This window comes from Streptomyces sp. NBC_00344, from assembly GCF_036088315.1.
Lineage (GTDB): Bacteria > Actinomycetota > Actinomycetes > Streptomycetales > Streptomycetaceae > Streptomyces.
In genome coordinates this window covers 5,032,546-5,089,359 of sequence record NZ_CP107996.1, presented here as the reverse complement: position 1 = coordinate 5,089,359, position 56,814 = coordinate 5,032,546, and the positions used below count along the sequence as shown (strand labels likewise).

At 69.8% G+C, this 56,814-nt stretch carries 51 protein-coding genes and 1 pseudogene (2 of these 52 cut by a window edge); 23 read left to right on the top strand and 29 right to left on the bottom strand.

The features are described 5' to 3' along the window. The 4 genes from OHS16_RS22970 to OHS16_RS22955 form a co-directional block, all read right to left on the bottom strand. On the bottom strand, positions 1-53 hold the start of the coding sequence (locus OHS16_RS22970) for a glycoside hydrolase family 13 protein (protein WP_328539122.1). It extends 1,600 nt beyond the left edge of the window; the window shows 53 of its 1,653 coding nt (coding positions 1-53); the start codon lies at positions 51-53; its stop codon lies beyond the left edge, outside the window. Between the two features lie 61 nt (positions 54-114). Further along, the gene (locus OHS16_RS22965) at positions 115-1,026 is read right to left on the bottom strand and encodes a sugar ABC transporter permease (RefSeq protein ID WP_328540951.1); all 912 of its coding nucleotides are present in this window, start codon (positions 1,024-1,026) and stop codon (positions 115-117) included. Between the two features lie 35 nt (positions 1,027-1,061). Further along, positions 1,062-2,048 (bottom strand): carbohydrate ABC transporter permease, encoded by a 987-nt coding sequence (locus tag OHS16_RS22960; protein ID WP_328539121.1) that lies wholly within the window; start codon positions 2,046-2,048, stop codon positions 1,062-1,064. Positions 2,049-2,149: 101 nt separating this feature from the next. Next, positions 2,150-3,421, bottom strand: coding sequence for an extracellular solute-binding protein (locus tag OHS16_RS22955; protein WP_328539120.1), 1,272 nt, complete (start codon positions 3,419-3,421; stop codon positions 2,150-2,152). Between the two features lie 289 nt (positions 3,422-3,710). Here OHS16_RS22955 and OHS16_RS22950 point away from each other — a divergent pair, with 289 nt between their 5' ends. From OHS16_RS22950 to OHS16_RS22940, 3 genes are all read left to right on the top strand, one after another. Then, positions 3,711-5,324, top strand: coding sequence for a glycoside hydrolase family 13 protein (locus OHS16_RS22950; RefSeq protein WP_328539119.1), 1,614 nt, complete (start codon positions 3,711-3,713; stop codon positions 5,322-5,324). A gap of 25 nt (positions 5,325-5,349) precedes the next feature. Further along, positions 5,350-6,393, top strand: coding sequence for a LacI family DNA-binding transcriptional regulator (locus OHS16_RS22945; RefSeq protein WP_328539118.1), 1,044 nt, complete (start codon positions 5,350-5,352; stop codon positions 6,391-6,393). A gap of 86 nt (positions 6,394-6,479) precedes the next feature. Beyond that, positions 6,480-7,481, top strand: coding sequence for a phosphatase PAP2 family protein (locus tag OHS16_RS22940; RefSeq protein ID WP_328539117.1), 1,002 nt, complete (start codon positions 6,480-6,482; stop codon positions 7,479-7,481). A gap of 54 nt (positions 7,482-7,535) precedes the next feature. Here OHS16_RS22940 and OHS16_RS22935 read toward each other — a convergent pair whose 3' ends face one another. Continuing rightward, a complete protein-coding gene (locus tag OHS16_RS22935) occupies positions 7,536-10,541 on the bottom strand; it encodes a bifunctional [glutamine synthetase] adenylyltransferase/[glutamine synthetase]-adenylyl-L-tyrosine phosphorylase (RefSeq protein WP_328539116.1) in 3,006 nt (1,001 codons plus the stop codon). Between the two features lie 300 nt (positions 10,542-10,841). Here OHS16_RS22935 and OHS16_RS22930 point away from each other — a divergent pair, with 300 nt between their 5' ends. Continuing rightward, on the top strand, positions 10,842-11,057 hold the full coding sequence (locus OHS16_RS22930; RefSeq protein WP_328539115.1) for a hypothetical protein: 216 nt from the start codon (positions 10,842-10,844) through the stop codon (positions 11,055-11,057). 80 nt (positions 11,058-11,137) lie between these two features. Here the strand turns inward: OHS16_RS22930 and OHS16_RS22925 are convergent, their stop codons facing one another. The 3 genes from OHS16_RS22925 to OHS16_RS22915 all read right to left on the bottom strand — a co-directional run bounded on the left by OHS16_RS22925 (position 11,138) and on the right by OHS16_RS22915 (position 16,188). Continuing rightward, positions 11,138-12,886, bottom strand: a complete 1,749-nt coding sequence (locus OHS16_RS22925; RefSeq protein WP_328539114.1) for a TIGR03767 family metallophosphoesterase — start codon at positions 12,884-12,886, stop codon at positions 11,138-11,140. A gap of 248 nt (positions 12,887-13,134) precedes the next feature. Further along, on the bottom strand, positions 13,135-14,853 hold the full coding sequence (locus OHS16_RS22920; RefSeq protein WP_328539113.1) for a carbohydrate-binding module family 20 domain-containing protein: 1,719 nt from the start codon (positions 14,851-14,853) through the stop codon (positions 13,135-13,137). A gap of 489 nt (positions 14,854-15,342) precedes the next feature. Continuing rightward, positions 15,343-16,188: a helix-turn-helix domain-containing protein gene (locus tag OHS16_RS22915; RefSeq protein WP_328539112.1), complete on the bottom strand. Its 846-nt coding sequence runs from the start codon at positions 16,186-16,188 to the stop codon at positions 15,343-15,345. A 94-nt stretch (positions 16,189-16,282) separates the two neighbouring features. On the opposite strand from OHS16_RS22915, the gene OHS16_RS22910 reads away from it, so the two are divergent. After that, the gene (locus tag OHS16_RS22910) at positions 16,283-17,059 is read left to right on the top strand and encodes an alpha/beta fold hydrolase (RefSeq protein ID WP_328539111.1); all 777 of its coding nucleotides are present in this window, start codon (positions 16,283-16,285) and stop codon (positions 17,057-17,059) included. Between the two features lie 241 nt (positions 17,060-17,300). On the opposite strand, the gene OHS16_RS22905 is transcribed toward OHS16_RS22910, so the two are convergent. From OHS16_RS22905 to OHS16_RS22875, 7 genes are all read right to left on the bottom strand, one after another. Further along, entirely contained in the window at positions 17,301-18,662 is a 1,362-nt protein-coding gene (locus tag OHS16_RS22905; protein ID WP_328539110.1) for a glutamine synthetase family protein, read from the bottom strand. Between the two features lie 253 nt (positions 18,663-18,915). Next, positions 18,916-20,670, bottom strand: a complete 1,755-nt coding sequence (locus tag OHS16_RS22900) for a complex I subunit 5 family protein (RefSeq protein ID WP_328539109.1) — start codon at positions 20,668-20,670, stop codon at positions 18,916-18,918. Beyond that, complete coding sequence (locus OHS16_RS22895; protein ID WP_328539108.1) at positions 20,667-21,014, bottom strand: sodium:proton antiporter; 348 nt, start codon at positions 21,012-21,014, stop codon at positions 20,667-20,669. The genes OHS16_RS22900 and OHS16_RS22895 overlap by 4 nt, the downstream gene beginning before the upstream one ends. Continuing rightward, entirely contained in the window at positions 21,014-21,751 is a 738-nt protein-coding gene (locus OHS16_RS22890; RefSeq protein ID WP_328539107.1) for an MnhB domain-containing protein, read from the bottom strand. The genes OHS16_RS22895 and OHS16_RS22890 overlap by 1 nt, the downstream gene beginning before the upstream one ends. Beyond that, positions 21,748-22,017: a Na(+)/H(+) antiporter subunit B gene (locus tag OHS16_RS22885; protein WP_328539106.1), complete on the bottom strand. Its 270-nt coding sequence runs from the start codon at positions 22,015-22,017 to the stop codon at positions 21,748-21,750. Before OHS16_RS22885 ends, OHS16_RS22890 begins: the two co-directional genes overlap by 4 nt. Next, positions 22,010-22,465 carry a monovalent cation/H+ antiporter complex subunit F gene (locus OHS16_RS22880; protein WP_328539105.1) on the bottom strand — a complete coding sequence of 152 codons (456 nt, stop codon included), beginning with the start codon at positions 22,463-22,465 and terminating at the stop codon, positions 22,010-22,012. Before OHS16_RS22880 ends, OHS16_RS22885 begins: the two co-directional genes overlap by 8 nt. After that, positions 22,462-22,638 (bottom strand): hypothetical protein, encoded by a 177-nt coding sequence (locus tag OHS16_RS22875; protein ID WP_328539104.1) that lies wholly within the window; start codon positions 22,636-22,638, stop codon positions 22,462-22,464. Before OHS16_RS22875 ends, OHS16_RS22880 begins: the two co-directional genes overlap by 4 nt. Positions 22,639-22,769: 131 nt before the next feature. Here OHS16_RS22875 and OHS16_RS22870 point away from each other — a divergent pair, with 131 nt between their 5' ends. The 4 genes from OHS16_RS22870 (at position 22,770) to OHS16_RS22855 (ending at position 28,049) form a co-directional block, all read left to right on the top strand. Further along, the gene (locus OHS16_RS22870; protein ID WP_328539103.1) at positions 22,770-23,429 is read left to right on the top strand and encodes a DUF3105 domain-containing protein; all 660 of its coding nucleotides are present in this window, start codon (positions 22,770-22,772) and stop codon (positions 23,427-23,429) included. Beyond that, positions 23,426-24,079, top strand: a complete 654-nt coding sequence (locus OHS16_RS22865; protein WP_328539102.1) for a DUF305 domain-containing protein — start codon at positions 23,426-23,428, stop codon at positions 24,077-24,079. Before OHS16_RS22870 ends, OHS16_RS22865 begins: the two co-directional genes overlap by 4 nt. Before the next feature lie 109 nt (positions 24,080-24,188). Then, a complete protein-coding gene (locus OHS16_RS22860; protein ID WP_328539101.1) occupies positions 24,189-26,138 on the top strand; it encodes a S53 family peptidase in 1,950 nt (649 codons plus the stop codon). Positions 26,139-26,297: 159 nt separating this feature from the next. Beyond that, the gene (locus OHS16_RS22855; protein ID WP_328539100.1) at positions 26,298-28,049 is read left to right on the top strand and encodes an NAD+ synthase; all 1,752 of its coding nucleotides are present in this window, start codon (positions 26,298-26,300) and stop codon (positions 28,047-28,049) included. On the opposite strand, the gene OHS16_RS22850 is transcribed toward OHS16_RS22855, so the two are convergent. From OHS16_RS22850 to OHS16_RS22835, 4 genes are all read right to left on the bottom strand, one after another. Further along, positions 28,021-29,244: an MFS transporter gene (locus OHS16_RS22850; RefSeq protein WP_328539099.1), complete on the bottom strand. Its 1,224-nt coding sequence runs from the start codon at positions 29,242-29,244 to the stop codon at positions 28,021-28,023. The genes OHS16_RS22855 and OHS16_RS22850 overlap by 29 nt on opposite strands. A gap of 208 nt (positions 29,245-29,452) precedes the next feature. Further along, positions 29,453-30,478: an endonuclease/exonuclease/phosphatase family protein gene (locus OHS16_RS22845; RefSeq protein ID WP_328539098.1), complete on the bottom strand. Its 1,026-nt coding sequence runs from the start codon at positions 30,476-30,478 to the stop codon at positions 29,453-29,455. Positions 30,479-30,629: 151 nt separating this feature from the next. Next, entirely contained in the window at positions 30,630-31,265 is a 636-nt protein-coding gene (locus tag OHS16_RS22840) for a TetR/AcrR family transcriptional regulator (protein ID WP_328539097.1), read from the bottom strand. 59 nt (positions 31,266-31,324) lie between these two features. Further along, on the bottom strand, positions 31,325-32,935 hold the full coding sequence (locus tag OHS16_RS22835; RefSeq protein WP_328539096.1) for an MFS transporter: 1,611 nt from the start codon (positions 32,933-32,935) through the stop codon (positions 31,325-31,327). A gap of 174 nt (positions 32,936-33,109) precedes the next feature. Between OHS16_RS22835 and panB the strand changes: the two genes are divergently transcribed. From panB to OHS16_RS22820, 3 genes are all read left to right on the top strand, one after another. After that, the gene (gene panB / locus OHS16_RS22830) at positions 33,110-34,027 is read left to right on the top strand and encodes a 3-methyl-2-oxobutanoate hydroxymethyltransferase (protein WP_328539095.1); all 918 of its coding nucleotides are present in this window, start codon (positions 33,110-33,112) and stop codon (positions 34,025-34,027) included. A gap of 126 nt (positions 34,028-34,153) precedes the next feature. Next, positions 34,154-35,209: an ATP-binding cassette domain-containing protein gene (locus OHS16_RS22825; RefSeq protein ID WP_328540950.1), complete on the top strand. Its 1,056-nt coding sequence runs from the start codon at positions 34,154-34,156 to the stop codon at positions 35,207-35,209. Next, entirely contained in the window at positions 35,206-36,042 is an 837-nt protein-coding gene (locus OHS16_RS22820) for an ABC transporter permease (protein ID WP_328539094.1), read from the top strand. The genes OHS16_RS22825 and OHS16_RS22820 overlap by 4 nt, the downstream gene beginning before the upstream one ends. A gap of 9 nt (positions 36,043-36,051) precedes the next feature. On the opposite strand, the gene OHS16_RS22815 is transcribed toward OHS16_RS22820, so the two are convergent. Beyond that, positions 36,052-39,372: an AfsR/SARP family transcriptional regulator gene (locus tag OHS16_RS22815; protein WP_328539093.1), complete on the bottom strand. Its 3,321-nt coding sequence runs from the start codon at positions 39,370-39,372 to the stop codon at positions 36,052-36,054. Positions 39,373-39,400: 28 nt separating this feature from the next. Further along, the gene (locus tag OHS16_RS22810; RefSeq protein ID WP_328539092.1) at positions 39,401-39,790 is read right to left on the bottom strand and encodes a DUF6578 domain-containing protein; all 390 of its coding nucleotides are present in this window, start codon (positions 39,788-39,790) and stop codon (positions 39,401-39,403) included. Positions 39,791-39,896: 106 nt separating this feature from the next. On the opposite strand from OHS16_RS22810, the gene OHS16_RS22805 reads away from it, so the two are divergent. Then, on the top strand, positions 39,897-40,742 hold the full coding sequence (locus OHS16_RS22805; protein ID WP_328539091.1) for a site-2 protease family protein: 846 nt from the start codon (positions 39,897-39,899) through the stop codon (positions 40,740-40,742). Positions 40,743-40,751: 9 nt separating this feature from the next. Here the strand turns inward: OHS16_RS22805 and OHS16_RS22800 are convergent, their stop codons facing one another. Beyond that, positions 40,752-40,937: a hypothetical protein gene (locus OHS16_RS22800; RefSeq protein WP_443042675.1), complete on the bottom strand. Its 186-nt coding sequence runs from the start codon at positions 40,935-40,937 to the stop codon at positions 40,752-40,754. 103 nt (positions 40,938-41,040) lie between these two features. Next, positions 41,041-41,745, bottom strand: coding sequence for an NADPH-dependent F420 reductase (gene npdG, locus OHS16_RS22795; protein ID WP_328539089.1), 705 nt, complete (start codon positions 41,743-41,745; stop codon positions 41,041-41,043). A 161-nt stretch (positions 41,746-41,906) separates the two neighbouring features. Between npdG and OHS16_RS22790 the strand changes: the two genes are divergently transcribed. Further along, the gene (locus OHS16_RS22790) at positions 41,907-42,509 is read left to right on the top strand and encodes a hypothetical protein (protein WP_328539088.1); all 603 of its coding nucleotides are present in this window, start codon (positions 41,907-41,909) and stop codon (positions 42,507-42,509) included. A gap of 43 nt (positions 42,510-42,552) precedes the next feature. After that, entirely contained in the window at positions 42,553-43,845 is a 1,293-nt protein-coding gene (locus OHS16_RS22785; protein WP_328539087.1) for an MFS transporter, read from the top strand. Between the two features lie 94 nt (positions 43,846-43,939). Here OHS16_RS22785 and OHS16_RS22780 read toward each other — a convergent pair whose 3' ends face one another. After that, positions 43,940-44,161 carry a hypothetical protein gene (locus OHS16_RS22780; RefSeq protein ID WP_328539086.1) on the bottom strand — a complete coding sequence of 74 codons (222 nt, stop codon included), beginning with the start codon at positions 44,159-44,161 and terminating at the stop codon, positions 43,940-43,942. Positions 44,162-44,193: 32 nt separating this feature from the next. On the opposite strand from OHS16_RS22780, the gene map reads away from it, so the two are divergent. Together map and OHS16_RS22770 are read left to right on the top strand one after the other, a co-directional pair. After that, positions 44,194-45,051 carry a type I methionyl aminopeptidase gene (gene map / locus OHS16_RS22775; protein WP_328539085.1) on the top strand — a complete coding sequence of 286 codons (858 nt, stop codon included), beginning with the start codon at positions 44,194-44,196 and terminating at the stop codon, positions 45,049-45,051. 113 nt (positions 45,052-45,164) lie between these two features. Beyond that, the gene (locus tag OHS16_RS22770; protein ID WP_328539084.1) at positions 45,165-45,812 is read left to right on the top strand and encodes a biliverdin-producing heme oxygenase; all 648 of its coding nucleotides are present in this window, start codon (positions 45,165-45,167) and stop codon (positions 45,810-45,812) included. A 66-nt stretch (positions 45,813-45,878) separates the two neighbouring features. On the opposite strand, the gene OHS16_RS22765 is transcribed toward OHS16_RS22770, so the two are convergent. After that, the gene (locus OHS16_RS22765; protein WP_328539083.1) at positions 45,879-46,526 is read right to left on the bottom strand and encodes a PhzF family phenazine biosynthesis protein; all 648 of its coding nucleotides are present in this window, start codon (positions 46,524-46,526) and stop codon (positions 45,879-45,881) included. A gap of 252 nt (positions 46,527-46,778) precedes the next feature. On the opposite strand from OHS16_RS22765, the gene efeO reads away from it, so the two are divergent. From efeO to OHS16_RS22745, 4 genes are read left to right on the top strand one after another with little or no spacing between them, the layout of a single operon-like run. Next, complete coding sequence (gene efeO, locus OHS16_RS22760; RefSeq protein ID WP_328539082.1) at positions 46,779-47,924, top strand: iron uptake system protein EfeO; 1,146 nt, start codon at positions 46,779-46,781, stop codon at positions 47,922-47,924. A gap of 7 nt (positions 47,925-47,931) precedes the next feature. Then, positions 47,932-49,182: an iron uptake transporter deferrochelatase/peroxidase subunit gene (gene efeB / locus OHS16_RS22755; protein ID WP_328539081.1), complete on the top strand. Its 1,251-nt coding sequence runs from the start codon at positions 47,932-47,934 to the stop codon at positions 49,180-49,182. A 54-nt stretch (positions 49,183-49,236) separates the two neighbouring features. After that, positions 49,237-50,205, top strand: coding sequence for an iron uptake transporter permease EfeU (efeU, locus tag OHS16_RS22750; RefSeq protein WP_328539080.1), 969 nt, complete (start codon positions 49,237-49,239; stop codon positions 50,203-50,205). Further along, positions 50,093-51,061: a hypothetical protein gene (locus tag OHS16_RS22745; protein WP_328540949.1), complete on the top strand. Its 969-nt coding sequence runs from the start codon at positions 50,093-50,095 to the stop codon at positions 51,059-51,061. Before efeU ends, OHS16_RS22745 begins: the two co-directional genes overlap by 113 nt. Before the next feature lie 90 nt (positions 51,062-51,151). On the opposite strand, the gene OHS16_RS22740 is transcribed toward OHS16_RS22745, so the two are convergent. Beyond that, entirely contained in the window at positions 51,152-51,883 is a 732-nt protein-coding gene (locus OHS16_RS22740) for a bifunctional DNA primase/polymerase (protein ID WP_328539079.1), read from the bottom strand. A gap of 87 nt (positions 51,884-51,970) precedes the next feature. Next, positions 51,971-52,600, bottom strand: coding sequence for a TetR/AcrR family transcriptional regulator (locus OHS16_RS22735; protein WP_328539078.1), 630 nt, complete (start codon positions 52,598-52,600; stop codon positions 51,971-51,973). Positions 52,601-52,818: 218 nt separating this feature from the next. Here OHS16_RS22735 and ddaH point away from each other — a divergent pair. Further along, a pseudogene (gene ddaH, locus OHS16_RS22730) lies at positions 52,819-53,676 on the top strand (dimethylargininase); the annotation flags it as partial. Between the two features lie 53 nt (positions 53,677-53,729). Here ddaH and OHS16_RS22725 read toward each other — a convergent pair. Both OHS16_RS22725 and OHS16_RS22720 read right to left on the bottom strand, forming a co-directional pair. After that, positions 53,730-54,737, bottom strand: coding sequence for a small ribosomal subunit Rsm22 family protein (locus tag OHS16_RS22725; RefSeq protein WP_328539077.1), 1,008 nt, complete (start codon positions 54,735-54,737; stop codon positions 53,730-53,732). Positions 54,738-54,746: 9 nt separating this feature from the next. After that, positions 54,747-56,003, bottom strand: coding sequence for a multidrug effflux MFS transporter (locus tag OHS16_RS22720; RefSeq protein WP_328539076.1), 1,257 nt, complete (start codon positions 56,001-56,003; stop codon positions 54,747-54,749). 55 nt (positions 56,004-56,058) lie between these two features. Between OHS16_RS22720 and OHS16_RS22715 the strand changes: the two genes are divergently transcribed. Then, a protein-coding gene (locus tag OHS16_RS22715) for a Gfo/Idh/MocA family protein (RefSeq protein WP_328539075.1) crosses the window boundary here: on the top strand, positions 56,059-56,814 show its 5' portion. It continues 249 nt past the right edge of the window; 756 of the gene's 1,005 nt are visible here — the first part of the coding sequence; its start codon is at positions 56,059-56,061; the stop codon falls past the right edge of the window.

Genomic DNA, 56,814 nt, shown 5'->3' with positions numbered 1-56,814 from the left:
GTGTGTGTGCCGGGTGTGGAGTGGCCGGTGGGAGCAGCGAGGTGCTGGGTCATGTCATCCCTTGGAAGTACGGGGGTGGGGGAAGAAGCGAGGTGCGGGCCGGGGCCCCGCGGGTCAGGACTTCGCGGCGCCGGCCGAGAGTCCGCTGACCAGATGGCGCTGAACCAGATAGAAGAAGACCGCTGCGGGCAGCGCGATGAGCACCGAGGTGGCCGCCATCAGGTTCCACTGGGTGTCGTGCTCGCTGACATAGGTCTGCAGACCGACGGCCAGCGTGTACTTGTCGGAACTGAGCATGAAGGTGGACGCGAAGGCCACCTCCGCCCAGGCGGTCAGGAAGGTGTAGAACGCGGCGACCGCGAGACCGGGCCTGGCCAGCGGCAGGATCAGTCGGTAGAAGGTGCCGAAGGGGGTGAGCCCGTCGACCCGTCCGGCCTCGTCGATCTCCTGCGGGATGGTGTCGAAGTACCCCTTGAGCAGCCACGCGCAGTACGGGACCGCGGTGGTGCAGTAGGCGAGGATCAGCGCCCAGTAGGTGTCCAGCAGACCGAGGTTGGCCAGGATGTTGTAGAGCGGCACGATCAGGATCGCGATGGGGAACATCTGGGTGACCAGGAAGGTCCACATCAGCTGCCGGTGGCCGGGGAAGCGCATCCGGGAGACCGCGTAGCCGGAGCTGGCAGCGATGAACACACCGAGCACCGTGGTGCCCAGCGAGACGATCACCGAGTTGGCGAACCACTTGAGGAAGTCGGTGTGCTCGATGACGAACGAGTAGTTCGACAGGCTCATCTTGTGCGCGATGGCGCCCGGGTGCAGGAAGTCGGTCTTGTCGGGGCCGAGCGAGATCCAGGCGATCCACAGCACCGGGAAGGCCGCGATGAAACTCGCCAGGATCAGCCCGCCGTGCAGCAGCGCGGAGGCCCCTCTGCCGCGCTCCCCGCGTTGCAGGGGCCTCCGCCCGGCGCGGGCGGAGGGAACCGCGGATGCCGGTGCGGCCGTGCGGCCGGCGGTGGTGACGCTCATGGGGCTGCCTGCCTTCTCGTCGTTGGTCGCTGTGTTCACCGGAGGACCGTCTGTTCGCCGCGGGCCTGCCAGCGCCGGTAGAAGGTGGCGAAGACGATGAGCATGGAGAGCACGAGCACGCCGTACGTCGCCGCGCCCGCGTAGTCGCGGGGGGTCTGCCCGAAGCCGAGCCGGTAGGCCCAGGTGATCAGGATCTGGGTGTCCTCGCCGCCGGTGGCGCCGAACAGCAGGAAGATCACATTGAACTGGTTGAAGGTCCAGATGGTGCCGAGCAGGATCACCGTGGCACTGACCGGACGCAGCCCCGGCAGGGTGATGTGCCGGAAGCGCTGCCAGCCGGTGGCGCCGTCCATCTCGGCAGCCTCGTACAGTTCGGCCGGCACGGCCTGGAGTCCGCCGAGCAGCGAGAGCATCATGAACGGCACACCGACCCAGGTGTTGACCCCGATGGCGGCGACGCGCTGCCATGTGGTGTCGCTCAGCCAGCCGGGCTCCGGCAGATGCAGCGCACCGAGCACGGTGTTCAGGATGCCGCCGTCGTCGGCGAGGATCAGCCGCCAGGAGAAGACGGTGACGAAGGTGGGGACGGCCCACGGCAGGATCAGCAGAATCCGGTAGAGGGTGCGGCCGCGCATCTTCCGGTTCAGCATCATCGCGAGCGAGAGCCCGATGCCGTAGTGCAGGGCCACGCAGGCCACGGTCCAGATGACCGTCCAGGCGAAGTGCGGCCAGAACTGGCCGTCGGCCCCGGAGAGGATCTCCCGGTAGTGCTGGAGGCCGACCCACTTGAACGAGTCGGGGATGTGGTTGACGCCGATCGTGCGGCCGACGTTGTCACTGGTGGCGTCCGTGAAGGTGAGGTAGACGCCGCGGATCAGCGGGATGAGCACCAGCGCGATGAGGACGAGAACGACCGGGGCCACCATGGCCCAGGCGTACCAATGCTTGTTGTACGACTGCTTGATCCGGCTGAACGGGCCGGTCCGGCCCCGGCCGGCCCCGCCCTGAACGGCGACGGTCATCTACGACACCTTCTCGAGTCTGCTGCTCTGCTGCCTGTACGTGCGCGAGGGCCCACCCGCCCCGGCTCGGAAGCGGCGGGGCGGGCGGGCCTGTCTGCGGGTCAGTCGGTGAAGTCCGGAAGGAGCTTCTTGTAGCTCTTCGCGGTGGCGTCGAGGCCGCTCTGCGTGCTCGACTTGCCCTGCAGGATCTTCGTGTAGTTGGTCAGCAGGTCCGCGTAGAGCGAGCTGTACTGGGGCAGCGCCGGGCGGGCCTTGCCGTTCTGGAGCAGCGCCTGGAACTCGGAGACGCCCGGCTCCTTCTGGACCGCCGGGGTGACGGCGTCCGAACGGGTCGGCAGGGTGCCGTTCTTGAGCGTGATGTCCGTCTGCGAAGGGGCGGAGGTCATGAAGCCGATGAACTTCTCCGACGCCTTCAGGTGGGCGGCGTCCTGACCGGCGTACGCGACCAGGTTGTGGCCGCCGAGCGGGGCACCGGCGTTACCGGTGGAGCCGGCGGGGACCGGGGAGATGCCGAGGTTGGAGGCGTCCTTGAAGGCGGCGCCCTTGTAGATGTTCGTCAGCTCCCAGGGGCCCTGGACGATCATCGCGACCTTGCCGTTGACGAACGCGTCCTGCATGTTCGCGTACTTGTTGGCGGTCACGTCGAGCTTGTGCACACCGGGCGAGCCGAGGAGCGTCTTGGCCTCGTTGACCGCCTTGGCCGCGGGGGCGCTGTTGACGGTGATCTTCTTGGCGCCGGCGTCGACCATGTCGGTGCCCTCGCCGTAGAGGAAGGGCATCAGGTAGTAGGAGTCGTCGTGCAGCCAGAAGCCCTCGGCGTCGGTCTTGGACTCCACGGCCTTGGCGACGGCCTTGACCTCGGCGAGCGTGGTCGGCGCCTTGTCGTATCCGGCCTTCTTCAGCAGCTCCTTGTTCCAGAGCAGACCGAGGGTGTCGGTGACCAGTGGTACGCCGTACTGCTTGCCGTTGACCTGGGCCTGCTTCAGCAGCGTCGGGTCGATCCCGCCGGCGCTGGCGACCGCGGCGGAGTCGTCCAGCGGGGCCAGGAACTGCGACTTCACGAAGCCCGGCGTCCAGCCGACGTCGGAGCGCATGACGTCAGGGGCGCCCTTGCTGCCGGCAGCGGTGGTGAACTTGTTCTGCGCCGTGTCGAACGGGACGTTGACGTAGTTGACCTTGATACCCGGGTTGGCCTTCTCGAACTTCTTGACGAGCGCCTTGTAGGTAGGCCCTTCGTTCGTCGCGTTCGATGTGTCCCACCAGGTGATGGTGACAGGCCCGTCGGACTTGCTGCTGCCGCTGTCGCCGCCGCAAGCCGTCGCCGCGAGTGCCAGGGTCGCTACCAGAGCGGTGGCCGCTATGCCACGTCGCATGTGAACTCCTTCAACAGGTGCCGCTCCATCACGGCGCCGGGTTGCGAGGAACGTAACAAGGATGCAAGAAGACCGAAAGACCTTGCGGAGTTTTTCTGCAAGGAGCGCCCTTCGTTACCTCAGCGTATCCGCACGGTTGCCGTTACGACCCTTGTCAAACGGGCCATCGGGGTGCCGGAAGCGGCCCTTCGGACCCCGCAATCAGCACCGCAAGGCCTTGCAAGACTGTTACTTTCGGAGTCTGTCCGCGTTGATCCCGTACGTTGCAAGTCTTCCGAAAGGAACACCCATGACGCAGGAGCTCACCACCGCAGCCACCGGCCCCGCATCCGCATCACCCTCAGGCCGGGCCGGCTGGTGGCGGGACGCGGTGATCTACCAGGTGTACGTGCGGTCCTTCGCGGACAGCGACGGTGACGGCATCGGCGACCTGCGGGGCATCCGCGAGCGGCTGCCCTATCTCGCGGAGCTGGGCGTGGACGCGGTCTGGCTCACCCCCTTCTACGCCTCACCGCAGGCGGACGGCGGATACGACGTCGCGGACTACCGGGCGGTGGATCCTCTCTTCGGCGGGCTCGACGACGCCGAAGCGCTGGTGGACACCGCACACCGTCTCGGACTGCGGGTGATCGTGGACATCGTCCCGAACCACACATCCGAACGGCACCGCTGGTTCGAGGCGGCACTGGCCGGCGGACCCGCCGACCGGGCCCGCTACCATTTCCGCCCGGGTCGGGGCGCGGAGGGTGAACTGCCGCCCAATGACTGGGAGTCGGTGTTCGGCGGGCCGGCCTGGAGCCGTACCCCGGACGGCGACTGGTACCTCCATCTGTTCGCGCCCGAGCAGCCCGACCTCAACTGGGACAGCCAGGAGGTGCGCGAGGAGTTCGACGCGGTACTGCGCTTCTGGCTCGACCTCGGTGTCGACGGTTTCCGTATCGATGTCGCCCACGGCATGGTCAAGGCCGCCGGGCTGCCGGACATCGGCGCCCGCGAGCAGGTGAAGATGATCGGCTCCCAGACGCTCCCCTTCTTCGACCAGGACGGTGTGCACGAGATCCACCGCTCCTGGCGGCGGCTGCTCGACTCCTACGAAGGGGAGCGCATCGGGGTCGCCGAAGCGTGGGCCCCGTCCCCGGAGCGGCTCGCGCTGTATGTGCGCCCCGACGAACTGCACCAGGCCTTCAACTTCCAGTTCCTCAAGTGCGCCTGGGACGCGGCGGCGATGCGTTCGGTCATCGACGGGTCGCTGGCCGCCACCGCGTCGGTCGGCGCCCCCACCACCTGGGTCCTGTCCAACCACGATGTCGTCCGCCATGTCACGCGGTACGGCGACGGACCCACCGGACTGCGCCGGGCCCGGGCCGCAGCGCTGCTGACCTTGGCCCTGCCCGGGTCCGCGTACATCTACCAGGGCGACGAGCTGGGGCTGCCCGAGGTCACCGATCTGCCCGACGGTCTCCGGCAGGACCCCTCCTTCTTCCGCAACGCCGGGCAGGACGGCCTGCGGGACGGCTGCCGGGTGCCCATCCCCTGGGCCGAGGACGGCCCGTCGTACGGCTTCGGGCCAGGCGCCGGGTGGCTGCCGCAGCCCGGCAACTGGAAGGAGCGCTCGGTTGCCGCACAGTCCGGCGACCCGCACTCCACACTCGAGCTCTACCGCAGCGCGCTGGCGCTCCGGCGCCGGCTGGAGGGTCCGAACGGGAGGCCGCTGCAATGGCTCGAAGCACCGGCGGGCGTCCTGGCCTTCAGCCGCCCCGGGCTTGTGTGCACGCTCAACACCCTCGCCGTCCCTGCCGAACTGCCCGCCCCCGGCAGGCCGCTTCTCTCCACTTCGGCTCCCGTCATCGATGGGGACTCTGTTCGCATTCCCGGCGAATCCTGCACCTGGTGGGCAATCTGACATGCGCCCGGTACAGTCCAGTCCCATGACCGCACGGCTTGCCGACATCGCAGCCCAGGCGGGGGTCAGTGAAGCGACGGTCAGCCGGGTACTCAACGGCAAACCGGGGGTCGCGGCGGCCACCCGCGAATCCGTACTCGCCGCACTCGACGTGCTCGGATACGAGCGTCCCGTACGGCTGCGGCAACGCAGTGCGGGACTCGTCGGGCTGATCACCCCCGAGCTGGAGAACCCCATCTTCCCGGCCCTGGCCCAGGTCATCGGCCAGGCGCTGACCCGGCAGGGCTACACCCCGGTCCTCGCCACCCAGACTCCGGGCGGATCCACGGAGGACGAGCTCACCGAGATGCTGGTGGACCGCGGGGTCTCGGGCATCATCTTCGTCTCCGGACTGCACGCGGACACCACGGCCGATATGCAGCGCTACGAGCAGCTGCGCGCTCAGGGCGTCCCGTACGTCCTGGTCAACGGCTTCTCGCCGAAGGTGCAGGCGCCCTTCATCTCCCCCGACGACCGGGCCGCGATGCGGCTGGCCGTCACCCATCTCGCGTCGCTGGGGCACACCAGGATCGGCCTCGCGCTGGGGCCGCGCCGCTTCGTGCCGGTGCTGCGCAAGATAGAGGGCTTCCAAGCGGCGATGCAGGACAGTTTCGGTCTGCTCCAGGACGAGAGCGCGAAGCTGATCCAGCACTCGCTCTACACCCTGGAGGGCGGGCAGGCCGCGGCATCCGCGCTGATCTCGTCCGGCTGCACGGCAGTGGTCTGCGCCAGCGACATGATGGCGCTCGGCGCGATCCGTGCCGCCCGCCAGCTCGGCCTCGACGTGCCGCGTGACATCTCGGTGGTCGGCTTCGACGACTCCCCGCTCATAGCGTTCACCGACCCGCCCATGACGACGATCAGGCAGCCGGTCACCGCCATGGGCCAGGCCGCGGTCCGGGCCCTGCTGGAGGAGATCGGCGGCACACCCGCGCCGCACAGCGAGTTCGTCTTCATGACGGAGCTGGTCGTCCGGGGTTCAACCGCTTCGGGCCCCGGTTCCGAGACCGGGTCAACGCCGCGTTCCTAGGGCGACCGCCGTCCGCACCGGGTGCGGACGGGCCTCCCCCGAGGGATGATCTGGGGGAGGCGTTGTTTCTGGCAGACTCTTCTTCCATGGGTGAAACGACCGTGAAGACACAGGAAGCCCGTAAGGACACCGAGTCACCCGTCGTGACCCAGGGGACAGCCGCGTCCGTCATCGGCCGTCTCCGTTCCCCCCGCCGTCCGCGTATCTGGTTCGAAATCCTGCTGATCGCGGCGAGTTACTGGGTCTACTCACTGATCCGCAACGCTGTTCCCGAGCAGCGCTCGACCGCTCTGCGCAACGCGGACTGGGTCTGGAGCGCCGAGAACTCGCTGGGCCTCGGGTTCGAGCAGAGTGTCAATCACGCGGTGAATTCGGTGACATGGCTGATCGTGTCGATGAACTACTACTACGCGACACTCCACTTCATCATGACCATCGGCGTCCTGATCTGGCTTTTCCGCTCCCATCCCGGCCGTTACGCGGCGGCGCGTCTCGCGTTGTTCGCCACGACCGTGGTGGCTCTGGCCGGGTACTACCTCTTCCCGCTGGCGCCGCCGAGACTGATGAACGGCACCCACTTCATCGACACGGTCATGGTGCACGACACCTGGGGCTCGATGGCGTCGGGCAACCTGAAGAACATGTCGAACCAGTACGCGGCCATGCCGTCGATGCACATCGGCTGGTCGCTGTGGTGCGGTCTGATCATCTTCGCCCTGGCCTCCACACCGTGGGCGAAGATTCTCGGACTGCTGTACCCGGCGGCGACGCTGCTGGTCATCGTGTCCACGGCGAACCACTACTGGCTGGACGCGGTGGGCGGGATGCTGTGCCTGTCGTTCGGGGTGGCGCTCTCCTACGCGTGGTACGGGGCACTGCCCCACCGCCTGCCGCGCGTCCCGGTGCGGCGGGCCCGGACTCCGGCAGCGGCGCCCGCTCCGGCCGCGGCTCCGGCACCCGCTCCGGACGGTACGGGGCCGGAGGGCCAGGAGCCGGAGCGTGCGAGGCCGGGGGGCCAGGCCCCCGGTCGGGAGCACCCCGTCGCCGTACGGGCCCGTAAGACCGCGCAGGACACCGGCAGGGCCTGAGAGACACCGGCCGGGGAGAGCACCGGATCCGGCCCGGGGGCGCCGGCCGCGCCCTCAGCCACCGTAGAACCGCTCCTCCATGACCGCCCTGGCCCGCCGGGTGAGCCGCCGGTAGTCGTCGAGCATGTCTCCCACGTGCCCCGCCTCGTACCCCAGATACCGCCCGACCGCTGCGAGCTCCCGCCCGTCGGACGGGAACGTGTCCCCGGCCCGTCCCCGCACCAGCATCACCGCGTTCCGCACCCGGGAGGCCAGGACCCACGCCTCGTCCAGTGTCTGGGCGTCCTCGGTGGGCAGCAGCCCGGCCGCATGGGCCGCGGCCAGGGCGGAACGCGTGCGGGTGGTGCGCAGACCGGGGATCTCCCAGCCGTGCTGCATCTGCAGCAGCTGAACCGTCCACTCGACGTCGCTCAGACCGCCCCGGCCCAGCTTGGCGTGCAGCGTCGGGTCGGCGCCGCGCGGCATCCGTTCCGACTCCATCCGGGCCTTGAGCCGGCGGATCTCCCGCACCGCCTCGTCGCCGAGCCCCTCGACCGGGTACCGGAGCGGATCGATCAGCTCGATGAAGGCCGCGCCGAGATCGTCGTCGCCTGCCATCGGCTCGGCCCGCAGCAGTGCCTGGCTCTCCCAGACCCGCGACCAGCGCCGGTAGTAGGCGGCGTACGAGGCGAGGGTGCGCACCAGCGGGCCGGTCTTGCCCTCAGGACGCAGATCCGGGTCGATCAGCAGGGGCGGATCGGCCGTCGGCAGCTGGAGCAGCCTGCGCATCTCCGCGACGACCGAGTTCGCCGCACGGCTCGCCTCCTGGTCGTCCACACCGTCCCTGGGTGAGTGCACGAAGAGCACATCGGCGTCGGAGCCGTAGCTCAGCTCGTGGCCGCCGAAGCGGCCCATGCCGATGACCGTGAACCGGGTCGGCAGTGTGTCGCCCCACTGCGCGCGCACCGCTGCCCGCAGGGCGCCCGCGATGGTGGCCGCGTTCAGGTCGGTGACGGCGTTGCCGACCCGGTCCACCAGCGTGCCGCGGTCCGCCTCCACCGGGCTCTCCTCGGTGCCGTACGAACCGATCAGGTCGGCGGCCGCCGTACGGAACAGCTCCCTGCGGCGCACCCCGCGCGCCGACGCGACGGCGCCTTCGGGGGTCTCCGCCCGCCCCACGGCGGACATCACCTCCTGCTCCAGGTTCGCGCGGCTGCGCGTCTCGAGGCCGCCGGTCGCGCCGAGCAGCGCGACCGCCTCGGGGGCACGCAGCAGCAGGTCGGGGGCCAGCCGGCCCCCGGACAGCACGCGTGCGAGGTTCTCGGCTGCGGCGCCCTCGTCCCGGAGCAGCCGCAGATACCAGGGGGTCTTGCCCAGCGCGTCGGAGACCTTGCGGAAACCGAGCAGACCGGCGTCCGGGTCGGCGGAGTCCGCGAACCAGCCGAGCAGTACCGGGAGCAGGGTGCGCTGGATGGCGGCCTTACGGGAGACCCCGGAGGACAGCGCCTCCAGATGACGCAGAGCGGCGACCGGATCGGCGTAGCCGAGCGCCTCAAGGCGCTGTCCCGCGGCCTTGGGACTGAGCCTGTTCTCGCCCGGCGCCAGCTGGGCGACCGCGTCGAGCAGCGGACGGTAGAACAGCTTCTCGTGCAGCCTGCGCACCACCGCGGCATGGCGCTTCCAGGCCCTGGTGAGCTCGGCGACCGGGTCGGTGCGCAGGCCCATCGACCGTCCGAGCCGGCGCAGATCCACCTCGCTCTCCGGCACGAGATGGGTGCGCCGGAGCCGGTACAGCTGGATGCGGTGCTCCATGGCGCGCAGGAAGCGGTAGGCGTCGTCCAGCTGCGCCGCGTCGGCGCGGCCCACGTATCCACCGGCGGCAAGGGAGTCCAGCGCGTCCAGGGTGTTCCCGCTGCGCAGTGTGGCGTCGCTGCGACCGTGCACCAGCTGGAGCAGCTGGACGGCGAACTCGACGTCGCGCAGCCCACCGGGGCCGAGCTTGAGCTCACGCTCGACCAGGGCCGGGGGGATGTTGTCGACGACCCGGCGGCGCATCTTCTGCGCGTCGGCCACGAAGTTCTCCCGCTCGGACGCCTGCCAGACCATTGGCCTGACCGCTTCGACGTACTCCTTGCCCAGCGTGACGTCTCCGGCGACGGCCCGCGCCTTGAGCAGCGCCTGGAACTCCCAGGTCTTGGCCCAGCGCTCGTAGTACGCGAGGTGGCTGGAGAGGGTCCGCACCAGGGGGCCGTTGCGGCCCTCGGGACGCAGATTGGCGTCCACCGGCCAGATGGTGCCCTCGATGTTCGTCTCCGAGCAGATGCGCATCATGTGCGCGGCGAGCCGGGTGGCCGACTGGACCGCCCTGGTCTCGGTTTCGCTGTCGCCGCTGCCGCTGTGGTCGGCCGGCTCGGCGAGGAAGATGACGTCCACGTCGGAGACGTAGTTGAGCTCGTGCCCACCGCATTTGCCCATCGCGACGACCGCGAGACGGCACAGGGCCGCATCATCGGGTGCGGCTGTGGACGCGATCGACAGGGCCGCGCGGAGGGTGGCGGTCGCCAGATCGGCCAGTTCGGCGGCGGTCTGCCTGACATCGGTCGTGCCGCACACGTCGCGGGCCGCGATGGCCAGCAGACACCGCCGGTAGGCGATCCGCAGCGACACCGAGTCGGTGGCATCGGCGAGGCCCCGCTCGAACTCGGGGATTCCGGGGTGCAGATCGGCCGTCTCATAGGTGACCAGGGCGTGCCAGTCGTGGGGGTGCCGCGCAAGATGGTCGCCCAGCGCCTCGGAGGCGCCGAGCACCCCGAACAGCCGGTCCCGCAGCGGTTTGGCGGCGACCACCGTGTCCAGTAGCGTCTGCCGCTCGTCCAGCTGCTGCGACTCGACCATCCGGACCAGTCCCAGCAGCGCCAGGTCGGGGTCCGCTGTGGCGCCGAGCGCGTCGAGCAGTACGGGATCGTGGCGGACGGCCGAGAGCTCCGGGGTGTCGAGGAGCCGCTCGGCGGCCGACGGATCGGTGAAACCGTGCCGGAGCAACCGCGTGAACATACTGCCCTTGCGCCCCGGCACCGTCATGCCGCCGCCTCCCAAGCTGGTCCGTCAGGCCGACCGGACCGACCGAACCGGCTGATCGAAGTCCGGTCTCCGAGCCTATCCGCAGCGGCTGGAAGCGGCTCTGTCGAGGCGGCCGGTACCGGGTGCCTGCTTCCGGTCGAGCACCGCCGGTCGAAGCCCGGCCGTGAGCCGGATGCCCGGCGACGACCGCCCGGTGCAGGCGTCGCTCCCCCTTCCCTCGTCACTCCCCTTCAACCCTCCGGTCCGCCCCTCGGGCAAGCGGGCCGGACGGTCCGGCCGGCCGAGGAGTACGACCTGGTCGTGGAGGGCAGGACGGCGCCCCTGGCGGACGGGGGACGGCTGTGGGCGCTCACCCGGGCCCATGTCGTCACATACGGCCGGGAATGGCACTTCGATGTGCGGGACGGGGGCGTTCCATGGCCGGGCGGCAGAGCGGAGGTGTTCCGGGTCCCGCCGGACACGGCCCCCCGCTTCGACAAGGGGAGGAACGCGCAGACCCGGTGGGTCTTCGGCTGAAGTCGGCGGTGCCCCCGCCGTCCGGCGGGGCCGCGACCGCGGGGGCGCCGGCCGGGCCGGCGCCCCCGCCCCGCGTACCGTCAGCGCCCGAACGGCCTGGCCAGCAGCAGCTCGGTGTTGTGGTCGGCCGCCGCGCCCAGCTTGGCCGCGGGTGTGGCGTACGGGTCGTTGAAGGAAAGCTCCCGGTACAGGGCCGCGAGGCCCGCCTCGGAGGTGTCGCCGAAGTCGGTTGTGTACGGGGCCGCGGACTCCACCAGCGTCGTGAACAGCGACAGCGTGCCGTCGGCGTTGTCGGCGACCTCGATGATGCGGGCGTGCTGCGGGAAGTCCACGTGGGAGGCGGTGTTGATCTCCCAGAAGGCACGTTCGGGGACGGCATGGCCGTGCGGGGTGATCAGGTTGGCGTGGGTGTGCCCGTTCACCCAGGCGACGACATTGGGGTAGCGCTGCAGGAGGTCCACGAGTTCGGTGCCGGTGTGGCGGCCCTCGAAGATGTTGTTCGGGTCGGGCAGGGTGTTGCCCATGGTGGTGCTGGTGTGATGGCTGAACAGGACCACCAGCTGGTCCTGGGAGCCCCGGCGTACCACCTTTCCGTCGGTGTCGTACCAGTGGGTGCTGTACGACTGGAGGACGGACTCCAGCCAGTGCAGCTGCGCCGTGCCGATCGAACCGTCCGCCCATCCGGCCCGGTTGGTGGTGTCCAGGCTGATGCCCAGCACGCCTTCGGATACCGGGAAGGTGTAGTACAGCTTGCCGCTGGAGGCGGCGGCCTGGGTGAAGCCGTGACCGAACGGGCCGGGGCCCGTGTGTGCCGGGTCCAGATGCGCCTGGGCGAACTGCTTGGGCGTGAAGGTCGCGCGTCGGGCGTCCGGGGTGACCCGCCGGATCGGCCCGCCGGCCAGGAGACGGGCGAGCAGCAGCGCGGCCTGCGCCGGATCGTGCTGCATGGCATCCGCCAGCTTGACGGCGGTGTCGTCGTCGACACCCTCGATCTTCCTGTCTCCCGTGTAGAGGGAGTTGAGCAGTCCGAGGTCGGGCAGTGTGCCCTCGATGCTGTCGTCGTGGTTGCCGACCGTGGTGTACCAGGGGGTCCGCAGACCGCTGGCGGTGAACGGCTGACCGGAGGCCGAGAGGAATCCGGGAACCTGAGGGAATCCGGCCTTCTTGTAGTCGTCCTGGAAGGTCGACTCCGGGTTCCAGTATCCGGCGGATCCGGAGTTCTGCACACCTTCGTAACGGGACGGGTCACCTGTGTTCGGAGTGATCCGGCCGCCGCTCATGACCGACAAGTACCAGTCGAGTTCGACCAGTTCATGGTTGTCGGTGTTGTCGCCGGTCGCCATCACCGCGGAGAAGGGCGCCCCCGTGTACGGGCCGCCGGCCAATGAGTTGATCCGCTCCACCAACGAGGCGGCGCCGCGTACGGTGAGCGCCTCCTGCGGCCGGTACGCGGAGTCGATGTAGCGGGCCAGGTACTCGAAGCGCACCGGGGACTCGGTGTCCGCCAGGTGCATGTCGGTGAACTGGACGAACGACGCGAGCCCGGTGCGCCGGGTGTCCCGTCCGGCAACTCCCGCCGCCAGCTCGTTCCTTACCACCAGCGGCCAGCCCGGACCTGACGCCAGCCGGCGGTAGGTCCCCGCACCGGACGGCGTGGCCGCCTGCTCCAGCGTGGTGCCGTCGGTCCGGACGGCACGGGCAGCGGTGGCTGCCACCGCGCGGTCCCGTTCGGCGGCCGATGCGAACCGGCTGTCGGCCAGGGTCAGTGCCGCGGCGGCGGCGACCGCCGAACTGCCGGTGACGAACTGGCGTCTGCTGTAAGGGCGCATGCCGGGATCTCCAGGCGGTGAGGGGAGGTGCGGGACGGCGTGCGCCGTCGCTGGGCCCTGGCGCACAGAAGATGTATTACCAGTCGGTAATGGTCAACCGCCAGAGTCCTGCACACTGGTGGCAATGCCGTGAACACGTTATGTCAGCGGAGCGGCGGAACCGCCAACGCCGTGGGCAGCACAAAGGTCCGCCCGGACGGCTGCCGGACGGACCCTCGTCCACTCCCGTACCGCGACGTGCCCCGGCCTCAGTCGCGCCAGGTGTCGCTCACCGACACCGAACCGCCCGACGAGACCGCGGCCGTGCGGTTGGCGCCTGATTCCCAGGTGACGTTTCCACTGCCGTCCTTGCGGATGTACTTGTACTCGAAGGCGGTGCCGGCGGCCATCGGGACCGTCAGCTTCCACACCGGGTAGCTCGCCGACGAGAGCAGCAGGGCGTTACCGGTGTTCCAGTTTCCGAGGGCCGGGCTGTTCCCGGTGACGTAGATGTTCTGGCCGGTCACCGTGGTGGCGTTCACCGCGAAGGAGGCGCCGCCGACCGGGTCGGTGGTGCCGCCGCCACCGTTCCCGGTGCCGGAGCAGGAGCTCGCCGCGTAGAGCGCGAGCGCGTCGTTGGAACCGATGGTGGCGGTGAACTTTCCGTCGGAGCCGACCGAGTAGGTCGTTCCGCTGTGCTGGACGTCGCAGTAGGTGCCGCCGGGCAGCGAGGTGCTGAAGGTCTGGGTCAGCGAGCCGGCCTCGTGGTTGATCGCCACGAAGCCCTTGCTGCCTCGGCCGAAGGCGATGGCGTTGCTGCCGTTGGACCACCAGTTGGTGACCGCGGTGCCGGCGACCGCGTTGCGGAAGCCGACCATGTTGGCGATCTGCGGCCAGGCGTGCTGGCACTTCCAGCCGTCGCTGTAACAGGCGTTGACGGTACCGCCGTTGGGCGGGCCCGCGTCGTTGTTGGTGAACTCGTAGCCGGAGTAGACGTTCGGCGAACCGTACGGCCAGGCCAGCATGAAGACATTCGCCAGCGTGTAGGTGGCGTTGTTCTTGTAGTTGAGGGTGGATCCGTTGCGCTCGGTGTCCCAGTTGTCCACGAAAGTACGGGACTTGTCACTTGCCAGGTAGCCGGCACCCCAGGACTGGCCCCAGTTGCTGAGGGAGGAGAGCTTCTCGCTGCCGAAGATCCGCTTGAGGTCGTACGCCCCCTGGAAGGCGTCGACGTCGCCGGTCCCGGTGTACTCGCTCGGCTGTACCGCTTCTCCGGCGCCGTAGATGACCTCCTGCACCCAGTAGACACCCGGGTTGGACAGCTTCGCCTTGATGGCGGAGAGGTCGCCGGCCGACATGTGCTTGGCGGCGTCGATGCGGAATCCGTCCACACCTAGGGAGATCAGATGGTTCAGGTATCCGGCGATGGTGGTGCGGACGTAGTCGCTGCCGGTGTTGAGGTCCGCCAGGCCGACGAGTTCGCAGTTCTGGACGTTGTCCCGGTCGCCGTAGTTGCTGATGTTGCTCCGGCAGGAGTGGAAGTCCTGATCCTGGTAGAACCCCGGGTAGTTGTACTTGGTGTAGCTGGTGCCGCCGGTGCCCGTCCCCGAGCCCGCCGACATGTGGTTGATCACCGCGTCGGCGACGACCTTCACACCCGCACTGTGGCAGGTGCCGACCATGTTCTTGAACGACGCCTCGTTCCCCAGCCGGCCCGCGATGTTGTAGCTCACCGGCTGGTACGAGGTCCACCACTGGTCGCCCGGAATCTGCTCGGACGCCGGGGAGACCTCGACGTATCCGTAGCCGGCCGGGCCGAGGCTGTCGGTGCAGGCTTTGGCCACCGAGTCGTACTTCCACTCGAACAGAGTGGCGGTGACGTCCTTGCTGCCGGGCGGTGTGGCCCCGGCCGGCTGCTGTGCTGCGATGGTGAGACCGGTCGCGGCCAGCAACACGGCCAGCCCGCCGTGTATGACTCGGGATCTCATGAGCGGCTCCTTGGGGGAAGACGAGCACAGCCCACTGGGCTGCGCCGCGAGCTTCCCGCCGTGGCGATGAGCACGTCAAGATGCTTGCAGCAACTTTCAACGAATTACTGCAAGGGGTTTCAGTGTCCGCACGGCGCCGTCGCGGATCCCGCCCGTTGCCGGCGTGGCGATCAGGCCACCGTCGGGATCATCCAGCGGGCACCCTCCCTTGTGAACCCCGGGCTTCCATGACGGCTCGCCAGTTCATCCGCGGGCTGTTTGCATCTGTGCTGCGGGCTCCGGGCATGCGAGCGACCTCGTCGCTTCCGCTACCGGACACGTGCTGCGACGGGAAACGGGACTCGTCGAGACAGTCGTCGAAGCGGTCGCGTCCGAGCGGGACGAACACCGCCTGGTCCCCGTGCTGTTGCACGTACCGCTTCCACGGCTGCGCCAGACCGAGTGCAGTCGGGGCGGTCGGATAAAGCCGTGCAAGCGGCGGATGCGACCTCACGGGACGGCCACCGCCGACTGCCATGCACCCGGGCGCATGCCTGTGGCGTTGAGGAAGAACACCGAGAAGTTGGACGCGTCGGGGAAACCGAGCGCGCCGGCGCAGCCGGCCGCGGTGAGGCGGTCGTGCGCGAGGAGCCGTTTGGCTTCCAGGGCGATCCGATCGACGATGTACGTCTTCGCGGTGCGGCCGGTGGCCTGCTGCACTGCCCTTGAGAGGGTGCGGGGGGCGTATCCCAGAGCCCGGGCGTAGTAGCCGGCATCGTGATGTTCGCGGAAGTGCGTTTCGACGCTGGACCGGAAAAGCCGAAACGCAGGATTGGCCGACCGCGCTTCGGCGTGCGGTGGCCGGAGCCGGGCGATGAGCGCGGAGAGCAGGATCTCGGGCAGCTCCGTCGACGTGTCCGCGGGCGGGGCGGATGCTTCGAGGAGCAGATGGTTGCGCGCGGTGTCGACGAAGGGCCAGTCGCCGTCGGGAATGTTCCAGTGCGCCGCCAGGTCCGGGGTCGCGGCGAGTTGTCGGGTGGCGTGGGTGACCGGCGCGGTCGGGACGAACAGCACCACGTGCCCTGCCACGTCGGCGATGTCGTCCCATCGGTGCACCGCACCAGGAGCGACCCACACCGCGGACCGCTCCCTGAGCGGGTGCCGGAGGAAGTCCACCGTGACGGCTCCGCGTCCGGCATCGACGACGGCCAGGACATGGAAGTCGGCACGTTGCGTGCCGCCGTCGCTCAGCCCGCGGAGGCGGCCGAACGTCATCATCTCGACAGCGGCGGCAACGCGCCCGACGGGCTGGTAGGTCATCTGCCGGATCACGGTCACGTGTCCAGTTTCCACCATCGGGCGACCAGTCGCGCCGATGCCCCGCAATGACGGCAAAGATTCAATCGACATGCGGGAGATCCGCCTCAGAACACCGATCCAGGAAGTCGCGATGAACTCGACGCAGCAGCAGCTCATGCCCGCTTACGACCATCGACCGGGGGCCGGTCCGACTCTGGTGTTTCTCCACTACTGGGGTGGTTCTGCCCGCACCTGGGACCTCGTCGTCGACCACCTCGCGGGTCGCGACCTCCTCACTGTCGACTTCCGAGGGTGGAGCCGCTCCAGCGGCCTGCCCGGCCCCTACACGCTCCGCCAGCTCTCGGACGACACTCTCGCCGTGATCGCGGACGCGGCCGTCACCGACTACGTCCTGGTCGGACACTCCATGGGCGGCAAGGTCGCGCAGCTGATCGCGGCGACCCGGCCCGCCGGCCACCGCGGCATCATCCTCGTCGGTTCCGGTCCGGCGAAGCCCGCCGCGGAGATCACTCCCGAGTACCGGGAAGGCCTTTCTCACGCCTACGACAGCGACGACTCCGTCGCCGGCGCACGGGACACCATCCTCACCGCGACCGACCTGCCCGAATCGCTCAAGTCGCAGATTGCGACCGATTCGCGTTCCAGCGCCGACGCGGCCCGTACGGAGTGGCCGCTGCGCGGCATCGCGGAGGACGTCACTGAGCACGCCCGCATGATCAGCGTCCCCGCCCTCGTCGTCGCCGGAGGGAACGACCGCGTCGAGCCTGTCGGGGTGCTCCGCGAGAACCTGGTGCCCTACCTCTCCGGAGCCGGCTTCACGGTGATCCCGAACACCGGTCACCTGATCCCGCTGGAAGCTCCGGCCGACCTCGTCGAGGCGATCACCGCCTTCGCCCCGGTTCACTGACCAGTACGTCACCGCACGGCGGCAGCAACGCCCGTCCGGCTTCACGCTGCGGGCCTCCCATCCCTCACGCAGAGCAGCGAGGCCCGCAGGGGGAAGGCCGTGGAACACCCATGTCCGAGAGGCCGCCCACCCGGCATCGACGGCCCGGCATACGGTCCGGGGTGGGTGAAACGGCTTCGGGCCGACGGTGCGACACCGTCGGCCCGCAGCCACACACAAGGCTCTTCCCTCTGCCCGGGAGCTACAGCACCGGCAGGTTCTTCCGCAGCTCGAAGGCGGTGACCTCGGAGCGGTACTCCTCCCACTCCGCCTTCTTGTTGCGGAGGAAGAAGTCGAAGACATGCTCGCCGAGCGTCTCCGCGACCAGTTCACTGCGCTCCATCAGCGCGATCGCCTCGCCGAGGTTCTGCGGCAGCGGCTCGATGCCCATCGCGCGGCGTTCCGCGTCCGACAGCGCCCAGACGTCGTCGTCCGCCCCGGCGGGGAGTTCGTAGCCCTCCTCGACACCCTTGAGTCCTGCGGCGAGCAGCAGCGCGTACGTCAGATACGGGTTGGCTCCGGAGTCGATCGAGCGGACCTCGACACGCGCCGAACCGGTCTTGCCGGGCTTGTACATCGGGACCCGGATCAGCGCCGAGCGGTTGTTGTGGCCCCAGCAGATGTACGAGGGAGCCTCGCCGCCCGCGCCCGCGCTGCGGGTGGAGCCGCCCCAGATGCGCTTGTAGGAGTTGACCCACTGGTTGGTCACAGCGGAGATCTCGGCGGCGTGAGTCAGCAGTCCGGCGATGAAGGAGCGGCCCACCTTGGAGAGCTGGTACTCGGCGCCGGACTCGTAGAACGCGTTGCGGTCGCCCTCGAAGAGGGAGAGGTGGGTGTGCATGCCGGAGCCGGGGTACTCGCTGAACGGCTTCGGCATGAAGGTGGCCTGCACGCCCTGCTCCAGCGCGACCTGCTTCATGACGAGGCGGAAGGTCATGATGTTGTCGGCCGTGGACAGCGCGTCGGCGTACCTGAGGTCGATCTCCTGCTGGCCGGGCGCGCCCTCGTGGTGGCTGAACTCGACCGAGATGCCCATCGATTCGAGCATGGTGATCGCCTGGCGGCGGAAGTCCATGCCGACGTTCTGCGGGGTGTGGTCGAAGTAACCGGAGTTGTCGGCGGGGGTGGGGCGGGTGCCGTCCAGCGGCTTGTGCTTCAGCAGGTAGAACTCGATCTCGGGGTGTGTGTAGAAGGTGAATCCGAGGTCGGACGTCTTGGCGAGGATCCGCTTCAGTACGTAGCGGGGGTCCGCGAAGGACGGGGAGCCGTCGGGCATCAGGATGTCGCAGAACATCCGTGCCGAGCCAGGGGCCTCGGCGCGCCAGGGCAGGATCTGGAAGGTGCTGGGATCCGGCTTGGCGATCATGTCGGATTCATAGACCCGGGCGAAGCCCTCGATGGCGGAGCCGTCGAAACCGATGCCTTCGTCGAAGGCCTGCTCCAGCTCGGCGGGGGCCACGGCGACCGACTTCAGGAAACCGAGGACATCGGTGAACCACAGCCGTACGAAGCGGATGTCGCGCTCCTCCAGCGTACGGAGCACGAATTCCTGCTGTTTGTCCATAATGCCGTCCTATCCATCCTTGCTGGTCAGCCGCCTGCTCCCACGCCTCCGGACACACCGGGGCCCATGAGCATCCCACCACACGATTTCAGGCATGTTGCGAACCCTCGTCCGAACATCTCACCGCACTCGGGTGTACCGCGGATTCCATTGTGGGACACGCCGGGGCGCCGAACGAGTCAGGGTGGCCCGCCTTCCGGTCGGGCGCCCGTGGCCACGTCCGGGAGCCGGGTGGCTGCGTCGCGGTCGGGTCTCACCACCGGGTCAGGGCCGCCAGCAGGGTCGCTCCGGCGGCCAGCCAGGCGACGTAGTCGCCGATGTGCCCGGAGTGCAGCCGCCGCAGCGGCGCCATGAGGTCCCTGCCGCCGGTGCGCGCCGGCCGCCGTACCGCCCGCGCGGCGAGGGCGCCCGCCAGAGCCGTGGACAGCAGCCCCAGGAGGATGCCGGGGGCCGGCCATCGCGGTTCATGGGCCGCGGCTCCCGGGACCGCCCGGTCGACCGCGTCGCCGACCGCGTGGGCCAGAGCGGGCGACAGCCCGGCCGCGAGTGCTGCGGCCAGCAGCAGGGCGGGAACGGCGAGCATGGTGACAGGAACCCTGGCGAGCGCCGCGCCGGTCTCCGGCTCCTCGCCCTCCCCGCTGGTCTCGTAACGCTGGCCCTCGGCGGGCCGGGGACCGAAGCCGCCGAAGACCCGGGCGGCGACCCGCAGTACCGCTCCCCCGGTGACCGCGGAGACCCCGACGAAGAGCACGGTGAGCGGCGTCCCCGCCGACTCCTCGATCACGGCCTTGCCCAGGGCCGTGCCGAACGGCGGGAGCCCGCAGAGGGCCAGCCCGCCGGCGGTGAACAGCACGCCGGTGAAGGGGAGCCCCCGTGCGCGGCCGTGGAGTTCGTGCTCATCGATGGAGCCGTAGCGGTCGAGCAGGATGCCGGCGCACGCGAAGAGCGCCGCCTTCACCCCCGCGTGCCCGAGGACGTAGAGGGCGACGCCCGCTGTGCTGTCCGGGGTGGTCAGCCCGAGGCCGATGAGGAAGAGGCCGGTGTGGGCGACGGTGGAGAAGGCCAGCAGCCGCTTGAGGTGGCGCTGCTGCCAGCACATGGCCGCCCCCACGACCGAGGTCAGTACACCGAGTGTCACCAGGGCGCGTTGGACGTCGTCCGCCGCGATACCGCCGGGGCCGCCGAAGACGGTCCAGTGGATCCGCCAGATCCCGTACACGCCGAGTTCGACCATGACGCCGGAGAGCAGCATGCAGACCGGGGTGGGGGCGACGGCGTGGGCGTCGGGGAGCCAGAAGTGGAAGGGCACGGCGGCCGCCTTGACCAGCAGGCCCGTGAGGATGAGGACGAAGGCGGCGAGGACCAGTGCGTCGGGGCGCCCCTGTTCGTCGAGGCGGCGGCCGATCGCCCGCATGCCGAGCTCCCCGGTACGTGCGTAGAGCAGCACGATGCCGGTGAGGGTGGCGTAGGCGCCGAGGGAGTTGACGACGCCGAAGGTCAGCGCGCCCTGGACGGCCTTGGCCTCCTCGACCCGGTAGCCGGTGAGGGCGTAGGCGACGACGCTCATCAGCTCGAAGAAGACGAAGGCGTCGAAGAGATCGCCGGTCAGCACGAAACCGCACATGCCAGTCTGGAAGAGCAGGACGAGAGCGGGGAAGGACCCGGCGTGCCGGACCGGAGGTTCGTCGAAGTAGCGCCAGGAGTACGCGAGTACCGCGGCGACCAGCAGGGAGATCAGTGCGGCCAGGCCCAGCGCCACCGGATCGCCCAGCAGGACGATGCCGACGCTTCTCCCGTGGTGCGGGCGCCAGCCGCCGACCCATTCGGTGTCCGGGGCCCGCATCCGGAACAGCAGTACCAGGGCGAGTGCCGCTGTGCCCGTCGCGAAGGCCTGGCCCACCAGTTCGGCGGCGAGCCGGGGCAGTCGTCGTCCGGCGGCCACCAGCACCACGGCGCCCAGCAGCGGCAGGGCGACGATGAGCGGCAGCAGTTGGTTCGGCTGGGTCATCCGCGCAGCTCGGAGAGTTCGTCCGGGTCGACGGTGCCATGACGTTTGTCGACCTGGATGACCAGGGCGAGCAGCAGCGCGGTGAGGGTCGCGCCGACCACCACATCGGTGAGCGCCAGCGCCTGGACGACCGGGTCGACCAGGGGGCGGGTGCCCGGCCGCAGATCGGAGAACACGGGGGCGGTGCCGCCGTCGCGATAGCCGACGGACAGCAGCAGCACATAGGTGGAGGACTGGCACACGGCGAGACAGCCCACGGCATGGACGAGGTTACGGCTGGTGGCGAGACCGTAGACGCCGACGATGAAGATCCATCCCGCGACCAGATAGGGCAGCACGGACATCAGGTTCTGTTCGCCTCCTCGATCTCCAGGGCCTGATCGAGGAAGCCGGACAGCAGCACGACCACCGCACAGGCCACCTCCATGCCGATCGCGGCGTTGAGCAGCGGGACGGTGCCGCCCGACGCAAGGGTGTTGAAGGTGCCGTAGGGAAGGAAGTTCGCGAGGAAGGACGTCCCGCAGAGCAGTCCCGCGACACCGAGGACCAGATAGGCGCCCTCGCCCGCCGCGTCCCCCGCGTGGTAGATACCCATCGGCCGGATCCGCTCCAGCGCCCGGTAGTCCACCGCGATGTAGAGCAGGTGCAACGCGGTCGCCGCGACCACCCCGCCCTGGAAGCCGCCCCCGGGGCTCAGCTGGCCGTGGGCGACGACATAGAGGCCCACGAGCAGGGTGACGGGCAGTGCGAGAGTCGCGTAGCGGCGCACGGACGGCAGTACGGGTGCCGGCTCCGGTTCGTGCTGCCGTTCGTCCCGGGTCTGGCGCAGCAGGACGACGGTCCCCAGCACCGCGGCGAAGAGGATGCTCTCCTCCCCTAGCGTGTCGAAGGCCCGCTGGTCGAAGTTGACCGAGGAGATGACATTTGCTGTGTGCCGGGCCAGGGCCGCCCGGACCGCCCGGCCGCCGTAGGGGTGTGAGTCGCCGCCGAAGTGCGGCAGCCGGAAGCTGGCCGCGCCGAGCAGCACGGCGAGCCCGGCAGCGCCGACGGCCAGCACCCACAGCCGGGCCCCTCTGCTCATCCTCGCTCTTCCTCCTGCTGCCCGGCCCGGCTCTTGCGCCGGATCTTGCGTACGGAGAGCAGCACCAGCAGCGGGGTCAGCGCGGAGCCCACGGCCAGTTGGGAGAGTGCGACGTCGGGGGCCTGGAGAACGGTGAACAGCACGGCCAGGGTGAGGCCGAGCACCGAGAGGACGAGCGCCTGCCGTGCCGGATCACGGACCAGGACCGCAGCGGTGGCGGCCGCGGCGACCAGCAGCAGGGAGATGACGATCAGCGCGTCAGACACCGGGCGCCGCCTCGGGTGACGGGTCGTCCAGCGCGCGGGCGGCGACCACGTTTCCGGCGATCAGCAGCGCCCCGATGACCAGCAGTTTCACCATGGCCCGCCCCGGGCCCGTGACCGCGCAGAGCGGGCTGACGACCAGCACGGTGGCCAGGACGGCCGGCCAGATGGTCCCGCGGGTCCGCGGCGGACGGCGGGCGAGTTCCCCGGCGAGCAGCCGGGCGTACACCAGAGTGCCGACCGGGCCGAGCAGGGCGAGAACCAGTGCGAGATCGACATAAGCGCTGCGGTCGTACCCCTGCGCCAGGAGCAGCAGGACCAGGCAGACCAGCAGGGTCGCCAGATTCTGTGCGACGACCCGGCGGCGTACCGGTCCGGTGGCCACTCCGGCGACGGCAGGTCCGACCCCGCACAGCAGCAGCGCCGCGGCAGCCGTCAGCCACCCGTTCAACGCTGCTTCGCCGCCCTGCGGGCGCCACAGGCAGCGGCCGCCGCGAAGAGCGCGGCCGCCGCGCCGACCACGGTTTCCAGGGTGTCGACACTGCCGATGAGCATCAGCCACAGCAGTGTCAGCGCTGCCCACCAGGCCAGCAGTTCGGCCGTGATCGCGTACGTGTGTGTCATGTCCTCACCTCCGCACGCCAGTACCCCGGTAACCCTGCCGCACTCCTGGCAGGCAGTCCCTCTGACATGCCGGGCGCCCGCGCACTACGATCTGAGCCCCCGCCCTGCCCGTACCTCAGAAGGATGTACCGATGGCTCCGCCCAAGAGCGCCAAGAACGATCGCAGGAACCGGATCGAGGAGATGCGCCGCGCCGAGAAGTCCCGTGAGCGCCGTGTCCGCGTCATCGCGATCACCGTGAGCCTGGTGGCCGTGGCCGGTCTGATCGGATTCGGCACCTACATCATCAGCAACCGGTCGGACGACACGACAGCGGACAGCAAGGCAGGCGGGACGACTGCCGGCCCGGTCAGGGGCGAGAAGGACTGGGACGCCAAGAAGCTGACCCGTAACCATGTCACCAAGCAGGTCAGTTATCCGATGAAGCCGCCGGTGGGCGGGGACCACAATCCCGTCTGGATGAACTGCAACGGGAATGTCTACAAGAAGCCGATCCCCGACATGAACGCCGTGCACTCCCTGGAGCACGGCTCGGTCTGGGTGACCTACACCGACAAGGCCGCCGCGTCCGATGTGCGCAAGCTCGGCGCGAAGGTGGCGAAGACCCCCTATTCGCTGATGAGTCCGTACAAGGACCAGTCCGGGGCGATCATGCTGAGCGCCTGGGGCAAGCAGCTGACGGTGGACGGCGCCGACGATCCGCGGGTGAACCAGTTCTTCACCAAGTACGTGCAGGGCCCCCAGACACCGGAGCCCGGCGCGGCGTGCACGGGCGGGCGGGACGGCGCATGACCCGCGGTACCCGGCTGACCGCCGTGGCCGCCGTCGTACTCGCGCTGCTCTGTGCCGCGGCGGCGACCACGGCCTTCACCATGGGCGGCGACAGCAGGCCCGCGGCTGCCCGGCCCACCGCAGGCTCCCCGGACGCCGGGTTCGCCCGCGACATGTCGGTGCATCACCAGCAGGCGGTGGAGATGTCGTTCGTCGTACGCGACCGTACGAAGAACACCGAGGTCCGCCGTCTGGCGTACGACATCGCCAACACCCAGGCCAATCAGCGGGGGATGATGATGGGCTGGCTGAACCTCTGGAGCCTGCCGGTCAGCGACGCGAGCCGGCTGCCGATGCAGTGGATGGGCATGGGCGAGGAGCCGTCGGCCGACGGAGCCCTGATGCCGGGCATGGCGACCCGGGCGCAGATGGCGGATCTGGCCAAGCTGAGCGGCAAGCAGGCGGAAATCCGGTACCTCCAGTTGATGACGGCCCATCACAAGGGCGGCATCCATATGGCGGAAGGCTGCGTGCAGCTTTGCAAGGTGCCGGCGGAGCGGAAATTCGCTCAGGGAATGGTGGCCTCCCAGCAGTCCGAAGTGCAGCTGATGTCAAGCATGTTGAAGCAGCGGGGCGCTTCCGCAACAAGTGAATCCCATACCGGTTCATGACCTTTCCTTGATCTCTTCTTGACGATCACCTACCCCTGGCATGAACAGTTCATCGGGCAGGGTGTCGCTTACACGCGTACCCGCGACGAACCGCAACACAGGGGGTTCCATGAGATCCAGCCGCGCCAAACTGCGCGCCGGCCTGAGTGTGGCAGCGACACTGCCTCTACTCGCCGGCGCGCTGGCACTGTCCACACCCAGCGCCAGCGCCGACAACGGTTCCGGCAGTCGCCACATACTGCAGGGCACCAAGCCGCTGTGGGCGACGGCACAGGCCGACCGCGGCGCGACGGCCGACTCCAGCCACGTCAGCGCACGTGTCTATCTGGCCGGGCGCGACGCCCAGGGCCTGACGGCGTACGCCAAAGAGGTGTCGGACCCGCAGTCCGCTTCCTACGGGAAGTATCTGACTGCCCAGCAGGCGCAGGCCCGCTTCGGCGCAACACCGGAGCAGATCAAGCAGGTCACCGGCTGGCTGAAGGCCGCAGGGCTCAAGGTCACCGGGACGACCCGGCACTACCTCTCGGTCAGCGGCAACGTGCCGGCCGCCGAGAAGGCGTTCTCCACCAAACTGCACGACTACCGCAAGGGCAGCAGGACCTACCGGGCCCCGACGACGACGGCCTCAGCGCCCGAATCGCTCAAGGGCGCGGTCCTGACGGTCGTCGGCCTCGACAACGCTCCGCACAACGTCAAGCACGACGAGACGCTGCCGCCGCCGGACGCGGTCTTCCGTAACGCCGGGCCGTTCTCCACGTACTACGGCTCCAACGTCAACACGCATCTGCCGAGCGCCGACGGGGTCAAGGCCCCCTACGCGATCAAGGGCTACACCGGCAAGCAGCTGCGGTCCGCCTACAGCGCGGGCGACAAGAGCGGCAAGGGTGTCACGGTCGCCATCACCGACGCCTACGCCTCTCCGACCATCGCGGCCGACGCGAGCGAATACGCCGGGAAGAACGGCGACCGCCGTTACGGCCGGGGCCAGCTCTCGCAGGTCCTGCCCAGCGACTACACCGACACCGAGGCCTGCGGCGCAGCCGGCTGGTACGGCGAGGAGACCCTCGACGTCGAGGCGGTGCACGCCGTGGCGCCCGAGTCGGACATCGTGTACGTCGGCGCCGCGTCCTGCAACGACGACGCGCTGCTCGACTCGCTCGGCAAGGTCGTCGACAACCGGCTCGCCGACATCGTCTCCAACTCCTGGGGCGACATCGAGGCCAATGAGACCCCGGCCGTCGCCGCCGCGTACGACCAGGTCTTCCAGCTGGGCGCCATCGAGGGCATCGGCTTCTACTTCTCCTCCGGTGACAACGGTGACGAGGTCGCCAACACCGGTACGAAGCAGGTCGACACCCCGGCCAACTCCGCCTGGGTGACGGCCGTCGGCGGCACCTCACTGGCCGTCGGCAAGCACGACGACTACCAGTGGGAGACCGGCTGGGGCACACTGAAGTCGACCCTCGCGGCCGACGGCAAGAGCTGGACCGGCTACCCCGGTGCGTACACCAGCGGTGCGGGCGGCGGCACGAGCAAGACCGTGGCGCAGCCGTTCTACCAGCGCAGTGTCGTGCCGTCGAAGCTCTCGAAGGCCAATGGCAGCACGGCCATGCGCACGGTGCCGGACATCGCGGCCGTCGCCGACCCCACCACCGGCTTCCTGGTGGGACAGACACAGACCTTCCCCGACGGTTCGCAGAAGTACAGCGAGTACCGCATCGGCGGCACCTCGCTTGCGGCCCCGGTACTGGCCGGTGTCCAGGCGCTGGCCCAGCAGGCGCGGCACATCCCGATCGGGTTCGCCAACCCGTCGATCTACGCCCGCTCGGGCAGCCGGTTCTACCACGACGTCACGGACCACCCGCTGGGTGCGAAGCACGACCTCGCGAACGTCCGTGTCGACTATGCCAACTCCGTCGACGACTCCGAGGGGCTGCTGACCTCGCTGCGCGGACTGGGCCACGACTCCTCCCTGGCGGCGACCAGGGGCTATGACGTGGTGACGGGTGTCGGCTCGCCGGCCCGCGGCTATGTGAACTCGTACCGCTTGTTCCACTAGTCGCAGCACGTTCTGTCGCAGCGGGTTCCTTCCCGCGGACTTGCCGCCCTGTTCCTCCCCGGATTCCGGGGAGGAACAGGGCGGCGCCGCGTCGGGGGCGACACGGCGCGGGCCCTGTCCGGCAGGGCATCGCGTCAGAGAGACGATTACACTGGTTCCGTGCCTCAACTACGCCTCGCACTGAATCAGATCGACTCGACCGTCGGCGACCTCGCCGGCAATGCCGAGGCGATCGTCCACTGGACCCGGCACTCCATCGGGCAGGGCGCGCATCTGGTGGCGTTCCCCGAGATGGTGCTGACCGGCTACCCCGTCGAGGACCTCGCTCTGCGGGGTTCCTTCGTCGACGCGTCCCGGGCCGCCCTGCAAGCGCTCGCCACCCGCCTTGCCGACGAGGGGTTCGGGGAGGTCCCCGTCATCGTCGGCTACCTGGACCGCACCGAGCATGCGCAGCCCCGCTACGGACAGCCGGCGGGTGCGCCCCGTAACGCGGGAGCCGTGCTGCACCACGGGGAGGTGGTGCTGACGTTCTCCAAGCACCATCTGCCGAACTACGGCGTGTTCGACGAGTTCCGCTACTTCGTCCCCGGCGAGACCCTGCCGGTGGTCCGGGTGCACGGCGTCGACGTCGCGCTCGCCATCTGCGAGGACCTCTGGCAGGACGGCGGCCGGGTCCCGGCCACCCGTTCCGCCGGGTCCGGGCTGCTGATCTCCATCAACGCATCGCCGTACGAGCGGAACAAGGACGACCAGCGTCTCGAGCTGGTGCGCAAACGGGCCCAGCAGGCCGGCTGCACCACCGCGTATGTGGCGATGACCGGCGGGCAGGACGAGCTGGTCTTCGACGGCGACTCGATCGTTGTCGGCAAGGACGGCGAAGTGATCGCCCGTGCACCGCAGTTCACGCAGGGCTGTGTAGTGCTGGACCTGGAGCTGCCCGCTGCGGGCCCGGTCCCGTCCGGCGTGGTCGACGACGGACTGCGGATCGAGCACGTCACCCTCTCCGGCGACCCGCTCCCCGCCTACGAGGCCGAGGTCACCGGCGGATACGCCGCCCGGCTCGACGACGACGAGGAGCTCTACACGGCGCTGGTCGTCGGACTGCGCGCCTACGCCGCCAAGAACGGCTTCAGCTCAGTACTGGTCGGGCTCTCCGGCGGTATCGACTCCGCGCTGGTGGCGGCGATCGCCTGTGACGCGCTCGGTGCGAAGAACGTCCACGGCGTCTCGATGCCGTCCAAGTACTCGTCCGACCACTCCAGGGATGACGCGGCCGAGCTGGCCAGGCGTACCGGTCTCCACTACCGCACCGTGGAGATCGGGCCGATGTTCGACGCGTATATGGGATCGCTGGAACTCACCGGCATCGCCGAGGAGAACCTCCAGTCGCGGCTGCGCGGCACCACGCTGATGGCCATCTCCAACCAGGAGGGCCAGATCGTGCTCGCGCCGGGCAACAAGTCCGAGCTCGCGGTGGGCTACTCCACGCTCTACGGCGATTCGGTCGGGGCGTACGGGCCGATCAAGGACGTCTACAAGACGGCCGTCTTCCGGCTCGCGCAGTGGCGCAACCGGGCGGCGGTGGAACGCGGCCAGACCCCTCCCATTCCGGAGAACTCCCTCACCAAGCCGCCGAGCGCCGAGCTGCGCCCCGGCCAGGTCGACACCGACTCGCTGCCGGACTACGAGATGCTCGACGCGATTCTGTCGAGGTACGTGGACGCCGACCAGGGCCGCGACCTCATTGTCGCGGCCGGCTTCGACCCGGAGCTGGTGAACAGGACCCTGCGAATGGTGGACGTCGCGGAATACAAGCGGCGTCAGTACCCGCCGGGCACCAAGATCTCCGCCAAGGGCTTCGGCAAGGACCGGCGGCTGCCGATCACGAACCGCTGGCGTGAGACGAGCTGAGTGCCCGCTCCGCCCGGGGGCTTTCCGCGACCACGCGGGAGGCCCCCTTCGGCGTACCGCGGTCCAGCAGACCCGCGGTGACCGCGATGGCCAGACCCACCACGGCGAGCGCCGCACCCACCAGGGACGGGGACATCCAGCCCCAGCCCGCCGCTATGGCCACCCCGCCGAGCCAGGCACCGCCCGCGTTGGCCAGGTTGAAGGCGGAGTGGTTGGAGGCGGAGGCCAGCGTCGGGGCGGACCTGGCCTTGTTCATCACCAGCATCTGGAGCGGTGTGGTGGTCATGAAGCCGACCGCACCCAGGATCACCACGGTGACCAGCGCGGCCCACTTCACATGGACGGTGAAGTCGAAGGCGACGAGCACCAGCGCCAGGGCCCCGAGCGAGCCGTAGAGAGTCGGCCGGAGCGCGCGGTCCGTCAGGGGCCCGGCGGCCAGTGCGCCGAGTGTCATACCGATGCCGAAGAGGGCGAGCACCACGGTCACCGACGACTCGGAGAAACCCATCACCTCGGTGGTGATCGACGCCAGGTAGCTGTACACGGCGAACACCCCCGCGAACCCGAAGACGGCGGTGAGCAGCCCCAGCAGCACCTGCCGGTTGCCCAGTGCCCGGATCTCGCGGCCGACGCCCTGGTGCGCGTCGACCGGCACATGCGGAATGAGCCTGGCCAGCGCGGTCAGCGCGACCAGCCCGATCGCGGCGACGACGAGAAACGTGGCGCGCCAGCCGAGGTGCTGGCCGAGCAGGGTCGCCGCGGGCACGCCCACGATATTGGCCACGGTCAGACCCAGGAACATGGTCGCGACAGCACGGGCCCGCCTGCCCTCGTCGACGAGCCGGGAAGCGACGACCGCGCCGACCCCGAAGAAGGCGCCGTGCGGCAGCCCGGCGAGGACCCGGCCCGCCACCAGCCAGCCGAAGCCCGGGGCGAAGGCGGATGCCAGGTTGCCGATGGTGAAGAGGCCCATCAGCAGCAGGAGCATCCGCTTGCGCGGGATACGGGAACCGAGGGCGGTGAGCAGCGGGGCGCCGATGACGACGCCGATCGCGTAGGCGGAGACGAGATAGCCCGCGGTGGGCACCGAGGTACCCAGATCGTCGGCGACGTTGGGCAGCAGACCCATCATCACGAACTCGGTCGTACCGATGCCGAAGGCGGAGATGGCCAGCGCGAGCAGGGCCAGGGGCATGGGGAGAAACCTTCTCTTACGTGGGCGGGGAGGAGGACACCAGCTTATGTTCTCTGGCGGAACAAAGTATCCAGGCCTTCTTGTTCCGCCAGGTGAACGCCCCGTTACGTGAGGGAGATCTCTTTCCCGGCCCCGCCCGGGCTCCGGGCTCCGGGCTCCGGGCTCCCGTGCCCGTGCCCGTGCCCGTGCCCCGCGCCGTGGCCCGTGCTCAGAGCCTGAGGCGCGCCGCGATCGGCAGATGGTCGCTGTCCGTCCTCGGCAGTGTCCACGAGGACACCGGGTCGACACCCTTGACCATGATCTGGTCGATACGGGCCATCGGGAACCCGGCGGGCCAGCTGAAGCCGAACCCGTCGCCCGCGGCGCCCTGGGTGGACCGCATCTGCGAGGTGACACCGGTCAGCGAGCGGTCGTTCATGGTGCCGTTGAGGTCCCCGAGCAGAACCACGTCGTGCAGCGGCTCATGGGCGATCGCCTCGCCGAGCGCCACCGCGCTCTCGTCACGCTGGGACGCGGTGAATCCGGCGTTGAGCTTGACCCGTACCGACGGCAGATGGGCGACGTAGACGCCGATCCTCCCCTGCGGCGTGGTCACGGTGGAACGCATGGCGCGAACCCAGCCGAGCCTGATGTCGACCGGCCTGGTGCCGCTCATCGGGTACTTGCTCCACAGCCCGACCGTCCCCTGGACCGAGTGGTACGGATAGGTGGCCGCGAGGGCCTTGGTATAGGCCGGGACCTGGCCGGCGGCCAGTTCCTCGAGCGCCAGCACATCGGCACCCGATGCCGCGACCTTCTTCGCGGTGCCCTCCGGGTCCGGGTTCTGCGCGTTGACGTTGTGTGTGGCCACCATGAGGTCGCCGCCGCTGTCCGCCTTGCCGGTGAGCAGCCCTCCGAAAAGGTTCAGCCAGATCACGGCCGGCAGCAGCAGGACGATCAGCGCGGTTGCCGAGCGGCGCAGCACGGCGAGGACCAGCAGCACCGGGATGCCGATTCCCAGCCAGGGCAGGAAGGTCTCGATCAGACTGCCGAGGTTGCCGACCCTGTTGGGGACCCGCGCGTGGAGCACCATCGTCAGGGTGAGAAGCACCGCGAGTGCGGCGAGCACGATACCGCGCCGCCAGATGCCGCGGTCACCCCGCCATCGCCCGCCGAACAGGCGCCGGACCCGGGACCCTGGACGCTCGGGGCCCGAGCTGCCGCGATCCGTGTCCGCCATGTGCGCCTGCGCCATTCCGCTGCCCTCGCTGCCTTGCCGTACCGGTCGTTCGCCTTTGACACTAGGCGATGACCGGCACTCTTCCTGCCGTGGTGACACGGCCGTACGGTAACCAGGACGTGACCGATGGGGCAGCGGGTTCCTGCTGTGACAGAACGCGGAAACTTCAGCCGGGCTGCCCCGCAGGCCGGGACGGTGCGAGCCCCTTCAGCACGGCGTCCACGACGTGTTCGGCGAGATCCTCTTCCAGCGGGCCGTCCGGTCGCAGCACCGCGCGCAGCAGCACAGGTCCGACGAAGAGGTCATTGACCAGTTCGGCGTCCAGGTCGGACCGGATAACCCCCTCGTCCATACCCCTGCGGACGACCGCGAGACCCGTGCGGCGCCGGCCCTCGACGACGGTGTCGTGATAGGCGGCCCAGAGCTTCGGGTAGTTCTGCATCTGCGCGAAGACGTTGTGGAGCAGGGCCGACGACCGCTTGGCCAGGCCGCGTTGGCGGAGCGCTTCGAGCATGGCTATGAGGTCGTCGCGCACCGATGTGCCGGGCAGCTCCGGATCGGTCGGCTCGACCGCTTTCAGCACGTCGAGGAAGAGTTCCTCCTTGCCCTTCCAGCGGCGGTAGATGGTCGCCTTGCCGACGCCCGCGGTCCGGGCGATGCGCTCGATCGAGAGGTCGGCGAGCGGGGCGCCCTCCTCCAGCAGTTTCACCACGGTGTCGGCGATCAACCGCTCGACAGCCTCGGAGCGCGGCCGGCCGCGCCGCTGCTCCTTCGGTTGGTTCCGCTGTTCCGTCGCGATCACGCCCGCTCCGCCTCTCACCACGCCGCCGCTGCGGCCCTTGCCGGTCGGTCCCTGCCCGATCAGTCCTCGCTGATTGTCGCCGAAGCGGATACAGCCTCGGTCGGCTCCGCACGGGTACGCGCGGCCTGCGGCCTGCCCGGCAGGAAGAGCACCACCACGACAGCGCCGAGCAGGGCAACGGCGGCCGACGCGGCGGCCGTCAGGTGCATGGCGTGCAGGAAGGCCGTGTCCGCCTGCCCCGCCAGCGCCCTGCCCGCCGGGCCGAGCTTCCCCGCGATGCCCAGGGTGGCCTCGATGGACTCCCCCGCCGCTTCGCGGGCACCGGGCGGCACCGCGCCGAGGTGACCCTCCATGCCGTTGCGGTAGGCGGCGGAGAGCACCGAACCGAGAACGGCCACTCCCAGCGCGCCGCCCACCTGCCGGAAGGTGTTGTTGATCGCCGAGCCGGAACCGGCCTTCTCCCGGGGCAGCGCCTGCATGATGGAGACCGTGACCGGAGGCATGATGTGCGCCATCCCGGCGCCCATCACGAAGAACACCACCTCCAGGATCCATACCGGGGTGTCGGCTCCGAAGAGGGCGAAGCAGCCGAGGCCCGCGGCCACCAGCACCATCCCGGCCGTGCAGACGGCCCGCGCTCCGAACCGCTCCACCACCAGCCTGGCCCGCGGCGAGAAGATCATCTGGGCCGCGGCGAGAGGCAGCAGCAGCAGACCCGACTGCAGTGCGGTGTATCCGCGGACACTCTGCATGTAGAAGGCGGAGAAGAAAGTGACGCCCATCAGCGCGAAGAAGACCAGCGCGATGGCCGCCACGGCCGCGGAGAACGCCGGGTTCTTGAAGTGGGTGACATCGATGGCCGGGTGATCGCTGCGCCTCTCGTACACCACGAACGTGATCAGTACGGCGATGCCGCCGAGCACCGTCAGCAGCACGGAGGGCGCGGTGAAGTCGGCAAGCTGGCCGCCGCGGATGATGCCGTACACCAGCAGCACCAGACCCACGACGGAGAGGCTCACACCCACCGGGTCGATGTGTCCGGGGTCTGGATCCCTGGAGTCGGGGACCAGGATCACCATCGCGATGAGTGCGACGATCACCACGGGGACGTTGACCAGGAAGACCGAGCCCCACCAGAAGTGCTCGAGCAGCAGTCCGCCGGTGATCGGGCCGATAGCGATGGCGAGGCCCACTCCCCCGGCCCAGATGCCGATGGCCTTGGGCTGCTCCTCGCGCTCGAAGACGTTCATCAGCACCGCGAGCGTGGCGGGCATCACGAATGCGCCGCCGAGGCCCATCAGGGCGCGGAAGGCGATGAGCTGCGCGGGCGAGGACGAGACGGCGGCGAGCACCGAGCCGACACCGAACACGGCGAGGCCGAACAGCAGGACCTTCTTGCGGCCGATGCGGTCGCCGAGAAGTCCTGCGGTGAACAGCAGCCCGGCGAATACCAGCGTGTAGGCGTTGATCGCCCATTCCAGCTGGCTCTGGGTGGCGCCCAGGCCCTCGGGCGCGGGGCTGGAGATCGTCTTGACCGCCACGTTCAGGATGGAGTTGTCGAGCACCACGATCAGCAGGCTCAGCATCAGAGCGCCGAGAATGGCCCAGCGGCGGCGATGCACGGTGTCTGATATGCGGGGCGCTGCGGGTGCCCCCGTCGGATTGGTCATGGCACCCAGCCTAGAGTAATTTCGATACGACACCGTCTCGTATCGAATAGATTTTACCCGGGAGTCTCCAGGACGTGACCGGCCCACTTCCGTGAAGCGGCTGTCCGGTGCCACCATGGAAGCGATCCGGGGACGCCGTCAGGGCGCCTCGAGATGACGAACAGGAGCGTTGCGATGTCGCACGCATTGAACCCCGAGGGCCCGTCCACTCCGGGATCCTCCCCCGCGGGCCCGGCCGGCCCTTCCGCGGCGAAGTCCGCTGACGGCAGCAAGGCGCTGTACGGCGGCAAGAGCGCCCGGCGCATCACCGTGCACGACATCGCGGGCGCCAAGGAGCGCGGTGAGAAGTGGCCCATGCTGACCGCGTACGACGCGATGACCGCATCCGTCTTCGACGAGGCCGGCATCCCGGTGATGCTGGTCGGCGACTCGATGGGCAACTGTCACCTGGGCTACGACACCACCGTCCCGGTCACCCTCGACGAGATGACCATGCTCTCGGCGGCCGTCGTACGCGGCACCTCACGTGCCCTGATCGTCGCCGACCTGCCCTTCGGCAGCTACCAGGAAGGTCCTGTCCAGGCGCTGCGCAGTGCGATGCGCCTGGTCAAGGACGCGGGTGTCGGCGCGGTGAAGCTGGAGGGCGGCGAGCGTTCGCACCAGCAGATCGATCTGCTGGTGCAGTCCGGCATCCCGGTCATGGGACACATCGGCCTGACCCCGCAGTCCGTGAACTCGATGGGTTACCGCGTCCAGGGCCGTGGCGAGGAAGCCGCGCAGCAGCTGCTGCGCGACGCGAAGTCGGTGCAGGACGCGGGCGCGTTCGCGGTGGTGCTGGAACTCGTACCAGCCGAGCTGGCCGCCGAGGTCACCCGCATCCTGCACATCCCGACGGTCGGTATCGGTGCCGGGCCCGAGTGCGATGCCCAGGTGCTCGTCTACACCGACATGGTCGGTCTCACCGGCGGCAAGGTGCCGCGCTTCACCAAGCAGTACGCGGACCTCCGCAGGACGCTCGGTGACGCGGCGAAGGAGTTCGCCGACGAGGTGGTCGGCGGGACGTTCCCCGCCGAAGCGCACACCTTCCACTGACCGGCCCGGTGACCGGAGCCACCGCGCCCCCCTGAACCACTGCCGCACGGACCGACAGCCCGCCGACATCCCCCATCGGCGGGCTGTCGGCATTCTGTCGGTGGCTTGTCAGTGCCGGCTGTTCTGATGGTCGGCATGACGCGATTCGACAAGAACCCAAGTGCCGGCGGACACGCCGTGGAAGTGCGGGGGCTGGTCAAGCACTACGGCGAGACCAAGGCTCTGGACGGCGTGGACCTCGATGTCCGCGAGGGCACCGTGCTCGGTGTGCTCGGCCCCAACGGCGCTGGCAAGACCACTCTCGTACGTGTGCTGTCCACCCTGCTCCAGCCCGACGCGGGTACGGCCGTGGTGGCCGGGTACAACGTACTGACCCAGCCCAGGCAGCTGCGCCGGGTCATCGGCCTCACCGGCCAGTACGCCTCGGTCGACGAGAAGCTCTCCGGCTGGGAGAACCTCTACATGATCGGCCGGCTGCTCGACCTGTCCCGCAAGGACGCCAGGCTCCGCTCGGACGAGCTCCTCGAACGGTTCTCGCTGACCGACGCGGCCAGGAAGCCGGCGATGAACTACTCCGGCGGTATGCGGCGCAGGCTCGACCTCGCCGCCTCCATGATCGGCAATCCGTCGGTGCTCTATCTGGACGAGCCGACGACCGGGCTCGACCCCCGTACCCGTAACGAGGTCTGGGACGAGGTGCAGCGGATGGTCGCGGAGGGGGCGACCGTGCTCATCACCACCCAGTACATGGAGGAGGCCGAGCAGCTCGCGGATGAGCTGACGGTCATCGACAAGGGCAAGGTCATCGCCAACGGCAAGGTGAACGAGCTCAAGGCGAAGGTCGGCGGGCGCACCCTGCAGATCCAGCCGAGCGACGCGTCCCAGCTGCCCGCGATGGCACGCGCCCTGAGCGAGGCCGGGCTCGACGGGGTGGCCGGATCGCAGGCCGTCCCCGACGAGGGTCTGCTCAACGTGCCGATCCTCAGCGACGAGCAACTGACCGCTGTGGTCGGCCTGCTGGCCGCGCGCGGCTTCGGTATCGCCTCCATCGGCACCCACCTGCCCAGTCTCGACGAGGTGTTCCTGGCGATCACCGGCCAGAAGCCGGTCGAGTCCCGGAGCGGGACGCAGAACGACACGCAGGACGAGACCAGCGACCGGAATCAGGAGGCCACGGTATGAGTACGGCAACGATCGAGAAGCCGGCGCCCGTCAGCACGGCGCAGCCCGCCTCCGAGGGCCGGATCGGCCTGCGGGCCAATCTGCGTCACATCGGGGCCCTGGCCCGCCGCAACGCCCTGCAGATCAAGCAGGACCCCGAGTCGATGTTCGACGTCCTGCTGATGCCGATCATCTTCACCCTGCTGTTCGTGTTCGTCTTCGGCGGTGCGATCGCGGGCAAGGGCAACCAGACGGAGTACGTCGACTACGTCGTGCCCGGCCTGATGGCGATGATGGGCATGAACATCGCCATGGGAGTCGGCACCGGAGTCAACGACGACTTCAAGAAGGGGGTGATGGACCGCTTCCGCAGTATGCCGATCGCCCGGTCCTCGGTCCTCATCGCGAAGATCGTGGTGGAGATCGGCCGGATGATCGTCGCCGTCACGATTCTGCTGACCATGGGCTTCATCCTGGGTCTGACCATCCACACCTCGGTGCTCTCGCTGTTCGCGGCCATCGGCCTCTCGCTGGTGTTCGGCGCCTCACTGATGTGGATCTTCATCCTGCTCGGACTGACCATGAAGACGGCGCAGGCCGTTCAGGGGGTCGCCATGCTGGTTCTGATGCCGCTGCAGTTCGGATCGTCGATCTTCGCACCGCCCAGCACGATGCCGGGCTGGCTGCAGTCCTTCACCGACTACAACCCGCTTTCCAACCTCGCGGACGCGGCACGCCACCTGATGAACGGCGGCCCGGTAGCCCACTCGGTGCTGATGACGCTCGGCTGGTCCGTGGCGATCACCGCGGTCACCGCTCCGCTGGCGATCCGCAAGTTCCGCAAGAAGACCTGACCGTCCCGCTCATCGATCGCGTCGCTCCACCAGGGCGGTGGCCTCCTCCACAGTGAGGCCGCCGCCCTCGGCGTATGCCGCGTCGAACGCCTCGTCGCCCAGCACGGCAACGGAGGTGGCACGCGCCTCGTCCCGGCATCTGCGCTCGATCGACGTCAGGTAGTGCCGGCCGGGCAGCGTCGCTTCGGCCACCGCGAGCAGCCGGGCCGCGTCGCGGGCCGCGCCGGTGTCACCCGGCCCTGCCAGTGCCCAGGCCATCACCATCAGATGAACGGCCTCCATATGCGGAGCGACCATCCGCGACAACGGGTCGCTGGTGTGCGCCAGCGCCTGCCGCGCCCTGCCGAATGCCTCGCCGTAGCGGGCTTCCTCGTTGTCCAGCCAGGCTGTCAGGCCCAGCACGAAGCCCTGGAACATCGCGAGCGGGCCGTTGTTGAACTTGTCCAGAAGCAGCTCGAGCTGGGTGCGTGCCTCCGCGGTCCGGCCGGTGCGGCCCAGCCACATCGCGAGATGCAGCCGGGCCACCGGCCAGCCCTCCTCGACCGGCTCGCTCTGCTCGGCCAGCATCGTGCGCAGGATCTCCTCGCCCTCCTCCCCGCGGCCGTTCTCCACCAGCACACCGGCGTACCTCGCACGCAGCACCATGACCTGTGCCTGCGCGCCGAGCTGCTCGGCGTGGCCGAAGGCGACGCGGTAGTCGTCGGCCGCCCCGGCCAGATCGCCCTGCCGTTCGCGTGCCTCGCCGCGCGCCGAGAGTGCCTCGGCCGCGCCCCAGGCGTCGCCGATGCGGGTGAAGATGTCCAGTGCCTCGTCGGCGTCCACGGCTGCGTCGCCCGCCCAGTCGACGCGGTTCGCCAGGACGTTGGCCCGCAGTTGCAGGGCGACGGCCAGCTCCCAGACGTAGCCGTAGTCCCGGCAGGCCTGCACCGTGGCGTCGAGCATGATCTTCAGCCGGCTCTCGTCGCCGGTGATCATCACGGCGAAGAACCACAGCGAGCCCGGCGTACGGCAGGTCTGGGGCAGCCCCGGACGGTAGACCGCGGCGATTCGGCGCAGCCGTTCCAGGGTCTCCGGCGAGGTCCAGTCGGTGTGGTCGAGGTCCGCGGACGCGAGCGCGATCAACCGGGCTCCGCGGCGGGCCTCTTCGAGCAGATCGGGCGCCATCGGGGGCGGCGCGTCGGTGCAGCGCTCGTACACCGGCGGCGCGGGCCGCACCGGCGGCTCGAACGGATCGGGGCCGAGCTCGCAGACCGCCGCGGCCCAGTGTCTGGAATCGCTGCGCAGGTCGCGCATCATCCAGAACCAGGAGAGCGCGTGGATCATGATCAGCACTTCCTGCTCGTCGCCGATGGCGACGGCATGGCGCAGGGCGGTGCGCAGGTTCTCGTACTCGCGCACCAGCCGGTCGATGGCGGCCCGCTGCCCGGGACCGCGCAGTTCGAGATCGGCCAACCTCACCAGCTCGCGGTAGTGCACCAGATGACGGCGCTCGGCCTCGGCGCGGTCGCCTGCCTCGTCGAGCCGTTCCCCGGCATACTCACCGACGGTCTCCAGAAGCCGGTAGCGCATCTCCCCCTCCTCCGAAGGGGCGGCCACCACCAGGGACTTGTCGACCAGCGAGCCCAGCAGATCAAGTGCCTCAGGTCCGCACACCGCCTCTGTCGCCGGGAGGTCGCAGCCGCCCGCGAAGACGGACAGCCTGCGCAGCACCGCACGTTCGCCCTCGTCCAGCAGGTCCCAGGACCAGTCGACGACCGCGCGGAGCGTCTGCTGGCGCGGCAAGGTGGTGCGGGCGCCACCGGTCAGCAGGCGGAACCGGTCGTCGAGCCGGTCGGCGATCTGCCGCGGCCCGAGCATCCGCAGCCGGGCGGCCGCGAGTTCGATGGCCAGCGGCAGCCCGTCGAGGCGCCGGCAGATCTCGGCAGCCGCCGCCGGGTCGTCCTCGACCCGGAAACCGGGCCTCGCAGCCGCCCCGCGTTCGGCGAACAGTTGCAGCGCGGACGGCTGGTTCAGCGGCTCCAGAGGCCGTACGAGTTCGCCGGGCACTCCCAGGGGTTCGCGGCTGGTCGCCAGGATGGTCAGTCCCGGACAGCGGGCGAGCAGTTCCGCTGCGAGGGTGGCAGCTGCCTCGATGAGATGCTCGCAGTTGTCGAGCAGCAGCAGCAGCCGGCGTCTGCCGCAGTGCTCGACCAGCCTGGCAAGGGGGTCGTCCGACTTCCGGTCGGCGGCCCGTATCTCCTCGGCGCCCGCGCCGCGCAGCACGGTGTGCCGCGCGCCCACCGCGGTCAGCACCGCTTCGGGCACGGTCGACGGGTCCTCGACCGGGGCGAGTTCGGCCAGCCACACCCCGTCCGGCCAGGAGGCTGCGGCCGCCTCCGCCGCCTCCTGCGACAGCCGGGTCTTACCGGCTCCGCCGGGTCCCAGCAGGGTGACGAGGCGGGCCCGCCCGAGATCGTCGCACAGCGCCCCGATATCGCGTTCGCGCCCCACGAAACTGGTGAGCCGGGCACGCAGGTTCCCCGGAGTGCGGCCGTCGTCGGCTGAGCGGTGGAGCGCCGGGCTGTGCGTCCCGGCGGCCGGCGCGACCGCGCTCCGCCACGTCCCGGCCAGCACCGGATCGAGCAACTCCGCATGCAGCGCCTGCAGTTCGGGGCCGGGATCGGCGCCGAGCAGTTCGACGAGGCGTCGCCGCACCTCTTCGTAGGCCGCCAGCGCCTGCGCCGTCCGCCCGGCGTCACGCAGTGCCCGGATCCGCAGGGCCTGCAACGGCTCGTCGATGGGATGGTCGCCGCAGAGGGCGGCGAGCTCCGGCAGTGCCTCATCGGCCCGTCCCAGGGCGAGCGCCGCGGCCAGCGCGCTCCTGCGTGCGTCCAGCCGCCGGGCCTCCCAGCGGGCCGCTTCCGCGGTGCGGCTGGGCAGGTCGGCGAGCACCGGTCCCCGCCAGAGGGCCAGCGCGTCGTCGAGCAGGGCCGCTGCCTTCGCCGGATCGCCCTCGTCCAGCGCCCTGGCCCCCTCCCCCGCCAGCCGCTCGAAGCGGTACAGATCGATGTCGTCGGACTCCGCGCTGAGCCGGTAGCCGCCGTCCACCGAGGCGATCGCGCCGTGGCCCAGGGCCCGCCGCAGCCGGGCGACCAGCGCCTGTAGCGCGCCGGTGGCGTCGGCGGGCGGCTCCCCGTCCCACACCTCGTCGACCATGACGCCGGTCTGGACCGTCCGGCCGGCCCGCAGCGCCAGTACGGTCAGCAGCGCGCGGAGCCGCGCTCCGCCGAGGGCGACAGCGGTGCCGTCGTCACGGAGGGCCTGGGTGGTGGAGAGGATCCGGTAGCGCACCGGCCCATTGTCCGTTACGGCGAACACCTCAGCCGCCCGACGTGTCCAGCTCGACGAGAACGCCGGTCTCCTCACTGCGCCGGCCGCCTTCGGCCGGCCCCCGGGCAAACCGCTTGGGGCAGGTCGTCACCTGCCGCAGCGACCTCTCACCCGGCACCCGCCGGTATCCCCCGTCCTCCGGCGAGACGGCGAAGCCCTCGGTCACCACCTGGATGGACCGCACCCGCCCGGCGAGCCGGTCGACCACGGGAGCACCGGTGCCGTGGGTCGCGACGCGCAGCACTCCTGTCCCGTCATCACCACCCGGGCACCCTCCGGTGTCCCGAGCCACGTCCCACACCACTTCGTCCCCTACCGAGAACGGTGTGCCGCAGCACTCCATCGCCCAGTCGTCGTACATCACCCGCCATACGGTCATGCCCCCCACCTTCCCCGGAACTCCCGTCCGGGCGCGAGACGTTTAGCGCGTGTCACCTGTACGGTCGGCTCTCCGGGACCGGCCCCCATGACCAGGAGCACCACCCATGACCACCGCCACCACCCGCAACAGCGACCGGCGGATCAGCCCGGTCTTCCTCGGGATCGTCGCCGTGATGGCGGTCACCGGCTGGGCGGTGTGGGCCGGTTTCACACCGTTTCCCGAGTTCACACTCCGGGCGAGGCAGTACGCGCTGTCCCCGGGGCTCGCGGTGTTTCTCTTCGTGACATCGGCGTGGGTGGTCTCGCTCTGTCTGCACGAGTACGCACACGCCCGCAGCGCCCTGCACAGCGGCGACATCTCGATCGGGGCGAAGGGCTATCTGACCCTCAACCCGCTCAAGTACACGCATGCCCTGCTGTCCATCGTGCTGCCGGTCATCTTCGTGATCCTCGGCGGCATCGGCCTGCCCGGCGGTGCGGTCTTCATCGAGCGGAGCCGGATCCGGGGCCGTTGGCGGCACAGTCTGATCTCCGCCGCGGGTCCGCTGACCAACGTGCTGTTCGCGGTCGTCTGCACGGCACCGTTCTGGCTGCACGCACTGGACGGGGTGCCGCCGGCATTCCGATCCGCGCTCGGTTTTCTGGCACTGCTCCAGCTGACGGCGGCGATCCTGAACTTCCTGCCGGTTCCCGGTCTGGACGGGTACGGCGTGATCGAGCCGTGGCTCTCGCACGAGATCCGCCGCCAGGTGGAGCCCTTCGCCCAGATCGGGCTGCTGGTCGTCTTCGGGCTGCTGTGGATCCCCGCGGTGAACCATGTCTTCTTCGACGTGGTCGACGCGATTCTGCGCGCCCTGGGGGTCAGCGATCTGGACACCTACTGCGGTCAGGCGTTCTACCGCTTCTGGCAGGGCAAGCCGGACGGTCTGTTCTGCCCGTCCGGCGGCTGACGCCGGTGGCTACTCCGCGACGGGAGCCCTGTCCGCGGTCCTGGCCCTGCGCAGGTAGTACCAGGCCATGTTCGACGAGAGTCCGGCCAGCAGGATCCAGACGATCCCGATCAGACTGCCCTGGACGAAGGACACCACGGCCGCGACCACGGCAAGGGCACAGACGGCGAGGGCGTACACAGCAAGGCGGGGCATGGGGGTCGGCTCCTGTCCGGAAGGGCGGTACTGCTCCCGCCCAGTGTCCCCCATGCCCCATTCGCACACGCACGTCGGTGGTGGGCCGGGCAGGTGCCGCCGGTCACACGTCGGTGACGCGCAGCCCCGCATGTGCCTTGTAGCGGCGGTTCACGGAGATCAGGTTGGCCACCAGCGACTCGACCTGGTGGGCGTTGCGCAGCCGTCCGGCGAAGACCCCGCGCATTCCTGGGATCCGCCCGGCCAGCGCCTGCACGATCTCGACGTCGGCACGTTCCTCGCCGAGCACCATCACGTCGGTGTCGATCTGCTCGATCTCCGGGTTCTGGAGCAGCACGGCCGACAGATGGTGGAACGCGGCGGCGACCCGCGCCTGCGGGAGCAGGGCGGCGGCCTGTTCGGCGGCGCTGCCCTCCTCGGGCTTCAGTGCGTAGGCGCCCTTCTTGTCGAAGCCCAGCGGATTGACGCAGTCCACGACGAGCTTGCCGCTCAGCTCCTCCCGCAGCGACTCGAGCGTCTTGGCGTGCCCGTCCCACGGCACCGCCACGATGACGACATCACTGCGGCGCGCGCACTCGGCGTTTTCGGCGCCCTCGACGCCGTGCCCCAGCTCGTCGGCTGCGGTGCGCGCCCGCTCGGCCGCCCGCGACCCGATGATCACCTTCTGGCCGGCCCTGGCCAGCCGGTAGGCGAGCCCACGCCCCTGGTCCCCGGTCCCGCCGAGGACGCCGACGACCAGGCCGGACACATCGGGCAGGTCCCAGGGGTCCTTGGGCGCGGGCTTCTGTGCACTGTCGGTGGAAGTCATGGTGTGACCCTAGTGCCGTCGCGGGCAGCATCCGCCCAGCGCTTCCCTGTGCCGAGCCACGTCGGCCGCACCGAGTCGTCCCGGTCGCAGTCTTGACACGTACAGGTGATTCCTCGCCGATACGCTCCCCCGACGGGCCGGCTGAGGCAGGATGCCCGGCCATGGACGCCGTACGTGTGGCCCTGCTGAGGGAAGTACTCGCCGGAACCGAATGGCCGCGCACCACCCGGAGGTTCGCCGGAGCACTGCGCTCGTCCGTGGTGCCGCACGGCGGGGGGCTGCTGCTGGTGGGCACCGAGCAGTACGAGCCGTGGCATCTGGCAGCACACCTGGTCGACGAGGCCGCATGGTCGGGGTTGCCCGAGCTCGCTCCCACACTGGTGCGCCACCGGGTGGAGGCTGGGCAGCCCGCGCATCTCTCCGTGGGGCTCGGGCGCCTCGAGGCGGCAGGACGGGGCCAGACGCTGCTGATGGTGGCGCCGCAGCGGCCCGGTGGCGGGCTGCTGGAGCGGGTGCACGGGGCCCGGCGGGCCGGTGCGACCGTACTGTCACTGGACAGCGGGGACACCGAGGTGCGGGGGCTCGCGCACGAGACGCTGACGGTGGCGGCCGAGGACGACGTGGACTTCGACACCGTGCAGCACCTGGTCAGCGCGGCCGCGGGGGAGAACAGCCTGCCGGCGCAGCGCGGCGGATGGCGTTTCCGGGACCGGCTGTCGCGGCTGGCCGATCAGTTGACCGCTCCACCGCCGGACCGCTGGTAAACCGGTTGCGGACCGGGACGCCGCGCGCCGAACATGACCTCTCGTGGCTTCACGCATACGGCTCGGCGCGATACTTCCCGACCTCACCCCCTGGCGGTCCTCGCCCGACTTCCGGCTGCTCTGGGTCCAGGGGCTGATCGCCTTCTTCGGCAGCTCCATGGCACTGATCGCGCTGCCCCTGCAGATCAAGGACCTCACCGGTTCACCGGCCGCGGTCGGTGCGATGGGCGCGGTCGAGCTGGTGCCGCTGGTGGTCTTCGGGCTGTACGGCGGCGCACTCGCCGACGCGGCCGACCGCCGCAAGGTCATTCTGGGCACCGAGGCGGGGCTCGGGCTGCTGGCGGTGCTGCTGCTGGTCAATTCGCTGCTGGGCCGGCCGCTGCTGTGGCCGTTGTACGTCGTCGCCGCCGGTGTATCGGCCCTTGCCGGACTGCAGCGCCCCGCCCTGGACTCGCTGCTCGCACGGATCGTCCCGCACGACCAGCTGACCGCTGCCGCCGCGCTCAACGCCCTGCGCTGGCAGACGGGGGCGATCGCGGGTCCCGCGCTGGCGGGCCTGGTCGTCGCCTACGCCGGTTACCCCACCGCGTACACCGTCACCGTGCTCGGCTTCGCCGTGTCGGTCGCGATGTGCACCCGGCTCTCCCCCGCACCGCCGGCGCACGAGGCCGACAAGCCGTCGCTGCGCGGGGTCGCCGAGGGCGCTCGCTATGCGTGGAGCAGACCTGTGCTGCTCGGGACGTACGCCATCGATCTGGCCGCGATGTTCTTCGCCTACCCGAACTCGGTCTTCCCGTTCCTCGCGGACGATCTGGACGCCCCGTGGTCGCTGGGACTGATGTACGCCGCCGGGTCGGTGGGGTCCGTACTGCTCAGCCTGACCAGCGGCTGGACCTCGAAGGTGCGGCGGCACGGACTCCTCGTCGTGTGCGGGGCGGCCGGCTGGGGTCTGGCGATCACCGCGGCGGGCCGGTTCTCGAACATCTGGCTTGTACTGCTCTGTCTGGCCTTCGCGGGCGCCGGCGACATGCTCAGCGGACTGGGACGCTCCACCATCTGGAACCAGACCATCCCGGAGGAGCTGCGAGGGCGGCTTGCGGGCATTGAGGTGCTCTCGTACAGCGTCGGCCCCCAGCTCGGCCAGGTCAGGGCGGGCACGCTGGCGGGCTGGACAGGGGCCAGGACCGCCATCTGGAGCGGCGGGCTCGCCTGTGTCGCCTCGGTCGGGCTGCTCGCGGCCGTGCTGCCGAAGCTGATGACCTACGACGCCGCCACCGACGCGGACGCGCAGCTGCGCCGCGCCCAGAAGGAGGGGGCGGCGGCTGCTGCGCTCTGACCGGTGCGCTCCGGGCCGGTGCGCTCGGAGCCCGGGGCCGGTCACCCCGCTCGGTAACTCCTCGGAGGCTCCGGCAGCGACTCAGGTCGGTCCGTCAGCCGGCCTCACCGCTTCTGTCGTTCCATTTGGGGTCGTTGTCCCAGTCCTCGTTGCGTTCGGCCGCCTTCTCCATCGCATGGGTCGCCTCCTCACGGGTGGAGTACGGGCCGAAGCGGTTCTTGGACGGACATTCCGGCCCCTCCTCGGCCTTCTTGTGCTGCAGGCAGTAGTACCATTCGCCCGGTTTTGCGGCCGCACGCTTCTTGAACAGAGCCATGGGTCCCGTCCCTCTCTCTTACACTCGCTGACATGTCTGGCCAGTCACTGCTTGTACCAGGGGAGCTCTCTCCCACCCGTTCCGTACCCGGAAACATCCGGCGCCCCGAGTACGTGGGCAAGCCCGCGCCGACGCCGTACACCGGGCCGGAAGTCCAGAACGCCGACACCGTCGAACGGATGCGTGTCGCGGGCCGTATCGCCGCGCAGGCGATGGGCGAGGCCGCCAAGTACATCGTGCCCGGTGTGACGACGGACGAACTCGACCGGGTCGCCCATGAGTTCATGTGCGACCACGGGGCTTATCCGTCGACGCTCGGTTACCGCGGGTTCAAGAAGTCACTGTGCACCTCGGTCAACGAGGTGATCTGTCACGGAATTCCGGACTCCACGGTGCTGCAGGACGGCGACATCGTGAATCTGGACGTCACCGCGTACCTCAACGGCGTGCACGGCGACAACAACGCCACCTACCTCTGCGGCGACGTCGACGAGGAGTCGACGCTGCTGGTCGAGCGGACCAGGGAGGCACTGAACCGGGCCATCAAGGCGGTCAGGCCTGGCCGTCAGATCAACATCATCGGCCGGGTCATCGAGTCGTACGCGAAGCGATTCGGCTACGGGGTCGTCCGTGACTTCACCGGTCACGGCATCAGCACCTCGTTCCACTCCGGTCTGATCGTTCCGCACTACGACAGCCCGTATGCGACCGAGGTGATCAAAACCGGGATGACCTTCACGATCGAGCCGATGCTGACCCTCGGGACGCATGAGTACGACATGTGGGAGGACGGCTGGACCGTGGTGACCAAGGACCGGAAGCGGACGGCGCAGTTCGAGCACACGCTGGTGGTGACGGAGACCGGGGCGGACGTTCTGACGCTGCCCTGACCCCGCGCTCCCCCGATCGGCGGGTTGGCCGGGGGCTCCCGCGGGGTAGGCCGTTTACCGACGGAATGTCGGGAACGGGACACCCCTGTTCCCCCGGCCCCCGGAGGCCCGCCATGGACGACTTCTCCACGCTCATCCGCACCGCGTCACATCAGCAGCACACCGAGGCCGAGTCCACGACGTTCATGGGCGATCTGCTGGGCGGCCGGCTTGGCGTGGAAGCGTACGCCCGCTACACCGAACAGCTGTGGTTCGTGTACCGGGCACTGGAGGAGGGCGCCGGCCCGCTGGCCGATGATCCCCTCGCCGGCCCGTTCATCCGGCCCGAACTGATGCGTACGGCCGAGCTGGAGCGGGATCTGGCGCATCTGCGGGGCGCGGGCTGGCGCGAGGGCCTGACGGCGCTCCCCGCGACAGCGGCGTACGCCCGGCGGGTGGTGGAGTGCGCCAACAGCTGGCCGGCCGGATACGTCGCCCATCACTACACCCGCTATCTCGGGGATCTCTCCGGCGGGCAGATCATCCGGGACAGGGCGGAGCGGGCGTGGGGCTTCGCACGCAAGGGCGACGGCGTCCGGTTCTACGTCTTCGAGAAGATCGCCAATCCGGCCGCGTTCAAGCGCGGATACCGGGACATACTGAACGCGGTGGACGCGGACGATCTGGAGAAGCAGCGGATCGTGGACGAGTGCAGACGGGCGTTCGCCCTGAACACGGCCGTGTTCAGGGAACTGGGTGAGGAGTTCCCGCTCAGCGCGTAGGCCGCGCCCGGGACACAGCCCGCCCGCACGGAGGGCGGGGTCCGCGGCCCGCTGACGGACGCCGGTTCAGCCGGCGAAACGCACCCGGCCGCCCAGTTCGACGGTGCCGTCCGGGGCGGGCGCGGTCAGCAGCTGGGATCCCCGGCCCTGGCTGATGTTGAGGGCGCGGCCCAGCTCGGCGGTGAGCAGCATGGCCGCGGCTCCGGTGGCCTCGTCCTCCACGATGTTGTCGTCGCGCCGCGGGAAGGCCCGGGCCCGCACCCGCCCCGCGGCCTCGTCCTCCCAGGCCCAGGCGTACAGCCAGCCGTCGCCCGGCGGAGGGCTCGGCAGTGCGTCGACGTCCGCCGCCGACGGGTACCGCCGGATCTCCCGCGGGGGCGCCCACTCCGGGCGGGCGGCGATCCAGGTGAACTCGCCGTCCTGCCGAGCGAAGATCTCGCCCACCGCGAGTTCCAGTACGTCGATGTCCAGCAGCCACGCGGCGCCGACCAGCGGGTGTCCGGCGAACGGGAGGCGCAGACCCGGGGTGTGGATGTCGACCCGGCCGCGCTCGGGGTCGTCCACGAACACCGTCTCACTGAAGCCGAGTTCAGCCGCCAGGGCCTGCCGGGACGCCGTATCGGGATAGTCGCCCCCCTCCCGTACGACGCCCAGTTTGTTGCCGTGCCGGCCGTCCGGCCCGCAGAAGACACTGAGTACGTCGATCTCGTTCATCCGGATATTCAAACACCGCAGGCGCGGCGGCCGGGCTCCCTTCGGCGGGCCACGCCCGGCGGGACACCGGGCCGTCCCGGGGCGCCGGAGACCTTGACCGGTGCTTGACCCTGACATGGGTCAGGTGTGATGCGGCTGTGATGCGCGGCCCGGAGTGAGACCTGAATCACGGCACGGGTGGGTATCAGCCAGGTAAGCCTCGGTTAAGTTAGGTCTGCCTCACTCGCCCTTTCACCCCAGCGTGGAGCCCGTATGCGACCCGTCCGCCTCTCCGTCGTCACCGCTGCCACAGCCGTAGCAGCTCTGACCGCTGTAACGGGCTGTGCCGAAAAGAGCGACGCCAAGGCCGGTGGCAGCGATGCCATTCAGGTCACCGCCTCCGACTCGTCCTGCAAGGTGTCCAAGACCGAGTTCCCCGCCGGGCACGTGCAGCTCGCCCTGGAGAACAAGGGCTCCAAGGTCACCGAGGTCTATCTGCTCTTCCCGGACGACCGCATCGTCGCCGAGCGCGAGAACATCGGCCCCGGCCTGAAGCAGACCCTGACGGCCGAGGTGAAGGCCGGTTCCTACGAAATCGCCTGCAAGCCCGGCATGAAGGGCAACGGTATCCGCCAGAAGGTCACCGTCACCGGCGGCAAGGCCGTCAAGCGCGACCCGAAGCTGGATGCCGCGGTCGCCGACTACCGCACCTACGCGCAGGACCAGGCCGACGCGACGCTGCCCAAGGTGAAGGTCTTCACCGACGCCATCCGCAAGGGCGACCTCGATGCGGCCAGGAAGGCGTACGCCCCTTCGCGCATCGGCTGGGAGCGCACCGAGCCGGTCGCGGAGTCCTTCGGTGACATCGACCCGAAGACCGACACCCGCGCCGACGGCCTGGAGAAGGGCCAGAAGTGGACCGGCTGGCACCGGCTGGAGAAGTCCCTCTGGCAGGACAAGAAGATCGGCGCCACCGAGAAGTCGCTCGCCACCCAGCTGGACAAGGACCTCGCGGACTGGCAGAAGCGCGTCGGCAAGGCCGCGATCACCCCGACCTCCATGGCCAACGGCGCCAAGGAGCTCCTCGACGAGGTCGCCACCGGGAAGATCACCGGTGAGGAGGACCGCTACAGCCACACCGACCTGGTCGACTTCAAGGCGAACGTCGAGGGCGCACAGCAGGCGTACGAGCTGCTGAAGCCGATCGCGTCCAGGAACGACCCGGCGCTGGCCAAGGAGCTCGACAAGCAGTTCGCCGCGCTCAACAAGCTGCTCGACAACTACCGCAAGGACAAGACCTCGTACGACTTCACCTCGTACGACAAGGTCCCGGAGAAGGACCGCAAGGGTCTCTCGGACGCGGTCAACGCGCTCGCCGAGCCCTTGTCGAAGCTCGCCGCCGCCGTCGTATCGAAGTAGGGCCGCCATGACTGAGCAAGACACCGCCCCCGCGTCCCCGTCCCGGCGTTCGCTGATCGGCTGGGGCGGGGCGGGGCTCGCCCTCGGGGCAGTCGCCGCAGGGGGCACGGCCGCCGCGCTGAGTACCGGCGACGAAGTCGTGCCCGCGGCGGACACCGGGAGCGCGGTGGCGTTCCACGGCAGGCATCAGGCCGGTATCGCCACCGCTGTTCAGGACCGGCTGCACTTCGCGTCCTTCGATGTCACCACCGACGACCGCGCCGAACTGGTCCAGCTGCTCAAGGACTGGACGAAGGCCGCCGCGCTGATGACCCAGGGGCACCCGGTGGGCGACGGCGCCTTCGGCGGGCTGCCTGAGGCCCCGCCGGACGACACCGGCGAGGCGCTGGGGCTCAGGCCTTCCCGGCTGACACTGACGGTCGGCTTCGGCCCCGGCCTGTTCGAGAAGGGCCGGTTCGGCCTGGAGGACAGGCGGCCTGACGCGCTCGTCGACCTGCCGAAATTCCCCGGCGACAACCTCGAGGCGACCCGCAGCGGGGGCGATCTGTGCGTCCAGGCCTGCGCGGACGACCCGCAGGTCGCCGTGCACGCGATCCGCAATCTGGCCAGGATCGGCTTCGGGAAGATCGCGATCCGCTGGTCTCAGCTGGGCTTCGGCAAGACCTCGTCGACCACGCCGGATGCCCAGACCCCGCGCAACATGATGGGTTTCAAGGACGGCACCCGGAACATCCCGGGCACCGACACCGCCGCGCTCGACAAACATGTCTGGGTCTCCGGGAAGGAGGGCCCCGACTGGATGACCGGCGGCTCCTATCTCGTGGCCCGCCGGATCCGGATGCACATCGAGACCTGGGACCGCTCCTCGCTCCAGGAGCAGGAGGACACCTTCGGCCGGAGCAAGGGCGAGGGCGCACCGGTCGGCAAGGCGAAGGAGCGCGACGAACCCTTCCTCAAGGCCATGCTGCCCACCTCGCATGTGCGGCTCGCCCACCCGGACTCCAACCACGGCATCCGGATCCTGCGCCGCGGCTACTCCTTCACCGACGGCACGGACGGCCTCGGCCGGCTGGACGCCGGCCTGTTCTTCCTCGCCTATCAGAAGGACGTCCGCAACGGGTTCATCCCGCTGCAGCGCAGTCTCTCGCGGCACGATGCGCTCAACGAGTACATCCAGCACGTGGGTTCGGCGCACTTCGCGGTGCCGCCGGGCGTTCGCGACAAGAGCGACTGGTGGGGCCGTGCACTGTTCGCGTGACTCCGCTGTCCTGGTTTCTGCAAGCCCGGTTCCTGCAACCAGAAAGGATCCGACGTGTTCGGCAACTATCTGATCGGCCTGCGCGAAGGGCTCGAAGCGAGCCTGGTCGTGTGCATCCTCATCGCCTATCTGGTCAAGACGGAGCGGCGTGACGCACTGCGGCCGATCTGGATCGGTATCTCCACCGCCGTGCTCGTCGCCCTGGCCTTCGGCTTCGCACTCGAATTCGGTTCGCAGGAGCTGACGTTCAAGGCCCAGGAGGCGCTGGGCGGCTCCCTGTCCATCATCGCGGTGGGCCTGGTGACCTGGATGGTCTTCTGGATGCGGCGCACCGCGCGGCATCTGAAGACCGAATTGCACGGCAAGCTGGACGCCGCCCTGCAGATGGGTACGGGCGCCCTCGTCGCGACCGCTTTCCTGGCGGTGGGCCGTGAAGGCCTGGAGACCGCGCTGTTCATCTGGTCCTCGGTGCACACATCGACCAACGGCACCCAGGCGCCGATGATCGGCGCACTGCTCGGTATCGCCACCGCCGTGCTGCTCGGGTGGCTGTTCTACCGGGGTGCGGTGCGGATCAATCTGTCCAGGTTCTTCACCTGGACCGGCGGGATGCTGGTGATCGTGGCGGCGGGCGTGCTCGCCTACGGCGTTCACGACCTTCAGGAGGCCGACTTCATCCCCGGTCTGCCGAGCCTGGCGTTCGACATCAGCTCGGCCATCCCGCCGGACAGCTGGTACGGCACGCTGCTGAAGGGCGTGCTCAACTTCCAGCCCGATCCGACCGTGCTGCAGGCAACGGTCTGGGTGCTCTATCTGGTCCCGGCGCTCGCGCTGTTCCTCGCCCCGGTAGGGTTCGCAGCGTCCTTGAAGGCAGCGGGATCGCGGGAGCAGAAGGCAACTGATGAGCAGGCTGGGGCGGCTGACGGCGGGTCTCGCGACGCTGGCGGCGATATCGCTGACGGCGAGCGGGTGCATGACGGTGCACGGCGAGCTGGAAGCCGTACCGTCGGCGACGAAGGCTGAGGCCGCACAGGCACTCAGCGCCTTCACGGTCGCTTACAACAAGGCGGACAAGGCGTACGACCCGGCTCTCGACGAGGGCCGGGTCACCGGTGCTCTCGGGGCGATCAACCAGGCGGGGCTGAAGGCCCGGCACGCCCTCAGTCCCGACGGCAACACCCGGCACACGGATCTGCAGCTGTCGGACGCGAAATTCGCCATACCCAAGAAGGCGGGCTGGCCCCGCTGGTTCGTCGCCGACACCGACTCCAACCGCGACCGGGACGGCGGGCAGCAGGACACCCGCTGGCTGGTGGTGTTCGTGCGCAACGCCGTGGACCAGCAGTGGAAGGCCGCCTACCTGTCGGTGCTCACCCCTGCGGAAGTCCCGGTGTTCGCCAGGGACAAGGACGGCTGGGCCGAGCCCGTGAAACCGGCCGCCGCCTCGCTGGCGGTGGCGCCCAGGAACCTGAGTGCGCAGTACGCGTCGTATCTCAGGAGCGGCGCTCCGGCGCACTTCGCCGCGGGCACCCACACCAGTGTCTGGCGCCGGTCACGGGCGAGGAACGCGGATCTGCCGGGGCTCAGCACGCAGTACGTCGACCAGCCGCTGGCCTCCGGCGACTACCGGCCGCTGGGACTCGCCACCAGGGGCGGCGGAGCGCTGGTCTTCTTCGCCACCCGGCACTTCGAGCAGCAGACCGCGGCGAAGGGCCTGCACCTGACGGTGTCGCCCGATGTGAAGGCGCTGCTGAGCGGCGACGCGAAGACCACCATCACCAAGGAACGGGTGTCCAACGAGGCCGCCCGGGTACCGGCGCAGGGCCAGGTGACCATTCTCGACCGGGAACAGGGCCTGGTCGCAGCCAAGGGGGCGTGAGCCCGGAGCACAGGCCGCTGCCGGACCGCTCCCGGCGGCACGGAGCGGCACCTGCGGTCACCCCGGCTGCCGGACGGCTCGGCCGCCGGCTCAGCGGCCGAGCGGCCAGGCGACAGCGTGGTCGTCCTGGTCGTTCTCGCCCGCATAGCGTGCGCAGGCGTCGGTGAGCGTCTCCAGCAGAGTCAGCGGGTCGGGAAGCTGATGCTCGAGACCGCGGACCCATTCCACGCTCGCCCCGCCGGGAAGCCGCGCGGGAGGTACGAGCACATAGCTGCCACGGCAGTGCCAGCGCAGCCCGGGGTGCTCGTCCATCGTCTCGGGATGGCAGTCGAGCTCGCACGGCCACCATTCGTCCTCGTCCTCGGGCGTGCCGCGGGTGGCGGTGAAGAAGAGCATCCGGTCGTCGCCCGACCGGGCGACGGGGCCGACATGGATCTCCCGGGCGAGCAGCCTCTCCAGTGCGCTGCGTCCCGCGTCGAGCGGTACGTCCAGTACGTCGAGGACCATGCCGGTCGCGGTGATGAAGTTGGCGTCGGGCTGGTTGCGGACCCAGCGCTCGACCTGCGCGCGGTCGGTCGTCGACTGGGTCTGCCAGGCGAAGGAGAGCGGATGCCGGGCCGGGGTGGGACACCCCACCCGGTCGCAGGAACACCGGTAGCCGATGGGGTGGGCGGCCGGTGACAGTGGCAGACCGGCTGTCGCGGCGGCGACCAGCAGGGTCTCCCGCAGATGGTCCCCGTCCGGTGACTCCTTGGGGCGGCGCCGCAGCCACTGGGGCATTCTGCTCGCCGTGACGCGGTCTCGGCCGGACTCTGTTCCCATCTATCCCCTCACCTCACCACTGCCCTGCTGACTCCATGCTGCCACCATCCTGCGCCCCGGGTGACCACACTTCCCACCCGGGGTGGGTCAGCCGGCCCCACCACGGGGAGCGATTCCGCGCAGTACCTGGTCGACACAGACATCGGTGAAAGCGTGGGTGAGCGGTTCGGTGCGCTGGAGCCAGCGGTGGGTGAGCGGGCCCACCAGCATCTCGACGGCGATCCTGATGTCCACGTCCTGGCCGATCTGACCGGCCCACACCGCGGAGCGGAGCCGTTCCTCGTACAGCGCCAGCGAGGGTTCGAGCAGTTCCCTGGTGAATTTCGCGCCGAGTTCCGGATCCATCGATCCGGCGGCGGTGAGGGCGCGCGCCGGAGCGTCGTACTTCTCGTCGTTGAACTGATCGACGGTGAGCCGCAGCACGTGCTTGAGATCGGCGGCGATGTCACCGGTGTCCGGGAAGCCGCCCCATTCGCCGTCCGCCTGCGCGTCCCCTGCGAGGGCGATGGAGGCATCGAGCAGGACGGCCGCCTTCGACGGCCACCAGCGGTAGATGGTCTGCTTGCCAACGCCGGCCCGGGCGGCGATGGCCTCGATGGTGAGTCTGCTGTACCCGACCTCGCCGACGAGCGTCAGCGCGGCATCGAGGATCGCCCGCTGCGAGCGCTCGCTGCGGCGGGTGGCGTCGGGTGCTCTGGAGGAGGGGGCGTCGGCCATGGCGGGGAATCTAACATCGTGAACCGATACGTTTCGTCTCGGCCCTGCCGCTGGATCCGTCCGGGCAGCGGGCCACCGCGGTAACGGCCACGGTGGGTGAACCACCCGGAACGAATCCGGCCACGGTGGGTGAACCACCCGATCGGTGCACAGCGCCGACGCCCTGCTGGGCGGACCATGGGCACCAGACGGCTGCACATCCCGCAGCCCATCTCCGCCGTGAGGAGCCCTCATTGCCTCGTGACGCCCGACCCCGGCGCTATCTGATGTGCCCACCGGCACACTTCAGGGTGACGTACTCCATCAACCCCTGGATGGACCCTTCGAAACCGGTCGAGATCCCGCTCGCCATCGCCCAGTGGGAAGATCTGCGCGACCGCTACCGCTCGCTCGGCCATACCGTCGACCTGCTCGACCCCAGGCCGGATCTGCCCGACATGGTCTTCGCGGCGAACGGCGCCACGGTGGTGGACGGACGGGTGCTCGGCGCCCGGTTCGCCTTCACCGAGCGGGCCGAGGAGGCGCAGGCGCATGTGGAGTGGTTCCGCTCGAACGGCTTCGCCGACATCCAGCAGCCATTCCATGTCAACGAGGGCGAGGGCGACTTCGCGGTCACCGCGTCCTATCTGCTGGCCGGACGGGGCTTCCGCTCCAGCCCGCTCTCGCACGACGAAGCCCAGGAGTTCTTCGGCCGGCCGGTGATCGGCCTCGATCTGGTCGATCCCCGCTACTACCACCTCGACACGGCCCTCAGCGTCCTGGACGACGCGTCCGACGAGATCATGTACTACCCGGACGCCTTCTCCCCCGGGAGCCGCGCCGTGCTGTCCAGGCTCTTCCCCGACGCCCTGATCGCGACGTCCGAGGACGCCGCCGCCCTGGGCCTCAACGCGGTGAGCGACGGCCGTCATGTGGTGCTGCCGCATGCCGCCGTCGGTCTCTTCGGACCGCTGCGGGACCGGGGGTTCGAGCCCATGGGCATCGATCTGGGTGAGCTGCTGAAGGGCGGCGGCAGTGTGAAGTGCTGCACCCAGGAACTGCGGATGCAGCAGCCGGCGGCAGTCGCGTACGGCTGAGGCCGCAGGCGGTACGAGCGAGGAGTACGCCCGGTGGGCGTACTCACGCGTGCTCACCCGTGGGGCGGCCAGGGGTCGCCCCACGCGGTGTCGCGGGCCGCTCGGTAGAGGTCGCCGTGCCGCTTGGAGACGTTCTCCCGGGTGAGCTCCCCGGCGTCCGTGCAGAGTTCCAGCAGCACCAGGCCCTTGCGGATCTGCGGTTTGCGCACGACCCGTGCCGCTGCCGTCGCGGCGTCGCCCCGGACGGCGGCGACATAACTGAACTTCTCGTCCTCGTAAGGAAGGGAGCCGCCCTTGACCTGCCGGTGCAGCGATGACCTGTTCACCCGGGCCGAGAAGTGACACCAGTCGGTGCCGCGCTCGATGGGGCAGGTCTCGCTGTGCGGGCAGGGCGCCGCGACCCGCAGGCCCGCGGCGATCAGCCGGTCGCGTGCCGCCATGATCCGCAGATAGCCGTCGGGGGTGCCCGGCTCGACGACGAGAACGGCCTGGGCGGCAGCCGCAGCGGTGTCCACCACGGCGGCGCGGTCCGCTTCGGTCAGTTCGCCCAGAACGTACGAGACGGTGACGAGATCAGTGCTCTCCAAGGTGAGCGCCGATCCGATCCGGGCGCGCTGCCACTGCGCGGCACGCAGCACGGGCGGCCCCGTCTCGGCGGCCAGTTCGCGGCCGAGTTCCAGCGCGGGTTCCGCCCAGTCCAGCACGGTGGTGCGATGGGCGCCGCCGCCCTCGGTGTCCTCCCATGCCCCGGCCACCGCCCAGCTCGCCGCGCCTGTGCCACCCCCGATGTCCGTGTGGGTGGCCGGCACCCAGCCGGGCACCGTGACGCGAAAGGCGTCGAGGGCGGAGCGCACCGCCTCGAAGGTCGCGGGCATCCGGTACGCGGCGTACGCCAGGACGTCCGAGCGGTCACGCAGCAGCGGGGTGCCGGTCGGCGTGGTCCCCCGGTAGTTCGCGATCAGCCGCTCCACGGCCTGCGACGCCTGCTTGGGCGGCAGTCCGTCGAGAAGACCGGCGAGGGCGCTGCGCAGAGCTTCTGCGGCGGGAAGGGAGTCGTTCACCGGAGGAGTTTAGCGGCGCTGCTGCCACGGCCGGCACAGCGCCAGGAAGCAGGTGCCGGCGGCCAGCGCGCACACCAGCTGCACGACCGCCATCGGCGCCGCCGTCGTCTCACCCGCGATACCGACCAGCGGGGACGCCACCGCGCCGAGCAGGAAGGTCGACGTCCCGAGCAGGGCCGACGCCGAGCCCGCGGCATGCGGGGTGCGCATCAGGGCCTGAGCGTTGGTGTTGGGCATCGCCAGGCCCATCGCCGACATCAGGCAGAAGAGCGCGGCGGCGACCGGGAAGAGGCCCACCCGACCGAAGATCCCGCTCGTCATCAGCAGCAGAGCGGTGGCCGCGAGTGTGATCACGGCCAGCCCGCATCCGAGGGCCTTGTCCATGCTGACCCGGCCGACCAGCACCTTGCCGTTGATCTGGCCGACCGTGACAAGGCCGATCGAGTTGATCCCGAAGAGCAGGCTGAAGGTCTGCGGCGAGGCGCCGTAGATCTCCTGGACCACGAAGGGTGACGCCGATATGTAGGCGAAGAGAGCGCCGAAGGCCAGGCCGCCGGAGAGCAGGTAGCCGGTGAAGATCCGGTCGGCCAGCAGGGCGCGCATCGTACGGAGCGCATGGCCGACCCCTCCCGGGTGCCGCTTCCCGGGCGGCAGCGTCTCCCCGAGCCACTTGAAGACCACCAGGGTCAGCAGCGCGCCGATGAAGGTGAGAAGCACGAACACGCCCCGCCAGTCGGTCAGCCGCAGTATCTGGCCGCCGATGAGCGGGGCGACCACCGGTGCGACGCCGGAGATCAGCATCAGGGTCGAGAAGAAGCGGGCCATCTCCACACCGTCGTAGAGGTCGCGGACCACCGCTCGGGCGATGACGATGCCGGCGGCGCCCGCGAGCCCCTGCAACAGACGGAAGCCGATGAGGAGTTCGACGCTCGGTGCGAAGGCGCAGACCGCGGTGGCCGCGACGTACACCACCATGCCGATGAGCAGCGGGCGCCGCCGCCCCCACTTGTCGCTCATCGGACCGACGACGAGCTGGCCGAGCGCCATCCCCACCAGGCAGGCGGTGAGGGTGAGCTGCACGGTGGCGGCGGGTGCGTGCAGCGCGCCGGTGACCTCGGGCAGCGCGGGGAGGTACATGTCCATGGAGAGCGGCGGCAGCGCGGTCAGTCCGCCGAGGACCAGGGTGACCAGGATTCCGGCGGAACGGACGGCGGGCGCGGGCTGCTGCCCGGTGCGTATGTGCGCAGGAGCGGAGGTCTTCGGCATGACCTCTATGCTCTCAGCCGTCGGGCAGTGTTCGAACCAATTCAATGAGGCCGGGATGGACACAACCGTGCGCTGGGGCGTGCTCGCGACGGGCGGCATAGCCGCCGCATTCACCGCTGACCTGCAGGGGCTGCCCGATGCCGAGGTGGTCGCCGTGGCCTCACGCACCCCCGCGTCCGCGAAGGGATTCGCCGGGCGCTTCGGGATCCCGCGGGCCTACGGCAGCTGGGACGAACTCGCCGCCGACGAGGACGTCGACGTGGTCTACGTGGCCACCCCGCACTCCGCGCACCGGGCAGCCGCCGGGCTCTGTCTGGAGGCCGGGCGTGCGGTGCTGTGCGAGAAGGCGTTCACCCTGAACGCGAGGGAGGCCGGCGAACTGGTCGCTCTCGCCCGCTCGCGCGGCAGCTTCCTGATGGAGGGCATGTGGATGTACTGCAGTCCACTGCTCCGGCGTCTGGTGGAGCTGATCGGCGACGGTGCGATCGGCGACATCCGTACCGTGCAGGCCGACTTCGGCCTCGAAGGCCCCTTCGACTCAGGACACCGGCTGCGGGATCCGGCTCAGGGCGGCGGCGCCCTGCTCGATCTCGGCGTGTACCCGGTGTCCTTCGCGCAGCTGCTGCTGGGCGAACCCGACCGGATACGGGCCGATGCGCTGCTCTCCCCCGAGAAGGTGGATCTGAACACCGGGATGCTGCTCGGCTGGGACAGCGGAGCGACCGCCCTGCTCAGCTGCTCGGTGACCGCGGACACCCCGCAGACCGCGGCGGTGACCGGCACGGCGGGCCGGATCGAATTCCCGCGCGGC

Bases quoted from the DNA above. Each gene is read 5' to 3' on its own strand.
- OHS16_RS22965 (WP_328540951.1), bottom strand. From the start codon at position 1,026: ATGAGCGTCACCACCGCCGGCCGCACGGCCGCACCGGCATCCGCGGTT.
- OHS16_RS22960 (WP_328539121.1), bottom strand. From the start codon at position 2,048: ATGACCGTCGCCGTTCAGGGCGGGGCCGGCCGGGGCCGGACCGGCCCG.
- OHS16_RS22955 (WP_328539120.1), bottom strand. From the start codon at position 3,421: ATGCGACGTGGCATAGCGGCCACCGCTCTGGTAGCGACCCTGGCACTC.
- OHS16_RS22950 (WP_328539119.1), top strand. From the start codon at position 3,711: ATGACGCAGGAGCTCACCACCGCAGCCACCGGCCCCGCATCCGCATCA.
- OHS16_RS22945 (WP_328539118.1), top strand. From the start codon at position 5,350: ATGACCGCACGGCTTGCCGACATCGCAGCCCAGGCGGGGGTCAGTGAA.
- OHS16_RS22940 (WP_328539117.1), top strand. From the start codon at position 6,480: ATGGGTGAAACGACCGTGAAGACACAGGAAGCCCGTAAGGACACCGAG.
- OHS16_RS22935 (WP_328539116.1), bottom strand. From the start codon at position 10,541: ATGACGGTGCCGGGGCGCAAGGGCAGTATGTTCACGCGGTTGCTCCGG.
- OHS16_RS22925 (WP_328539114.1), bottom strand. From the start codon at position 12,886: ATGCGCCCTTACAGCAGACGCCAGTTCGTCACCGGCAGTTCGGCGGTC.
- OHS16_RS22920 (WP_328539113.1), bottom strand. From the start codon at position 14,853: ATGAGATCCCGAGTCATACACGGCGGGCTGGCCGTGTTGCTGGCCGCG.
- OHS16_RS22915 (WP_328539112.1), bottom strand. From the start codon at position 16,188: ATGGTGGAAACTGGACACGTGACCGTGATCCGGCAGATGACCTACCAG.
- OHS16_RS22910 (WP_328539111.1), top strand. From the start codon at position 16,283: ATGAACTCGACGCAGCAGCAGCTCATGCCCGCTTACGACCATCGACCG.
- OHS16_RS22905 (WP_328539110.1), bottom strand. From the start codon at position 18,662: ATGGACAAACAGCAGGAATTCGTGCTCCGTACGCTGGAGGAGCGCGAC.
- OHS16_RS22900 (WP_328539109.1), bottom strand. From the start codon at position 20,670: ATGACCCAGCCGAACCAACTGCTGCCGCTCATCGTCGCCCTGCCGCTG.
- OHS16_RS22895 (WP_328539108.1), bottom strand. From the start codon at position 21,014: ATGTCCGTGCTGCCCTATCTGGTCGCGGGATGGATCTTCATCGTCGGC.
- OHS16_RS22890 (WP_328539107.1), bottom strand. From the start codon at position 21,751: ATGAGCAGAGGGGCCCGGCTGTGGGTGCTGGCCGTCGGCGCTGCCGGG.
- OHS16_RS22875 (WP_328539104.1), bottom strand. From the start codon at position 22,638: ATGACACACACGTACGCGATCACGGCCGAACTGCTGGCCTGGTGGGCA.
- OHS16_RS22870 (WP_328539103.1), top strand. From the start codon at position 22,770: ATGGCTCCGCCCAAGAGCGCCAAGAACGATCGCAGGAACCGGATCGAG.
- OHS16_RS22865 (WP_328539102.1), top strand. From the start codon at position 23,426: ATGACCCGCGGTACCCGGCTGACCGCCGTGGCCGCCGTCGTACTCGCG.
- OHS16_RS22860 (WP_328539101.1), top strand. From the start codon at position 24,189: ATGAGATCCAGCCGCGCCAAACTGCGCGCCGGCCTGAGTGTGGCAGCG.
- OHS16_RS22850 (WP_328539099.1), bottom strand. From the start codon at position 29,244: ATGCCCCTGGCCCTGCTCGCGCTGGCCATCTCCGCCTTCGGCATCGGT.
- OHS16_RS22845 (WP_328539098.1), bottom strand. From the start codon at position 30,478: ATGGCGCAGGCGCACATGGCGGACACGGATCGCGGCAGCTCGGGCCCC.
- OHS16_RS22835 (WP_328539096.1), bottom strand. From the start codon at position 32,935: ATGACCAATCCGACGGGGGCACCCGCAGCGCCCCGCATATCAGACACC.
- panB (WP_328539095.1), top strand. From the start codon at position 33,110: ATGTCGCACGCATTGAACCCCGAGGGCCCGTCCACTCCGGGATCCTCC.
- OHS16_RS22825 (WP_328540950.1), top strand. From the start codon at position 34,154: ATGGTCGGCATGACGCGATTCGACAAGAACCCAAGTGCCGGCGGACAC.
- OHS16_RS22820 (WP_328539094.1), top strand. From the start codon at position 35,206: ATGAGTACGGCAACGATCGAGAAGCCGGCGCCCGTCAGCACGGCGCAG.
- OHS16_RS22810 (WP_328539092.1), bottom strand. From the start codon at position 39,790: ATGACCGTATGGCGGGTGATGTACGACGACTGGGCGATGGAGTGCTGC.
- OHS16_RS22805 (WP_328539091.1), top strand. From the start codon at position 39,897: ATGACCACCGCCACCACCCGCAACAGCGACCGGCGGATCAGCCCGGTC.
- OHS16_RS22800 (WP_443042675.1), bottom strand. From the start codon at position 40,937: ATGCCCCGCCTTGCTGTGTACGCCCTCGCCGTCTGTGCCCTTGCCGTG.
- npdG (WP_328539089.1), bottom strand. From the start codon at position 41,745: ATGACTTCCACCGACAGTGCACAGAAGCCCGCGCCCAAGGACCCCTGG.
- OHS16_RS22790 (WP_328539088.1), top strand. From the start codon at position 41,907: ATGGACGCCGTACGTGTGGCCCTGCTGAGGGAAGTACTCGCCGGAACC.
- OHS16_RS22780 (WP_328539086.1), bottom strand. From the start codon at position 44,161: ATGGCTCTGTTCAAGAAGCGTGCGGCCGCAAAACCGGGCGAATGGTAC.
- map (WP_328539085.1), top strand. From the start codon at position 44,194: ATGTCTGGCCAGTCACTGCTTGTACCAGGGGAGCTCTCTCCCACCCGT.
- OHS16_RS22770 (WP_328539084.1), top strand. From the start codon at position 45,165: ATGGACGACTTCTCCACGCTCATCCGCACCGCGTCACATCAGCAGCAC.
- OHS16_RS22765 (WP_328539083.1), bottom strand. From the start codon at position 46,526: ATGAACGAGATCGACGTACTCAGTGTCTTCTGCGGGCCGGACGGCCGG.
- efeO (WP_328539082.1), top strand. From the start codon at position 46,779: ATGCGACCCGTCCGCCTCTCCGTCGTCACCGCTGCCACAGCCGTAGCA.
- efeB (WP_328539081.1), top strand. From the start codon at position 47,932: ATGACTGAGCAAGACACCGCCCCCGCGTCCCCGTCCCGGCGTTCGCTG.
- OHS16_RS22740 (WP_328539079.1), bottom strand. From the start codon at position 51,883: ATGGGAACAGAGTCCGGCCGAGACCGCGTCACGGCGAGCAGAATGCCC.
- OHS16_RS22735 (WP_328539078.1), bottom strand. From the start codon at position 52,600: ATGGCCGACGCCCCCTCCTCCAGAGCACCCGACGCCACCCGCCGCAGC.
- OHS16_RS22720 (WP_328539076.1), bottom strand. From the start codon at position 56,003: ATGCCGAAGACCTCCGCTCCTGCGCACATACGCACCGGGCAGCAGCCC.